Annotated in this window: 43 protein-coding genes, 1 tRNA gene and 1 pseudogene (1 of these 45 running past the window's edge); 6 read left to right on the plus strand and 39 right to left on the minus strand. The window is 60.8% G+C overall.

What is annotated here, in order from left to right; translation table 11 throughout:
* Positions 1–511: 511 nt before the first annotated feature.
* The 8 genes and pseudogenes from SOP97_RS20445 to peaA all read right to left on the minus strand — a co-directional run bounded on the left by SOP97_RS20445 (position 512) and on the right by peaA (position 11087).
* On the minus strand, positions 512–1267 hold the full coding sequence (locus SOP97_RS20445; protein ID WP_411912073.1) for a methyl-accepting chemotaxis protein: 756 nt from the start codon (positions 1265–1267) through the stop codon (positions 512–514).
* A gap of 102 nt (positions 1268–1369) precedes the next feature.
* A pseudogene (locus SOP97_RS20450) lies at positions 1370–2656 on the minus strand (methyl-accepting chemotaxis protein); the annotation flags it as partial.
* Positions 2657–2827: 171 nt separating this feature from the next.
* A complete protein-coding gene (locus SOP97_RS14525) occupies positions 2828–4465 on the minus strand; it encodes a 3-(methylthio)propionyl-CoA ligase (RefSeq protein ID WP_237263142.1) in 1638 nt (545 codons plus the stop codon).
* Between the two features lie 168 nt (positions 4466–4633).
* Positions 4634–6331, minus strand: a complete 1698-nt coding sequence (locus SOP97_RS14530; RefSeq protein ID WP_021205677.1) for an AMP-binding protein — start codon at positions 6329–6331, stop codon at positions 4634–4636.
* A 195-nt stretch (positions 6332–6526) separates the two neighbouring features.
* The gene (gene peaD / locus SOP97_RS14535) at positions 6527–7651 is read right to left on the minus strand and encodes a quinohemoprotein amine dehydrogenase subunit beta (RefSeq protein ID WP_021205676.1); all 1125 of its coding nucleotides are present in this window, start codon (positions 7649–7651) and stop codon (positions 6527–6529) included.
* 30 nt (positions 7652–7681) lie between these two features.
* The gene (qhpC, locus tag SOP97_RS14540) at positions 7682–8005 is read right to left on the minus strand and encodes a quinohemoprotein amine dehydrogenase subunit gamma (protein WP_021205675.1); all 324 of its coding nucleotides are present in this window, start codon (positions 8003–8005) and stop codon (positions 7682–7684) included.
* A gap of 1 nt (position 8006) precedes the next feature.
* Positions 8007–9437, minus strand: a complete 1431-nt coding sequence (peaB, locus tag SOP97_RS14545) for a quinohemoprotein amine dehydrogenase maturation protein (protein ID WP_237263141.1) — start codon at positions 9435–9437, stop codon at positions 8007–8009.
* A gap of 72 nt (positions 9438–9509) precedes the next feature.
* The gene (gene peaA / locus SOP97_RS14550) at positions 9510–11087 is read right to left on the minus strand and encodes a quinohemoprotein amine dehydrogenase subunit alpha (protein ID WP_237263615.1); all 1578 of its coding nucleotides are present in this window, start codon (positions 11085–11087) and stop codon (positions 9510–9512) included.
* A gap of 434 nt (positions 11088–11521) precedes the next feature.
* Between peaA and SOP97_RS14555 the strand changes: the two genes are divergently transcribed.
* On the plus strand, positions 11522–13015 hold the full coding sequence (locus SOP97_RS14555) for an aldehyde dehydrogenase family protein (RefSeq protein ID WP_237263139.1): 1494 nt from the start codon (positions 11522–11524) through the stop codon (positions 13013–13015).
* A gap of 74 nt (positions 13016–13089) precedes the next feature.
* Here the strand turns inward: SOP97_RS14555 and qhpG are convergent, their stop codons facing one another.
* From qhpG to SOP97_RS14630, 15 genes are all read right to left on the minus strand, one after another.
* A complete protein-coding gene (gene qhpG, locus SOP97_RS14560) occupies positions 13090–14415 on the minus strand; it encodes a flavin-dependent monooxygenase QhpG (RefSeq protein WP_237263138.1) in 1326 nt (441 codons plus the stop codon).
* Complete coding sequence (gene qhpE / locus SOP97_RS14565; protein WP_237263131.1) at positions 14408–15094, minus strand: subtilisin-like serine protease QhpE; 687 nt, start codon at positions 15092–15094, stop codon at positions 14408–14410. The genes qhpG and qhpE overlap by 8 nt, the downstream gene beginning before the upstream one ends.
* Positions 15084–16820: an ABC transporter ATP-binding protein gene (locus SOP97_RS14570; protein ID WP_237263128.1), complete on the minus strand. Its 1737-nt coding sequence runs from the start codon at positions 16818–16820 to the stop codon at positions 15084–15086. The genes qhpE and SOP97_RS14570 overlap by 11 nt, the downstream gene beginning before the upstream one ends.
* 58 nt (positions 16821–16878) lie before the next feature.
* Positions 16879–18819 carry a sigma-54-dependent Fis family transcriptional regulator gene (locus tag SOP97_RS14575; RefSeq protein ID WP_322949796.1) on the minus strand — a complete coding sequence of 647 codons (1941 nt, stop codon included), beginning with the start codon at positions 18817–18819 and terminating at the stop codon, positions 16879–16881.
* A gap of 242 nt (positions 18820–19061) precedes the next feature.
* Positions 19062–20021 carry a WD40/YVTN/BNR-like repeat-containing protein gene (locus SOP97_RS14580; RefSeq protein WP_031760887.1) on the minus strand — a complete coding sequence of 320 codons (960 nt, stop codon included), beginning with the start codon at positions 20019–20021 and terminating at the stop codon, positions 19062–19064.
* A gap of 15 nt (positions 20022–20036) precedes the next feature.
* Positions 20037–22397 (minus strand): efflux RND transporter permease subunit, encoded by a 2361-nt coding sequence (locus SOP97_RS14585; RefSeq protein WP_031760885.1) that lies wholly within the window; start codon positions 22395–22397, stop codon positions 20037–20039.
* 64 nt (positions 22398–22461) lie between these two features.
* Entirely contained in the window at positions 22462–24315 is a 1854-nt protein-coding gene (locus SOP97_RS14590; protein ID WP_322949800.1) for a DUF1302 domain-containing protein, read from the minus strand.
* Between the two features lie 219 nt (positions 24316–24534).
* Positions 24535–25899 (minus strand): DUF1329 domain-containing protein, encoded by a 1365-nt coding sequence (locus tag SOP97_RS14595; protein WP_322949801.1) that lies wholly within the window; start codon positions 25897–25899, stop codon positions 24535–24537.
* Positions 25900–25967: 68 nt separating this feature from the next.
* On the minus strand, positions 25968–26351 hold the full coding sequence (locus tag SOP97_RS14600; RefSeq protein WP_041110800.1) for a hypothetical protein: 384 nt from the start codon (positions 26349–26351) through the stop codon (positions 25968–25970).
* Complete coding sequence (locus SOP97_RS14605; protein WP_052813583.1) at positions 26348–26740, minus strand: c-type cytochrome; 393 nt, start codon at positions 26738–26740, stop codon at positions 26348–26350. Before SOP97_RS14605 ends, SOP97_RS14600 begins: the two co-directional genes overlap by 4 nt.
* Complete coding sequence (locus SOP97_RS14610; RefSeq protein ID WP_042926393.1) at positions 26737–28194, minus strand: flavin monoamine oxidase family protein; 1458 nt, start codon at positions 28192–28194, stop codon at positions 26737–26739. The genes SOP97_RS14605 and SOP97_RS14610 overlap by 4 nt, the downstream gene beginning before the upstream one ends.
* 194 nt (positions 28195–28388) lie before the next feature.
* Positions 28389–29399: an AraC-like transcriptional regulator QhpR gene (gene qhpR, locus SOP97_RS14615; protein ID WP_042926392.1), complete on the minus strand. Its 1011-nt coding sequence runs from the start codon at positions 29397–29399 to the stop codon at positions 28389–28391.
* Between the two features lie 371 nt (positions 29400–29770).
* A complete protein-coding gene (locus tag SOP97_RS14620) occupies positions 29771–31549 on the minus strand; it encodes an acyl-CoA dehydrogenase C-terminal domain-containing protein (protein WP_021205664.1) in 1779 nt (592 codons plus the stop codon).
* A 46-nt stretch (positions 31550–31595) separates the two neighbouring features.
* Positions 31596–32273, minus strand: coding sequence for a TetR/AcrR family transcriptional regulator (locus SOP97_RS14625; RefSeq protein WP_048512671.1), 678 nt, complete (start codon positions 32271–32273; stop codon positions 31596–31598).
* A gap of 313 nt (positions 32274–32586) precedes the next feature.
* Positions 32587–33771, minus strand: coding sequence for an acetyl-CoA C-acyltransferase family protein (locus SOP97_RS14630; RefSeq protein WP_042926387.1), 1185 nt, complete (start codon positions 33769–33771; stop codon positions 32587–32589).
* Between the two features lie 187 nt (positions 33772–33958).
* On the opposite strand from SOP97_RS14630, the gene SOP97_RS14635 reads away from it, so the two are divergent.
* Entirely contained in the window at positions 33959–34966 is a 1008-nt protein-coding gene (locus tag SOP97_RS14635) for an AraC family transcriptional regulator (RefSeq protein ID WP_042926386.1), read from the plus strand.
* Positions 34967–35843: 877 nt separating this feature from the next.
* Here SOP97_RS14635 and SOP97_RS14645 read toward each other — a convergent pair.
* The 5 genes from SOP97_RS14645 to SOP97_RS14665 all read right to left on the minus strand — a co-directional run bounded on the left by SOP97_RS14645 (position 35844) and on the right by SOP97_RS14665 (position 41683).
* Positions 35844–35920: transfer RNA gene (locus SOP97_RS14645), tRNA-Ile, on the minus strand.
* A gap of 386 nt (positions 35921–36306) precedes the next feature.
* On the minus strand, positions 36307–37668 hold the full coding sequence (locus tag SOP97_RS14650; protein WP_322949811.1) for a putative bifunctional diguanylate cyclase/phosphodiesterase: 1362 nt from the start codon (positions 37666–37668) through the stop codon (positions 36307–36309).
* 129 nt (positions 37669–37797) lie between these two features.
* Positions 37798–38898, minus strand: a complete 1101-nt coding sequence (locus tag SOP97_RS14655; protein ID WP_322949813.1) for a GGDEF domain-containing protein — start codon at positions 38896–38898, stop codon at positions 37798–37800.
* A 248-nt stretch (positions 38899–39146) separates the two neighbouring features.
* Positions 39147–41069 (minus strand): M48 family metallopeptidase, encoded by a 1923-nt coding sequence (locus tag SOP97_RS14660; RefSeq protein WP_322949815.1) that lies wholly within the window; start codon positions 41067–41069, stop codon positions 39147–39149.
* Between the two features lie 17 nt (positions 41070–41086).
* Positions 41087–41683: a LemA family protein gene (locus SOP97_RS14665; RefSeq protein WP_274089135.1), complete on the minus strand. Its 597-nt coding sequence runs from the start codon at positions 41681–41683 to the stop codon at positions 41087–41089.
* 207 nt (positions 41684–41890) lie between these two features.
* Between SOP97_RS14665 and SOP97_RS14670 the strand changes: the two genes are divergently transcribed.
* From SOP97_RS14670 to SOP97_RS14685, 4 genes are all read left to right on the plus strand, one after another.
* Entirely contained in the window at positions 41891–42481 is a 591-nt protein-coding gene (locus SOP97_RS14670; protein WP_322949817.1) for a TetR/AcrR family transcriptional regulator, read from the plus strand.
* Complete coding sequence (locus SOP97_RS14675) at positions 42478–43356, plus strand: alpha/beta hydrolase family protein (protein ID WP_322949819.1); 879 nt, start codon at positions 42478–42480, stop codon at positions 43354–43356. The genes SOP97_RS14670 and SOP97_RS14675 overlap by 4 nt, the downstream gene beginning before the upstream one ends.
* A gap of 28 nt (positions 43357–43384) precedes the next feature.
* Complete coding sequence (locus SOP97_RS14680; RefSeq protein WP_322949821.1) at positions 43385–43792, plus strand: PaaI family thioesterase; 408 nt, start codon at positions 43385–43387, stop codon at positions 43790–43792.
* A 499-nt stretch (positions 43793–44291) separates the two neighbouring features.
* Positions 44292–44948, plus strand: a complete 657-nt coding sequence (locus SOP97_RS14685) for an endonuclease I family protein (protein ID WP_322949823.1) — start codon at positions 44292–44294, stop codon at positions 44946–44948.
* A gap of 84 nt (positions 44949–45032) precedes the next feature.
* Here SOP97_RS14685 and SOP97_RS14690 read toward each other — a convergent pair whose 3' ends face one another.
* The 11 genes from SOP97_RS14690 to bioB all read right to left on the minus strand — a co-directional run.
* Positions 45033–46811, minus strand: a complete 1779-nt coding sequence (locus SOP97_RS14690; protein WP_322949826.1) for an acyl-CoA dehydrogenase C-terminal domain-containing protein — start codon at positions 46809–46811, stop codon at positions 45033–45035.
* Positions 46812–46982: 171 nt separating this feature from the next.
* Positions 46983–48779 (minus strand): acyl-CoA dehydrogenase C-terminal domain-containing protein, encoded by a 1797-nt coding sequence (locus SOP97_RS14695; protein WP_274089141.1) that lies wholly within the window; start codon positions 48777–48779, stop codon positions 46983–46985.
* 110 nt (positions 48780–48889) lie between these two features.
* Positions 48890–50179, minus strand: a complete 1290-nt coding sequence (locus SOP97_RS14700; RefSeq protein WP_322949828.1) for a GGDEF domain-containing protein — start codon at positions 50177–50179, stop codon at positions 48890–48892.
* A gap of 214 nt (positions 50180–50393) precedes the next feature.
* Positions 50394–52199, minus strand: a complete 1806-nt coding sequence (locus SOP97_RS14705; RefSeq protein WP_322949830.1) for a phenylacyl-CoA dehydrogenase — start codon at positions 52197–52199, stop codon at positions 50394–50396.
* A 165-nt stretch (positions 52200–52364) separates the two neighbouring features.
* The gene (locus tag SOP97_RS14710) at positions 52365–53141 is read right to left on the minus strand and encodes a putative metalloprotease CJM1_0395 family protein (protein ID WP_322949831.1); all 777 of its coding nucleotides are present in this window, start codon (positions 53139–53141) and stop codon (positions 52365–52367) included.
* Between the two features lie 65 nt (positions 53142–53206).
* The gene (locus SOP97_RS14715) at positions 53207–53506 is read right to left on the minus strand and encodes a hypothetical protein (RefSeq protein ID WP_322949834.1); all 300 of its coding nucleotides are present in this window, start codon (positions 53504–53506) and stop codon (positions 53207–53209) included.
* A 96-nt stretch (positions 53507–53602) separates the two neighbouring features.
* Positions 53603–54292, minus strand: coding sequence for a dethiobiotin synthase (gene bioD / locus SOP97_RS14720; RefSeq protein WP_322949836.1), 690 nt, complete (start codon positions 54290–54292; stop codon positions 53603–53605).
* Complete coding sequence (bioC, locus tag SOP97_RS14725) at positions 54293–55105, minus strand: malonyl-ACP O-methyltransferase BioC (RefSeq protein ID WP_322949837.1); 813 nt, start codon at positions 55103–55105, stop codon at positions 54293–54295.
* The gene (locus SOP97_RS14730) at positions 55098–55829 is read right to left on the minus strand and encodes an alpha/beta fold hydrolase (protein ID WP_322949839.1); all 732 of its coding nucleotides are present in this window, start codon (positions 55827–55829) and stop codon (positions 55098–55100) included. Before SOP97_RS14730 ends, bioC begins: the two co-directional genes overlap by 8 nt.
* Positions 55822–57003: an 8-amino-7-oxononanoate synthase gene (gene bioF, locus SOP97_RS14735; protein ID WP_322949841.1), complete on the minus strand. Its 1182-nt coding sequence runs from the start codon at positions 57001–57003 to the stop codon at positions 55822–55824. The genes SOP97_RS14730 and bioF overlap by 8 nt, the downstream gene beginning before the upstream one ends.
* Positions 57004–57095: 92 nt before the next feature.
* A protein-coding gene (bioB, locus tag SOP97_RS14740) for a biotin synthase BioB (RefSeq protein WP_322949843.1) crosses the window boundary here: on the minus strand, positions 57096–57671 show its 3' portion. Its footprint extends 480 nt past the window's final position; only the last 576 of its 1056 coding nucleotides appear in the window; its start codon lies beyond the right edge, outside the window; its stop codon occupies positions 57096–57098.

Here is a 57671-nt window from a genome sequence, read left to right on the forward strand (position 1 = left end):
AAGATCAAATCACGGGAGCGAAAGCGTAAGGGCGGCCAAGAACCGGAGGACGATGAGCCGTTCTGATTTCATGGCGACGACGGCCTGCTACATGGCTGCGTGTGGCAGGTCTTAAACAACTGAACTGGGCTAGCGAAGGAGTGGGGGCAACAGCAGCTGCGCTGGTAGACTTATCCACAGTTGCTGGTAACAAAATCAGCAATCCGCCCTGGGTCAAATTTCAATCGGCAGGGTGGGTCAATTTTCCATCAGCGCCAACAGGGCGACTTCAAATCGGTCCCGCTGAGAGCGCAGAGCAAATCCAGCACTGCGTTCTGGCGGAGTGTGCGAAATTGCAGTGATTTGACCAGTGCGCGCCGTAGTGACGACCGGCAGAAACCGGCCAAAAGCAGCCCATCAAAAGTGTCTACAAAACTAGGGGCTATTCACCTCAATCGGTGAGCGATTTGGACATCCTGGAATAAAAAGCTGCGTGATCCATAGAAAGCCACGCAGCCTGCTGGAGCGCCGATTACACGCGGAACTGACTCATCAAGCCCTGCTGCTGATTAGCCAGGCTGTTCAGCGACTGGCTGACCAGTGCGGACTCCTCGGCCTGAACGGAAAGCGACTCGGTCACGTCGCGAATGGCTGATACGTTGCGATTGAGCTCTTCGGCCACGGCGCTTTGCTGTTCCGCTGCGCTGGCGATTTGCAGGTTCATGTCGGTGATCACCGACACGGCCTGACCAATGCGCTGCAGCGCGACTACCGCCAGCTCAACCTGATCGACACTGCCCTGGGCCTGGCGATGGTTGTTGTGCATTGTGTCGACCACTTCACGGGTGCCGCTTTGCAAGCGCTCGATCACCCCTTGGATTTCTCCGACCGAGTCCTGCGTGCGCTTGGCCAGGTTGCGCACTTCATCGGCGACCACTGCAAAACCCCGTCCGGCCTCACCGGCTCGCGCGGCCTCGATAGCGGCATTGAGAGCCAGCAGATTCGTCTGCTCGGCGATACTGCGAATCACCTCGAGTACCGAGCCAATCTGCTCGCTATTGGCGGCCAACCCTTCGACCTGAGCCATGGCGTGGCTCAGGTCGCGGGCTAATAGGTCGATGGCCGAGGTAGTCTTGTCGATCACGCCCAACCCCTCACGGCTGGCGTGATCGGCACCATTTGCCGCTTCTGCCGCCTGGGCCGCGTTACGTGCAACATCCTGCGCCGTCGCACTCATTTCCTGCGAAGCGGTGGCGACCTGATCGATTTCGCGGCACTGCTGCTGCATGCCGGCGCTGGTCTGAGCGGCAATCGCCGAGGACTGGTCAGCCGTGCCGCGGGCATCGAGCACCGAACGTTTAACATCGGCGATGATCGGCTGCAGTTTGTCGAGGAAACGGTTGAACCAGCCGGCCAACTCGCCCAGTTCATCCTGCTTGCTGTACGCCAATCGCTGGGTCAGATCGCCCTCACCGCTGGCGATGTTCTTCAGCATAAGCGCCACACCCAGGATTGGCCTAGTAACCCCACGGGCCGTCAACCAAATCAGTAGCAAGCCGACAATCGCCGCCAGACCGCCGAGAAAGGATTCGAGCAGAGCACCACTGGCATTGCGCTGGTCGAGATCAGCTTGCAGTTCCAACGCCGGCGCCAATAGGATTTTTTTCGGGACTTCCAGCAACACGCCCCACGGTGCGGCTTCTGGGATTGGCTTGAAGGTATTGAATATGCGCAGCTGTCCATCATGTTCAACCGTCTGCGACTTACCCTCAGCCTGCAAACGTACCAGCGCGGCACCCTGATCGGAGTAAACCTTGTCCAGACGCTCCCCCAAACGTGTGGCATCACGGCTATAGCCAGCAAGCAAGCCGGCTGGACTGATAATGCTGATATCGCCCTGGCCCCCATACAGGTTCTGGTCGGCGCTCAGACTCAGCTGTTGCAAGTTGGCCAGACTGATGTCCATCCCCAATACCGCGAGCAGCTTGCCGTTCTCTACCAACGGGAAGGTCAACGTAGTGATCAGCAGTTTCTGTCCGGTGGTCTCATCGAATGTCGGATTGAACGCACAGGGTTTCAGGTTCTGTCGCGGACAGTTGTACCAGTTGTTGTAGGGCGAGCCGTCGAGCATCGGTGTGGTATCGCTGATCAAAGCCTCGGTCACAGCGAAAGAACTGACATCACCTGAGTCGGTTTGCGCCCAGTAGGATGAAAAACGGCCTTTTTCATTACTGCCCAGTTCGCTCTTATCTACGAATGCATTGTCCTGACCGTCTAGCGCATCAGGCTCGAACACCAGATAAAGGCTCAGCAGCTCAGGGTTATTTTGCAGAGTGGCGCGCACCTGAGTGGTGAGTTCCGCACGCAGATCCAGGCCGTTGCTCGCATGCTTTTGCGCTTGCTCGCGCTCACGCAGTACTTGCCGGGAAAAGTTCAGGCCCGTGCTGTAGGCATCCATGAAATAACGCTGCACAGCCAACGCCTGAATTTCCCCTTGGCCCTGCATGCGCTGCGCTGCGGAGTCCTTGAGCATCTCGGTGTTGGCGCTTTTGATCAGTGCAGTATTGTGCTCCATGCGATACAGGGAAATTCCCACCAGCATTACGACGATGCCAAGCAAGCACAGCCCGGCAAGCAAAGTGATTTTCCATTGTATGGAGAGACGACTGAACAGCATGCAATAGGTCCTTGTACGAGGAAACGTACGTCACGCAAAACAGGGGTCGTTGGGTGCGCGTGCAAGCCACCTCGATGTGGTCGAGCACAGCGCTGCTGGCCAGGTCGCAGGCCCTGTAGATGGGCCTGCGACCCTCTTCTCAAGCGACAGAAGAAGGCCCGCACTCAGGTATTAGCCCTCGGCTAATCGATAGTCACGAAACTGCTCGCGCAACTTCATTTTTTGCAGTTTGCCCGTAGCCGTATGCGGTAGTTCGTCGACATAAGCCACATCGTCCGGCAACCACCACTTCGCCACACGTGTTTCAAGGAAGCCCAGCAGCTCTTCCTTGCTGGCTGCCTTACCGGATTTCAGTACCACGACCAGTAGCGGCCGCTCCTGCCACTTGGCGTGGGGTATACCGATAACGGCTGCCTCCGCAACCGCTGGATGACCGATTGCAGCGTTCTCCAAGTCGATCGAGGAAATCCACTCACCACCGGACTTGATGACATCCTTGGCGCGATCGGTGATCTGCATGTAGCCATCAGGGTCGATGGTGGCGATATCACCGGTATCGAACCAACCGGCGTCATCGAGGATGCGCCCCCCTTCTCCCCGGAAGTACTGACTAACGATCCACGGCCCCTTAACCAGCAGATGGCCGGAGGCCTTGCCGTCATGGGGTAACTCAGAGCCATCTGCATCGATGACTTTCATGGACACACCGAATAACGCCCGCCCTTGCTTGGCCTGCAGGTCAAGCAGCTCATCCAGCCTGGCAGTGCGGTGCTTGGGCAAGCGGGTACAGACGGTGCCCAGCGGTGACATTTCGGTCATGCCCCAGACGTGCAGCACCCGCGTATCAAAACGGGTTTCAAAAGTCTCGACCAAGGCCCTCGGCGCCGCAGCCCCGCCAATCACCACCCGATTCAGACGCAACTCTTTGGCTGGATCCAGGCCCCGGGCTTCGACATGTTGCTGCAGCATCATCCACACCGTTGGCACACCCAGGGCCAGGGTCACCTCTTCAGTGCGCATCAGCTCGTAGATACTCTCGCCATCCAGGGCTGGGCCAGGCAAGACCAGCTTGGCGCCGCACATGGCCCCGGCATAAGGCATGCCCCAGGCATTGACATGGAACATCGGCACGACGAGCAACGCCGAGTCCGCCGACGACAGGCCGAAGCCATCCGATGTGCACAGCGCCAGCGAATGCAGGATCGTGGAACGGTGCGAAAACAGCACACCCTTAGGGTTGCCTGTGGTGCCCGAGGTGTAGCACATCGAAGAAGCTGCCCTTTCATCGAGGACCGGCCAGGCGTACTCACTACTCTGGCCGTCGATCAGGTCCTCGTAGCACAACAGGTTAGGCACCTCGATGGCCGGCATCCGGCTACGATCCGTCAGCGCGATGAAGGCTTTGACGCTCTTCATCCGCGGGGCCAGCTGCTCCACCAGCGCGGCGAACGAGAGGTCGAAGAACAGGTATTGGTCCTCGGCATGATTGGCAATGAATTCGATCTGCTCAGGGAACAGCCGCGGGTTGATCGTGTGCAGGATCGCACCCATGCCCGACACACCGAAATACAGCTCCATATGCCGGTAGCCATTCCAGGCCAAGGTCCCGATCCTGTCACCCGGCTGCACATCTAGCGAGGTCATGGCATTGGCCAGTTGTTTGGCACGCCGCCCTATGTCGGCATAGGTGCAGTGGTGCATTGGCCCTTCGACTGTGCGCGAGGAAATTTCGCTCCACGGATGCGCCGACAGCGCATGCTCGAGGACCGACGAAATCAGCAGCGGTTGATCTTGCATCAAGCCCAACATGGCTTAGTACTCCATTTATTTATTGTGTAAGTGAGCTGGTCTGGCGCCTTTCACAGGACAGGCAGACCGATGTGGAAGGAACCCGCCTGTTCGGCGGCTGGATGCCCCTCTCTAAATCCACCAGCAATCGCAGGTTGCCAGCCGTGGATCGATGGAGCGTGATTTCCTCTACCGAGTTACGCTGCCATCGACTGGCGCTGGCAGCAGTTCCTCGATGCTGATTTCGCGCATACGGAATTTCTGGATCTTGCCGGTCACGGTCATCGGAAAGCTGTCGACAAACCTGAAGTGGCGCGGCGTTTTAAAGTGCGCAATGCGCTCCTTGCACCAGCTGCGCAGCTCATCGGCAGTAGCACTGTGGGCGGGGTGAAACTTGATCCAGGCGACGACCTCCTCGCCATACTTCTGGTCGGGAATGCCGATCACCTGCACGTCGGCGACCGCCGGGGGGGAGAAGAAGAACTCTTCCAACTCGCGCGGATAGATGTTCTCACCGCCGCGGATAATCATGTCCTTGCTGCGCCCGACGATGCTCACGTAGCCCTGCTCATCCATTATCGCGAGGTCGCCGGTGCGCATCCAACCGTCCTGGTCGATCGCTTCGGCGGTGGCCTTGGGGTTGCCCCAGTAGCCGATCATCACGCTGTAGCCGCGGGTGCAGAGTTCACCGATCTGGCCATGGACCACCAAGTTACCGGCCTCGTCGACTATCTTGCTTTCCAGCTGCGGCTGGGTGCGGCCGACCGTGGCCACCCGTATTTCCAGCTCGTCATCGGCGCTGGTTTGCAGAGACACAGGGCTGGTTTCGGTCATGCCATAGGCGATCTGCACTTCCTTCATGTGCATGTCGCTGATCACCCGCCGCATCACCTCGACCGGACAGGTAGCGCCGGCCATGATCCCGGTGCGCAAACTGGACAGGTCGAACGAGCTGCGTTGTGGGTGGTCCAGTTCGGCAATAAACATGGTTGGCACGCCATACAGTGCGGTGGCCTTTTCTTCCGCGACAGTCGCCAGGGTGACCAATGGGTCAAAGGCATCGCCGGGGTAGATCATGGTGGAGCCGTGCGTCAGGCAGCAGAGGTTGCCCAGCACCATGCCGAAACAATGATAAAGCGGCACGGGAATAACCAGACGGTCATGCTCGGTCAGCTTCAAGCTCACGCCAGCCATGTAGCCGTTATTGAGGATGTTGTAGTGACTGAGCGTGGCGCCCTTGGGAAAACCGGTGGTGCCGGAGGTGTACTGGATGTTGATCGGTTGATCAAAGTGCAGCTCGCTCTGGCACGTTAGTAACTGCTCAGGCGCTACTGCTGTGCCAAGCGCACCCAGCTCGTACCAGGACAAAAAATCTGAGGGTGGCTCGGCCGCCAGGCTCACCACACCGCGCAACTCCGGTAGCCGGCTACTGGTCAACTCTCCGGGCAGGTACTGCGCCAGTTCGGGCAATAGCCCGCTGAGCATGGCGTGGTAATCCGAGGTCTTGAAGGCCCTGGCACAAATCAACCACTTGCAACCGGACTGTTTGAGTGCGTATTCCAGCTCGCTGGTACGGTAAGCCGGATTGATATTGACCAATACCACCCCGACCTTGGCGCTGGCGAACTGCACGATGCACCACTCTGCGCAATTGGGTGCCCATATACCCAGGCGGTCGCCGGGCTTAAGCCTGAGCGCCAGCAGGCCGCGCGCATAGCGATCGACCGCGTCGGCCAGTTGCGCCCAGGTGTAACGCAGTTGCTGATGGCGAACCACCAGTGCCTCGCGCTCTGGAAAGCGCGCAACAGTGTTGTCAAAAGCCTCGCCAATGGTCATGGCGAGCAGGTTCTTGTCCTTGGGTCCGCAGGTGTAGCTGAAGTGACTCATCAAACTGCCCTTCTTGTATTTGTAATGGGATCGGCTCTAAGCCGTTACCTTCGGCACGGCTGTAACGATGAGTAAACCCACGCCCTGTCGATCAAGCCATTGGGCTTGGCGAACTGCCGCGCTGCGCTTTCAGCGGGCTATTCACCCCCTAACGCTCACGAACCCACCTAGCAAGGGTGAGCTCGCGGCTAGCCATCAACGGGTGAAGATTTGCGAAGTGGCGAGCGCCATATCGCCGCCAGGCAGCTTGATACTGGAGAGCTTCTTCAAGGAATCGGCGTCATATACCGCCACATCGTTAAAGGTACCGCTCAGGTACACCTTGCTCCCCGCCTTGTTCAGCGCGACGCAGTAGTAGGAGTGATCCAACTCACCCACTTCCAGCAGCTTTTGCTGCTTGATGTCGTACTTGGTCAGGCGGTTGAGCACCCCGTAAATCAGGTTCGGATCCTTCGGCGAGCGCATGGCGGAGAAGTAGATTTCCGTCAGCGGGGCAAAATCCACCGCCTCTCCCTTGCCGGTGGCCAGGTCGATGTTCATGAAGCCGTAAACGAACTCGGCAGTCGCCATGTCCTGCTTCTCGTCCTTGAACTTAACCGCCGTGTAGAGCGTGGTGAAATCACCCGTAGGGGTCTGCTGCGGCCAGGCGTAAAGCACATCCGGCGGGCTGTAGAGCGGGCGTTTCCAGTTGCGCGCGGGTATCGCCACGGTGAATTTGCCGGTATTCACATCGACCTTGTAAATATCTGCGCCGGCCATATACAGCGCGCCGTCAGCACCGGTTTGCATCACCATCACCTGGCGCGGTGCCGGGAAGCTGCGCAGCGGTTTGGCCGCCAGCCCGCCATCGGCGGCATACACCTGCAGCTGCGGTGTTTGCACTTCATAGTGATCGGACGCCAGCTTGGTCGGATTGACGACGCTGTAGATTTCCTTGCCATCGGGACTGATGGCAATCGAGAACAGCGCGCGCGTGCGCTCGTCAGGCTTCTGCGCCAGCGCGGCATGGAACACCAACTTGCAGCTGTCCAGGTCGACACCGTAGATATCCCCATAGTGGTTATTGAGGATGTACGCGGTCTTATGGTCTGGTGCGACCAGTGCGGTGCCGGGACCGAAGGCATCCGGCAGTGGACAGGTTTTGTACAATTTGTCGGTCTGGACATCGACCAGGTGCAGGTTGTTCGGGTAGTTGACCGCGACCATGTATTCGTGGCCGGACTGCAAGGCCGGGCCAGTTTCAGCCAACGCCGCCACGGACCAGGATGTGGCCAGCATGGCGAATGCGGCAGCCAGGCTGCCGGAGTGCTTGAACGACATAGTGGAATTCCTCTTTTTGTTCTTGGCCGACTACTTGTCTTTCGGGAATACGGTGTCGAGGTTGCGCCAGCTGTCATTCGAGCTGACAGCATCCTTGTTCCAGTCCGGGTAGGTGTTCATCATGTCGGGCACCTGGGCTGGCCACCAGCACGGGTCGGAGCAGCCATACAGGTCAGCTTCCATCGGCTGACAGAGCGAGCTGACGCCACCGAAGGCGTCGATTTCCCAGCCCGGATCGGTGGTCGATGCGCAGCCGACCACCGTGCTCATCGCCAGTACCTCTTCGATACGATCTTCCTGGGCGGCCTGTTCGAGTATTTGTGCTTTGTTGTTGATCGGCTTCAGGTGCTTCATCTCATTTCGCCTTCCGCGGAGTGATATAGCTGCTGATGAAGGCCGGGTTGCCAGCCATGATGCGGCTGTAGACTTCGATGCCGAAGTCCACCCAGTCGCGCATCAGATCGCAGTAGTGATAGGTCGGGTGGGTCGGGTCGCCGTAACGCGCGTAGCTTTCGTGGTAGCAACCGCCGGAACACAGATTGCGGATGCGGCAACTTTCGCAACCGGTGTTAGTACGGTCCAGCCGCTGGGAGAGGAAGTCGCCCAGTTCCACCTGTTTCACCCCTTCATGGACGTTGCCGAAAGTCGGAAGGTCCGAGCCGGTAAAGCGGTGACAGAGGTTCAGCTCGCCCTTGTGGTCGACCGCTAGCATCTTCAGCCCTGCGCCGCACGGCAGCGCCTTCTTGTGGCCCTCGTGGATGTCGGTAATCAGCTGATGCAGGTTGGAGAAACCGATGTTGCGGTGCTCCAGGGCGGCGTCCAGGTAACGGCGGCCGAGCGCCTTCATATTGGCGAAGACCTCTACCAGTTCTTCCGACGTCAGGTTGAAGTCACTCAGATCGCCCGAGGTCACCGGGGCAAAGCCGACTTCGGCAAAACCCAACTCGTTGAACAGGTGATCCCAGATGTGCTCGACGTCGGTGATGCCCCGTGTCAGCGTCACCCGCGCCCCCACCGGACGGCTGTTGTAGCGCGCCAGCAGCATCTCGGCTTTCTTGCGCACCACGTCATAGGTGCCCTGGCCGCCCACGGTGATGCGGTTGCGGTCATGCACGGTCTTCGGCCCATCGATGCTGATGGACAGGCCAAAGCGGTGGCGATTCAGGTAGTCGGCCACCTCTTCGGTCAGCAAGGTGGCGTTGGTGGTCATGACGAACTCGACAAACTTGCCAAGCTCGGCAAAACGCTGCTCGCAGTAATCCACCACCTGCTCAATCAGCTTGCGGTTGCTCAGCGGCTCGCCGCCGAAGAACACCACGGTGTAACGCTGCTCGTCCGGAGACTCCTTGATCAGCATCTCCACCGAGGCGATGGCGGTGTCCAGCTGCATCTTCTTGCCCTCGGAAGGCTTGTCCAGGTCTTCCTTGTAGCAGTAGGTGCAGCTCAGGTTGCAGCCGGTGTTGACGTTCAGCACCACGGTATTCAAGGCAATCCGCTCGACCCGCTTGGCGCTGATGTCCGGGGTCAGCGGTGAACCGTCGCTGACCACTTCCAGCGCCAGCAGATCGCGCAGGGTGTCATTCACCTCGGCCCGGGCAAAACGCCCGGCCAGCCGCAGCACCAAATCATCCGCCGAACTGCCGGCCTCGCGCAGCGCATCGATAATGCCGGCGGTGAGTTCATCGGTTTGAAACAGCGAACTGCTGGGGATGTGAAACAACATGCGCTCAGCATCGACGTGCACTTCGTGCAGATTGCGTTCGACCAAATTCAAAATAGCGCCCATATAACCTCCAAAAAACGTCGCAAACCAAGGGTTCAACCCTGGGAGAGCGGCGCTCGCCCAGGTGCTGCGCCATCAAGGGATGGGCGGGTTATTCCAGCGTTGCACGGTCACTATCAGCTGGCCTTCGCCCTTGATGAGCTGCCCGCCCTGCTCGACGGTGGCTATGACCTTGAGATTGCCGGCGTTGTTGGTCGACATCTTGCGCGCCGGATTCGGTCCGGCGGCGCCTGGGGTGAAGATGCCATCCGCAGCGCTCATGACCCCGGCAAACTTGACGTCCTGATCTTCGGCGGCGCGCTCATCAAAGGGCGCCACCGACCAGGTTGCCGGCACGAAACCAATGCGGTAAGCCTGGTCAGCGGCGTCTTTGCCCCAGGCCTCGGCCTCGAAGCGGCCTTGCACCTTGGGCGTCGAACCGCCGTTATCACCGATCCGCGCGACCGAGAACGCCGGCACCACCTTGACCTCGTTGATCTGCTTATACAGCGCCAGATCCACGCCTTTAAGCGCGCCCAGGCTGACGCTGCGCACACCAACGGCTGCATCGATGGCCGCCTTGACCTTGACCCGAATGCGCTCCGGGCTCTGCTCCAGTATTGCGAGCACCTCGACGCCCTCACCGAACTCCGGAGTACCGCTCAGGCCACTACCAACCAGGGTCAGCTCGGTTTCGCTGCCGGCCTTGAGAAAGTCCGGCTGCACAGCCAACAGTTGCGCTGTGCCTTGCTTGGCGGCGACGAAGTCCAGGCCGCGCTCATCGTGCTCGGTCTCGAACATCCGCCCACGGATTTCTCCGCCATTGGCGGCCAGCACCTGGCGCATGGCAACGCCATCGACCTTGAGATTGGCACGCCACTCATGGCCGTTGAACAGCACCGCCGAGCCGCCACCCGCGAAGGCTTTACCGTCGGCGTACTGGCCCTTGAGCTCGACCTTGAACTCATCCTTGCCGCTGACGGTGACGCTCATCAGACCACGGACATCGCCCTTGCTCGGCAGGTGGCCGCTGAAGCTCCACTCCCCGGCCAGGGTCGCAGCGTCCGGACGCTGTTGCTGCCAGTCGGTCCAGGCCTGGCTGTCCAGCGGGTAGTTTTTGGCCAGCTCGGGCACCATCTCTTTCAGTGCAACTTCCAGCCAGTCGCGGTCACGGCCCATCATTTGCACTTCCAGCGTCGGCCATTGCCCCAGGTGAAAGTTGACTAGGTGCTCCCATTCTTTCGCCGGCCGGCGCTGCAGGGCCACCCGCGCGCCGGAGTGACAACGGCCACACATCTGGGCGAGCTTGGGCTCAAATTGCTCAACATGATTCTGCCGGCGCTCCAGGGCGTAGCGCATGCCCGCGGTTTCACTCGGTGCCAGGCCTTGCTGATCGGCGAGATATTTCACCAGGGTGCGGCGATCCTCGTCGTTAATCTGCAGGCCATGCATGGTCTGCATCCGCGCGATGCTCATCAGCCAGCCTTCGGGGGTTTTACGCTGCTGACTGATGCGGCTCAGGTCTTTGTCGCCGACCGGGGTATGGCAGCCCTGGCACGTCTCTTTGAGGATGCTTGCGCCATCCCTTGCAGCCATGGCCTGGGGCGCTTGCAACGTGGCGGCAACTGCCAGTGCCAGGGTGCCAGCGCTCAAGTAATGCCGGAGTAGTGTCATCTTCAAAATCAGACCTCCACGGTTTGTTCTTATTGATTGGCGTCACTGCCCAGTTACATGGTCGTGGGCCATAGGTGTGCGACTTCAACGGAAATTACACATTGCGTGCCAACCATATACAAACCGTTAAAAATCAAATAGATAAGTAAATTTCACGACAACTTTACGGCCTAAAATTCGAGTGTCTTACGTTTAATTTCGCGACAGCTGTATAACTCTGCGACAGCGCCACAGCCGGTACCCGGTAAGCGCCACTCCAAGCTGTTCCAGGGCCGTCTCATGCCGTCTCAAACTGTTACAGTGCAGAATGCCTGCCAGCCTCTGACGCATAAATTAAAGTCTTTGTTTTTCAGTTACTTAAGAACAAATCACCGGATTGGCATGACGGTTGCGAAAGGACTCCCACCCCAAGAGCACTAACCGAGGCTGATTCCATGAGTTCTTCCCTGCCCCTCAACCCGAAAACACTTGAGTTCATTCAGCGCAAGCAAAAAATGCTGATCGGCGAGCAATGGCTCGATGCCGCCCAGGGCGCGACCATGAGCGTGCGCAACCCGGCCACCGCTGAAGTCTTGAGCGAGGTGCCTTCGGCCTCCAAGATTGACGTCGACAACGCCGTGCGGGCCGCCCGCCAAGCCTTTGATGACTCGCCCTGGAGCCGTATGCGTCCCCGCGAACGGCAGAACCTGCTGTGGCGCCTGGCCGACCTGATGGAGCGCGACGCCGAGGTACTGGCCGAGATTGAATGCCTGAACAACGGCAAAAGCGCACAAGTGGCGCGGCTGATGGACGTACAGCTGTCTATCGACTTTTTGCGCTATATGGCTGGCTGGGCCACCAAGATCGAAGGCTCTTGCGTCGATGTGTCGATGCCGCTGATGCCCAATGATCAGTTCCATGGCTTTATCCGCCGCGAAGCCATAGGCGTGGTTGGCGCCATCGTCGCCTGGAACTTCCCGTTGCTGCTGGCTTGCTGGAAGCTCGGCCCGGCGCTGGCGACCGGTTGCACCGTGGTACTCAAACCGGCGGACGAAACCCCGCTGTCGGCCCTGAAGCTCGCCGAACTGGTACTCGAAGCCGGCTACCCGGCAGGAGTGTTCAACGTGGTCACCGGCACCGGCATCGAAGCGGGTGCGGCGCTGACCCACAACCCGGACGTCGACAAACTGACCTTTACCGGCTCAACCGAAGTCGGCCAGCAGATCGGCAAGGCGGCCATGGACAACATGACCCGCGTCACCCTGGAACTGGGCGGCAAATCGCCGACCATCGTGCTGGAGGATGCCGACCTGCAACAGGCTGCCGCCGGCGCCGCCAGTGCCATATTCTTCAACCAGGGCCAGGTTTGCTGCGCCGGCTCGCGCCTGTATGTGCAACGCAAGCACTTCGACAATGTGATCGCCGACATCGCCGGCATCGCCAATGGCATGAAGCTCGGCAACGGCCTGGACCCAAGCGTGGCCATGGGTCCGCTGATTTCCGCCCGCCAGCAACAGCGCGTGTATGGCTATATAGAACGCGGCCGTGAACTGGGCGCCACCGTCGCCTGCGGTGGCGAACAATTCGGCCCTGGCTATTTCGTCAAACCGACGGTGCTGGTCGATGTCGATCAACGTGGCCCGTTGGTGCAGGAGGAGATCTTTGGCCCAGTGCTGGTGGCGATGCCCTTCGACGATATCGAAGACGCGATGCGCATGGCCAACGACAACCGCTATGGTCTGGGCGCCAGCATCTGGTCGAACAACCTGGGGGCAGTGCACCGGATGATCCCACGGATTAAATCCGGCTCGGTCTGGGTCAACTGCCATAGCGCGCTCGACCCGGCCTTGCCCTTCGGTGGTTACAAGATGTCCGGCGTCGGCCGCGAGATGGGGGCTGCCGCCATCGAGCATTACACCGAACTGAAGTCGGTATTGATCAAGCTGTAAACGCGGAAAAGGGGGAACGGCTGAGTGCCTCTCCCCCTTTCACCTTGCACCCGAGGCAGAACGCCAATCAGCCGCTACCCCTGGCGATACCCCTGATTGCGCAGCCAACCGTAGACCATCCGCTGTTGCCCTTCAGCCAGCGGCGCCAGCACCTCGCTGAGCGGCGCGGATTGCAGCGCCAGCACTATCGGTGCCAGCGCTATGCCTTGCAGGTGCCAGATTCCCAGCGGCTGATCCGCCGTGATCACCACCTCCACCTCATCGATCAGATCGCCATTGATTACCGGTGCCCGCGCGACCCGCAGGCTGGCGTAATCCGCTGTTTGATGCATCGGCAGGTCATCCGGCCAGCTACGCCGACCCTGCCAGAACGGCCGCGTGGCCCATTGCTGCTCCATGGCGTAAAAATCCCGGCCGATCCGGGCAAAGCGTAAAAACAGCTGTTCCACCCGCTGCTGATGGAACTGCCGCGCCAAGGCGGCCCGTTCAGGTTTTTGCAACAGGGTGTTGATCACCGCTGGCGCCTGCAAAGACGACGACAATGACTGGAAGATGCCATTGCCCGACAACGGATCGACCGCCATCGCCGCATCGCCGACGCGCAACCAGTTATCACCGCAGGTTTGCTGGCACAGGGTGGCCGTGCTGCTGCGCGCGCGCAGTGCTGTCGGTTGCAACGCCAGCGCGCCGAACAGCTCACGCACCAGACTCGATTGCGCCCGCTGAACGGCGCAGAACTCTGCCAGTCGGGACTTTTCCGGTAAGTCGGCGCTGGCCACATCCAGGGTCAGCTGCCAAAAACAGCGGCCATCGCTCAGCCGCGCCATCCAGGCCCAACCATCGGCAAGGCTTTCCACCGCCGAGCGGGCCGGGCCAGGCTGTTCTTGCCAGTGATTGAGCAGGCTTAAGGTTTCCTGGCCGCGCAGGCCTTTGCCGGAGAACGGTGCCTGCCGGCCACGGGCCTCGACCAGGAAATCGGCGTGACAGCTCTGGGGGCCATTTGCGCCGTCCAGTTGCAGGCGATGGCCGGCGGCCGTCGAACTCAGCTCGCGCACGCGCGCTTCAAGCAGTTCAACGCCGGCCGCCAACAGGTCCTGACGCAACGCCGCATCGAACGCCGGGCGATCCAGCAGATGCTCGATATTCGGCGCGAGGGTTTCGCCATTCCAGCGCACCTGCCGCAGCGATGCGGCGCACGCACTGGCCAGCGCTTGCTGCAACCCAGCCTGACGCAAGCCTTCCAGCACCCGCTGGGATACCCCTTCCAGCGCGCTAAAACGGCGCCACTCACTGATCACGCACACTGCATAGCCCAGACGTTTGAGCCCCAGCGCCACTGCTGCACCAGCCGGGCCGGCGCCAAGCACAACGATCTGCTTATTTAGCGAGCGGCTAGCCATCAGGCATTACCTCGCGCCGCTCTGGGCCAACAAAGGCGGCCTGACTACGCAGATGTTCGAGCAACATCTGCGCACTGGCGGCTGGCTGCTCCAATAGGTACTCCGCTGCATGCCCGCTGAGCACCGCGCTGGCGATGCTGGCACCGGCCAGGCCGCCGTTTAGCGCGGCCACCGGCGCACCAAAATCCGCCTGCGGGCTGTGCAGCCAGGACCATTGCGCACCCGCGCAGCGCGCGTCACCAGTGACCCGCAACACACCAGGATAACTGGCCGGAAACACCGGCTCACCGCGCGCCGGGCTGGCCGCGCAGAGCAGGATACCGGCCGCCTGCGCCGCTGCGCAGGCCTCACGCAACAAGGGCCGATCCTGACGTACGCCCAGGCTGAGGTTGATCAGGGCCACGTCCTCCTCCATCAACCAATAAATCGCGGCGGCGATTTGCAGCGGGCTGGTCAACCAGCGCTCACTGAACACTTGAGCTACGCAAAATTGCGCGGCAGGCGCCCGCTCGGCGATGGCGGCCAGTACCGCCGTGCCATGGCCGAGGCTATCAAGCTGGGTCGCGCCCTCCTGCAAGCGCTCATCCGCCAGCCAGAAGCGCCGCGCGGCCAGCACTTGACTGGCCTGGGCGGCGCCATGGCCGCTGTCGACGATGCCGATGCGCAATTCAGTGGCCATGCAACACCGGCTGCGCAAGCGTGCAGGCCCGCAATTGGCCATCGTGCAGCTCGAAGCGCAGTTCGGCTTGCGCCAGGGTCGAAGGCCGGTGGCTGATCAGAATCCGCGTACGACCCATAAACAGCTGGTCGATGGCGGCGATCACTTCCCGCTCCGTGGCCTCATCGACCGCCGAAGTGGCCTCGTCCAGCACCAGAATCAGCGGGTCCTGCAACAGGGCGCGAGCGATGGCGATGCGTTGTTTCTGCCCACCGGAGAGTTGCTGGCCACGCTCGCCCAGTTGGCTGTCCAGCCCAAGGGGCATGGACTCGATCAGGCTGTCGAGCTGCGCCAACTTGGCCACCTTCTCGATTTCCCCGCGGCTGACCTGGGGGGCACTGTAGCGGAGGTTGTCGGCCAGACTGCCGCGAAACAGCACGATGTCCTGACTGACCACGGCGATGCGCCGGCGCAGGGCCAACAGGTCCAGCTCGCGTAGGTCGATGCCGTGCAGGCGGATGCAACCCTGATCCGGGTCGTAGAAGCGCTGCAACAGATCGAGCAGCGTCGATTTGCCGACCCCCGATACCCCACTGATGGCCACTTTCAGCCCGCCGGGGATCTGCGCATTGATCCCGCGCAACACCGGCTGGGCACGTTCGTCATGGCCGAACCAGAGGTTCTCGAAGCACAAGTCGCCCGCGCCAGCCGGCAGAGCGCGGGGCTGCGCCGGCTGGCTGACCTGCGCCGGCTCACGCTTGAGCTCCATTACCCGGCCCAGGCTGACGGTCATCCGTTGCAAGGCCACATACAGCCCCAGCAAGCTCTGCACCGGCCCTACCGCCATCCCCAGATAGGTGGAAAAAGCGATCAGCGCGCCCAGTTGCCAGGTGCCCTGCACCACCCAATAGCCGCCAAGCAGAAAGGCCCCGGCACGGCACAGCGAAGTCAGGGTACCCGGTACCGCATTGGTGAAAAACTCGGTGACCTGCAACCTCAGCAGCTGGCTCATATAGCGCTCGCCCAGTTGCTGCAGGCGAGTGGATTCGCGCTGCTGCTGGCCGGCGGCCTGGATAAACTTCATTGCCGGCAGGGTTTCCACCAGAAACGAGGAAACATCCGCCGAGCGTTCGCGCAGCTGGCGCACATGGCGTTCAACCTTGCGCCGCATCCAGCGCAACCAGAGCACTTCCAGCGGAATCAACAGGGCGACGATCAGCGACAGCTTCCAGTTCAGGGTCAGCAACAAGGCAATCGCGCCAATCAAACCGATCACGCTGGAGGCCGCCGAGAACAGCGAGTCGACGGCAAAGCGCTGGATTTCCGCGACATCGCCATCCAGCCGCGAGAGCAGGTCGCCAATCCTGCGGCGCCCGTAAAACGCAGGGGAAAGCTGCTGCAAGTGTTGGTACAGCGCATCACGCAGGGCAAACAGGATTCGCCCGGACAAGCGCGTGTGCAGGTAGCGGTTCACCCCAGCCAACACGGTGCTGAAAATACCCACTGCAACCATCGCCAGCGCCACCTTCAGCAACACACTGAAGTCCTTGGCCAACAGGCCATCGTCGATCAGCAGCTTGGTCAACCAGGGCTGCGCCAACACCAGCAACGATGCGCTTAGCGATAGGGCCAGCAAGCCGAGGATGGCGCACAGGTGCGGACGTACGAAACTGAACAGCCAGGCAAGCGCCTGCTGAAAAGCGGCGGGGTCGTCTGTTTCAATAAGCCGGAGCAAAAACCTGGACATCGGTGGTTAACGCCATTCAATCAGGCGAAGCATGGGCAACGGAATGGCTGCCCAACTGCTAAGCGCGTAATTGCTTCAGCTTGCGATACAGCGTCGCGCGGCTGATGCCCAGGGAGTCCGCCGCAGCGGACACATTGCCATGGTGCCGTTCGAGCGAGTTGCGGATCAGCTCCAGTTCATTCTCCCGGATACGACCGCAAGGCTGTCGGCAACTGGAGGTCAGATCGTCCAGCAGACTGTCGGTCAGGTGCTCCAAGCCCAGTTCGCTTTCCGCTCCTTCGCGCATCGCCAGCGCAGCGCGCAGGACCATTTCCAGTTGGCGGATATTGCCCGGCCAATCGTAATTGCCGAGCAGCTCGCCAAGCTCCTGGTCGAGGCGCACTTGGCTAGCACCGAGCTTGCTCAACAGCGTGCCAATCAAGTCATCGATGTCATCGCGTTCACGCAGCGCGGGTAGGCGCAAGCTGACGCCGTTGATCCGGTAATAAAGGTCTTCGCGAAAGCTTTTTGTCTGCACAAGCTGCTTGAGGTCGCGGTGGGTGGCGCAAATCACGGCCACGTCGATGTCCAACTCCTCGCTGGCGCCCAAGGGTGCCACCTTGCGCTCTTGCAGCACGCGCAACAGACGGGCTTGCAGGCTCAACGGCATGTCGCCGATTTCATCGAGGAACAGCGTGCCACCATTGGCCTGCATCAGCCGGCCGAGCATGCCGCCACGGCGTGAGCCGGTGAAGGCGCCCTCGCGGTAACCGAAGAGCTCCGACTCGATCAGGCCTTCGGGGATGGCCGCGCAGTTGACTGCGACGAACGGCCGGTTGGCACGCGGACCAGCCTGGTGCAGAGCACGAGCCACCACTTCTTTGCCGGTACCGGTTTCGCCCAGCAGCAGCACCGGCAGGTCGTTGGCCAAACATTGCTGGGCCATGCGCAGGGAACGGGCGAGACGGCTGTCGCGCCCGGCCAGACTTTGCAGCACGTTCGACTTGGCAACAGGTGCCTTGGGGGCCTGCACCGCACCGCCCAGGCCGGTGTGACGCGGCACTTGTACCAGGCGCAGGAAAAACTCGCCCTTGGCGGTCTGCACACTGCTGATCCCACCCTGCAGCAGACGGGCGATAAACTGCGGCGAGCGCTCGCCGAGCAAGTCGCGCCCAGACTGGCCCACCAGGGTTCCCCGGTCGCGCTGCAGCAGGTCGCAGGCCCTATCGTTGACGGCTACGACCTCTCCATCCAGGTTTAGCACCAGTAATCCGTGCCAGGCGGAACCGAGGTATTGCAGCCGACTGTGGAAGGCCAACAGCAGATGCTCGGGGTAACACTGGCCGAATAATCGGTTTTCGATAGCGCTCGCCACCAGCAGCATGGTCGCCAGATTGTCTTGGGGCTGGGCCATGGCACCGTCGCGGGTCAGGTCAAGCACCCCAATCACCTGCCCTTGCGGGTCGCGCAGCGGTACCGAAGTACAGGAGAAGGGGCTGAGCCGGTCCAAGTAGTGCTCGCCGCAGTTGATCTGGATCGGCCGTCCTTCCACCAGTGCAGTGCCAACCGCATTGGTGCCACGCAGCGTTTCGCTCCAGCAACTGCCGGGTCTGATGTCGCGCAAGCCGGCTATGTTGAGGAGCTCGGTCTGGCCTTCAACCACCAGTACATTGGCCTGAGCATCACCCAGGATTACTAATCCGTTTTTGCCGTGCTGGCTCACCAGGTATTCCATCTCCGGCGCCGCGGCGTTGATCAGCAGGCGGTTATTCGCGAGCAGCTGTTGCAGGTCATGATCCTGCTGCGAGTCCAGCATCTCGCCTTCCAGGCAGTTCAGCCCATGCCCGAGACTGCGCCGCCAGGAGGTATAGATTTCCTCGCGCAGCACACCGCTGGGCAGTTCGCCTTCCTTGAGGAACTTCAAGCGGGCCTGACGTGCCTGGTGAACCTGATCGGCCTCTGCAAGTCTGGCGTGGACAGTCCAGCCTGCCAGCGAAGCGATACTGTTGCGGGCATCCATCAGGCCACCAGGTGGTAGGTCCTTTCTCGCGATCGGCACGCTATCAGCCATAGTCCTGCTCCTCGGTGGTCGACACCACCGGAAAATCGTTGGTCGAATAATTGAATCAAGCACCGCCACTACACGCCCGCGGCTGCGGGCCGATGTGGCGCTGCAGATCGAGACCCTAGCACTGGCTCGCCTAGCTCCAGCCCCATCGCATGGAGGTAGGAATTCGGCGAGATCGTTACGCGTTGCCGCTCTTACAAGTCCTGTTTCAGCACGCCTTGCGTGCTGAATAGCGCTAATTGACCAGCGCCCAGCGTAGCCAGCGCGGCGACGTTCAAGCGGTCGGCACGCACCTGGGCGCGAAAGCGCTGCAACTCGGGATCAGCGACGCTCACCAGACCACCATTACCGACCAGCACCACGCGGTCATCGACCAGTTGGGTCACGGCGGTGATCGCCTCCTGGCTCCCGCTGTCCAGTTCACGCCAGGAATCGCCAGCATCTTCGCTGAGCAGCACCCGCCCGCTCATGCCCACCAGAAGCACGCGACCGTCGCGCAATGTGGTGCCGCTCCACAGCGAGCCACTGGCACCGGTATCCAGCGCTTGCCAGGTCGCGCCGTTATCCCGCGAGCGATAAGCGTTGCCACCCTCGGCGGCGATAAACAAGCTGCCCTGCGGGCCGGCGAAAATATGATTGAGGTGGAAGTCGTCGCCCTCCTCGCTCACTGTCAGGCGCTGCCAGCTCTGGCCGCCGTCGTGGGTCTCACTGATATAGCCGTAAGCACCAGTGACGATGCCATGACGGGAATTCTCGAACCACACCGAGAGCAGCACCGGCTGGTCTTCCAGAGGCGGCTGCAAGATCCAGTTTTCGCCGCCATCCTCGGTACGCAAGAGCATGCCACTATGACCGACGAGCCAGCCGTTGCGGGCATTGGCAAAGCTCAGTGCGGTGAACAGGCCGTCCACCGGCACCGACTGGGCCTGCCGCCAGTGCTGACCATCTTCGGAAAGCGCGACCACGCCATGGTCGCCGACAGCAACCAGGCGCGAACCGCTTTTGCCTACGGCCACCAGCGGTGCGTGCTGCACCTGTTCCAGGCGCATGCTCGGGGTCGCCTCGGCCGCGTGGCCATGCAGGGTCACGCTGGCGCACGCCAGCAAGGCGCACGCCAGCAGCAAACGCAGGGGGGTGAAGTCTTTCTGGGTCATTTTGCGTCCCTCCACTCAGTGCGCGATAAGGGGCGCACGGACTGGCCCCCGGCGCGGAATCAGCACATCCAGCATCACCGCGATGGCTGGCAGCAGGGTAATGGCCATCAGCATGTTGACCATAAACATAAAGGTCAGCAGCAAGCCCATGTCGGCCTGGAACTTCAGCGCCGAGAACGACCAGGTGGCCACGCCGATGGACAGGGTGATGGCCGTGAAAATGGTCGCCACCCCGACTTCACGCAATGCCAGCTTGAAGGCGTTGACGATGTCCTGGCCTTCGGCCAGATGCAGTTGCAGGCGGTTATAGATGTAGAAGGCATAATCCACACCGATGCCGACGGCCAGCACCATCACCGGCAAGGTGGCAACGGTCAAACCGATGTCCAGCTCCTTCATGAACCAGTAGCCGAGGAAGGTGGCCAGGGTCAGTGGCACACAGCAGGCGACCATCGCGCGCCAATCGCGGTAGACCAGAAGAACCAGTAACACGATGGTCAGGTAGACGTAGAGCATCATTGGCAGCTCGGACGTCTCGACGATCTCGTTGGTGGCGGCCTGCACGCCGGCGTTACCGCTGGCCAGGCGCACGGTGACGCCATCCATGGGGTGTTCGGTACGGTATTGCTGCACCGCGTTGACCACGGTTTTCAAGGTACTGGCCTTGTGGTCGGCCAGGTACAGGTTGATCGGCAGTAGCGTGCAGTCGGCGTTGTACAAGCGCAGCCCTTCTGGCACTTGGCGCACGGCCTCGCCGAGGCTCAGTTCATCGACCGGCAGCGCCGCCCACTTCGGATTGCCCTCGTTGACGCCCGAAGCCGAAAACTTGGTCAGCGCCGGCAGCGATTGCGCCGAGAGTACGCCAGGCACGTTGGCCAGGTACCAGGTCAGGCGGTCGGTGTAGGCCATCACTTCGTGTTGGTAGCAGCCGTTCTGCGGCGTCTCCACCACCACGGTGAACAGGTCCAGGCCGAGACCGAAGTGCCCGACCACGCTTTGCACATCCTGGTTGTAGCGTGAATCGCTGTGCAGCTCCGGCGCCCCCGGTAACACATGGCCTACATGCCGACCCTGGCTCTGCCAGACAGCGACCCCGAGCAGCAGCAGGCACAGCAATGTGCCGACCGCTGCGTTGCGGGTCTCGGCCAAACGCCCCAGCTTGCTCATCACGCCGTCGCGCCATGCTTGCAGGCGCCCGACGCGGGTGACGTAGGCCTGGTCGAAGCTGAAGTAGCTGGCCAGCACCGGCAGCATGATCAGGTTGGTGACGATCTTGTAAGCCACGCCGACCGAAGCGGTAATCGCCAGCTCGCGAATCATCGGAATCGGCACCAGCACCAAGGTGGCAAAGCCGACGAAGGCGGTGATCAGTGCGAGCGTGCCGGGAATCAACAGGCCGCCGAAGCTGCGGCGCGCGGCGGTCATCGCATCGGCGCCGTTGCAGACTTCCTTGGAGATATAGTTGACCTGCTGCACGCCATGCGACACGCCGATGGCGAACACCAGGAAGGGCACCAGAATGGCCAACGGATCGAGGCCGAAACCGAGCAAGGTGATGGTGCCGAACTGCCAGACCACCGACACCAGCGAGCAGCACAGCGGCAGGAATGTCAGTACCCACGAGCGCGTGTACCAATACACCGCGGCCAAGGTCAGCAGGAAGGCCAAGGCGAAAAAGCCCATCACGCTGGTTGCGCCGGCACCGATATCGCCCATCTGCTTGGCGAAACCGATGATCTGCACCTCGTAATGACTGTCGGCGTACTTGGCGCGGATGTCGTCTTCCAGGCGCTGACTGAACTCCAGATAATCCAGGCGCTTGCCTGTCTGCGGGTCAGGGTCGGAGAGCTCCGCCACCACCATGGCGCCGGAATAATCGTTGGCCACCAGGCTGCCGACAAAACCGCCGACTATGGTGCGGTCGCGAATGCCAACAATCGCCTGATCATTGAGGGTGCCAACCGTGACGTCACCGCCGATCACATCCTCAGCCTTCATACCCTCTTCGGTGATCTGCACCGCGCGGGTATTGGGGGTCCACAGCGAGGTCACAGTACGGCGATCGACGCCGGGCATGAAGAACAGGGTCTGGGTCAGGTCGTAGAGTTTGGTCAGCGCTTCCTTGTTCCAGATATCGCCGTCCTTGGCATGCAGCACCACGATGACGCGGTTGGCACCAAACAGCACGTCGCGGTACTGGTTGAAGGTCTTGATGAATTCGTGCTGCTGCGGCAGCTGCTTGTCGAAACCGGCAGACATGCGCAACTGCGAGGCAAAGCCGGCCATCACCAGCGTCACCAGGGCCAGTACCGCCAAGGTCGACAGCCGATAACGGAAAAAGAAGCGCTCGAGACCGAGCACCAGAGAAGCGAGCATGGTTATGCCTTCCTGAATAATGAAGCGAAGGGTTGAGGGCGGGATTGGCCCGCCCTACCCCCGATCAGAACGAGTAAGAAATGTTGCCACTCAAGAAATCGCGGTCAGCCATCAGGTTGTTATCCCCGCCACCCCAGTACTGCACCCACTGCAAACCACCCTTCCAGCGATCGCGGTAGTTGAATAGCAGCGAACTGGTCAGTGATTTGCGCCCTTCGACGAAAGGCAAGGCGTTCGGCGTAGTGCCGTTGACGTCGTGGTAGAAGTCCAGTTGCGGGGTCACAGTGATGCCACTGCCGAACACGTTCGGGTAGTTGATGCCAAGTTCGGCCACATAACCCCAGGAGGTTTTATCCGGCAGCGAGAAATCCGGCAGGAAGTACGGCGTTTGCCCCGTGGTATCCAGGTCCTGGTAGTGGGTGACCACCGCCTCGGCCAGCAGGTAGCCATCGGAGGCGCCCAGGCTGCTCGGAATGAAGCCCAGGGTATCGTTGGCCGAGAAGGTGTAGATGGCATTCACATGGGCCTGCCATTTCTTCTCTTCGACGAAGCCATTGTGGACTCCGGTGTCGAACACACTGAACTCGTTGAACTGGCCGCTGAACGCCGCACCGAAAGGCACCGTCGGATCAATGGCAACGCTGTCGTTCGGGCGGTAAGACAACTCCGCACCTACGGCCACCGGGCCAACCATGGTGTTCATGGACAGGCCAAACAGATCCTTGTCCTCGCCATAGTTGATGAAGTAATTGTCGACCAGCAGCAGGTCCGGGTTGGACGTGGCGGTGTAGCCGACAAAGGGCAGCTTGTCGTGATAACGCTGATAGAAGAAGCCGAACTCGGTCTCGATCTCCTCCACATTCCAGCGCAGGGCGACTCCATACTGGCCGTCATCCTTGGCATCGCGTTCGCCGGCGAAAGGAATCGCCAGACCGTTGGCCACCAGGGTAGCGTCGTCAAGGCCGCTGATCAGCGGCTCGCCACAACGTCCGTTAGGCATGTTTGCAGCACAGAAGCCGGCACCGTAAAAGCCGTCGACATAATTGGTGGGGTAGTAGATCGGTCGATTACCCTCGCCCACCACATCGGAGCCGGAATAATAGGTACCCGCCGGGTCGATGCCATAGGCATTCCACTTGAACTGGTAATACGCCTCCAGGCTTAGCGTGTCGCTCAGGCCGATATTGAACGAAGCCATCGGCGCCGGGATAAACACCTCTTTCAGCTGGGTGCCAGGGGTATGGTACTTCGGCAGGCTGAGGGCGTTGATCTGGTTGATGCCACCGGGCATGAAGATCTCTTCACCCCAGCTGATCACCTGGTTGCCAACCTTGGCCTTGGCCGGCATCTCGCCAAGGTCGAAGCTCTTGGCCACCCACATGTCGAGCAGATCGAGGCGTTCGGTGGCTTCGCGATCGCCCGGGCCATCCAGCTCGGTGCGCCGGGTGTTGTCCATCTTGAAGTCCTTGGCCCAACTGACCCGACCGAGGGCGCTCCAGCCGTCGCCGAACGCCAAGCTCAGCTCGTGGGTACCCTTAACTACGTGGGAGAACACATCGTGTTTGTTGTAGTTGAGGTTGCCATCGTCGGAGTTGCTGTAGTTGATGTCGGAGTTGGCGTAACCATTGCCCTTGGTCAGGTTGTAATAGTTGCTCAGCTCAGTGTCAGCGCCATCGTTACAGCCACCGCTATCGCCACCGATGATATGGCAGTCGGGCGACTGCAGACGGGTGGACATGCCATAGGTCAGGGTGGAGTCGAAACTGCCGGAGATACCGTCCTCAGAGCCAAAGCGCATGGCGTGGCTAGGCTCCATCCAGATCAGGCTGGAGGCGGCCATCACCGCCAGGGCCAGACGATTATTCACACGAACGAATCCCGACGCGGCTTGGGCCGCGGCTTTATTGTTGTTATGCATGAGTGTTCCTCTAAACAGTCGTAGAGCCTGTTCAGGATCCGCTAGCTAGAGCCAGACAAGTCGCAACAACCATCGGGAGTAACAGCCGGAGGCTGGCCCGAAGGGTGAACGTCTGCGTATCAATCGGGCGAGGTCGCCGAATTTACGAACTGTAAATGATCAGTCCGAGCCCGATTGATACGTGGTATGGCCGACGCGCAGCAGATCCTGGGTGGGTTCTTAGCGTTCGCCGCGGCGGCGCAGTTCATTGGCGTTGAACATCTTGTCGCTGACCCGGCCTTCGATGCCGGCGGTTATGTCGAGCACCTCACCTTCCTGGGTGAAGCCGTCGACTAGGTAACGACGTGCGACCAGGTCGTACATCGAGTACTCGAAGCCTGTGCAGGACTGGGTCTGCGGGTTGGCCCAGATGCTGCCTTCCTGCGCGCGCCAGAGGTTGCCCTTGGCGTCGTACATGTCGACGTGCAACAGCGCCCAGCTGTCCTCGTCGATGTAGAACACACGCTTGGCAAAGGAGTGGCGCTTGTCGGCTTTCACCGTGGCCTCAACCACCCACACGCGGTGCTGCTCATAGCGCTGAACGTCGCGGTTGAGGTAGTCCTGGCCGATCAGGTCCTCGAACTTGTTACTCTTGTCGATCAACTTGTAGGAGTTGTACGGCATCACCATTTCTTTTTTGCCGACCAGCTTGAAGTCGTAGCGGTCCAGCGCCCCGGTGAACATGTTCATCTGGTCGACGAAGTACAGGCTATCGGTGCCGGCGATCGGATTGTCATAGGCAAATGACGGCGCACGGCGCACGCGGCGCTGGCCTGGGAAGTAGATCCAGGAGTCCTGTGGTTTATCCAGGTAACCGTGCACCAGGTACATCTCGCCCGCGCGCGATGCTGGGGACAACACGTCGTAGAGCATCTTGGCTTCAAAGTCGCCGGTATCGGCCGGGCTCTTCACCGCCGGGTCGTTGTAGGGGTAATACTCGTGGGCCCACTGCTTAAGCTCGGTCAGCGCCCCACCCTTCTCGCGCATCAGCATCGATACCTGGGCGCGACGGCCCATGCCCATGTAGCGCAGCTTGTAGTTCCACATCACTTCGATGCCGTTCTGCGGCACTGGGAATGGAATCGAGGCGCCGGCAGCCTGCTCCAAACTCCAGCCATCACTGCCGATCTTGCTCTGGGCGGCGAACTCTTTGGTGCGCTGGGCGACTTCGGTCGGGAAGGTACAGCTACGGTGCGTCGGGTAGACGTCCAGGCGGTAGCCCGGGTAAGTCTTGATCAGCGCCACCTGGCCAGCCGGCAGCTGCGCCTGGTATTGCGCGAGATTTTTCGCATCGATGGAATACAGCGGCTTGTCGGCGCCGTAGGGGTCGCCGTGGCCCGGCTGCCAGCCGCTCGGAGCCTGGGTCAAACCGCCGTCCCAAGCCGGGATGCTGCCGTTGGCATTGGCAGCTTTCTCTGCGCCGAACGGGGTCAGCTCGTTACCGAGCTTGGCCAGGTCGGCCGAGGTCGCCGCCTGGGCGCTGGAAACACTAAACAACGCCACCAGGGCGCTGCACAGCAGGGTCTTGTTGAAATCAATACTCATGTATTGCTCTCCCATTGGAATTATTGTGCAGGAGCGCTGCGCCGCTGTGCGGCGCAGCGGTATAGGGATCAGGCGTAGGCCGGCTTTCCGGCAGCCTGGCTGGCGCACCAGCCGAAACCCAGCGCAGAGCCCAGGTAGACCGCCGCCAGGCCCCAGCCAAGCGGGTTCATCGCCCCGGCCAGCAGCGCCTGAACGACGAGACCGGTGCACACCAAGTCGCAGCCGACCATCAACAGCGAGTCGCGCCGGGGCAGGTCTTCGAGACTGTGGATAAACCAGAAGCCCAAGCCAACCGCCAAATAGGTAGCGCCAAGCAGGCGGCCAAGCAGCATGCCGTCAACCCCCAGCGGCAGACCCAGCCAACGGAAGATCAGACTCGGATCAACCAGCAGTAGCAACGCGACAGCTACGGTCAGCAGGCACTTGGGTTTGATGAAGATGGTGATGTTCATGACTTGGCTCCTTGTTGACGCAGGTAACAGGTAAGGGACTGGCGCTCTTCAGCCTTGCGCAAGCCACCGAAGGCCATAGCAGTGCCGGGAAGGAACGTCATGGGGCCCGCGAGGAAGGCATCGAGCTTTTCCGCATCCCAGGTAAAGCCGGCCTGCTGCAGGGTGGGCGTGTAGCCGAAGCCCGCAGCGGAACCGACCTTACGGCCGAACACACCACCGAGCTGTGGCCCGACCTTGTGCTCACTGAGCGAATGGCAGGCGCTGCAGCGGGTTTCGAAAATCTTCTGGCCAGCCACCGGGTCGCAGCTCTCAGCGGCCTGTGCGGACAGATTGATCACGCCCAGCAAGCCGAGAGCGGTCAGCAAATGAGTGAAGTTGTGCAGCTTCATCCGAGCAGCTCCTTGGCGCGCAGGGCCGCCCTAGTGCCGGCTCCGATGGCGCCGTCAATGCTCCCGCGCCAGCCCTCGCCATGGTCGCCCTGGCCAAAGAGAATGCGGCCACGATCCTTCTGGAAGTGCGCGTAGTACTTCTCGAACCACTCAGGTTTGTAGGTGGCGTAAGTACCCAGGCTGTAAGGATCCAGGGTCCACTCGTAGCCATAGGTGCCCTCGACCTGGATGCCCGGGAAGAGCGGTTCCAGAATCGCTTGAACAGCCTGGGTGTCGTAGATATCGATCTTGCTCGGGTCGTTGCCGAAGGCGACGAAAAGGGTGTGGTCGTCGCTTACGTAGTGCGCCATCACCAGGCTCACCGGGTAGCTGGACTCGGCCATGGCGTTGATCTTCGCCATCTTGGTAAAGCCGCCCTTGGCCTTGATATAGAACTTGATCCCAGCACCGCTGTGCTTCTGCTTGCCGGCTTCGATCAGGGCAGGATCCAGCGCCGGGGAAAACTCGACGTTGGGCAGCACGTTCATCGGCAACGCGATGATCACGCTAGCGGCCACTATCTTCTCGCCACTCTGGGTGGTGATCACCGTGTGATCGCCCTTGTCCTCGATCTTCTTCACTGGGGTCGACAGGCGCACTTGCGGCTTGCCGTCCTCAATCATCTTATTGATCAGGCCGATGGTGCCGTCCTTGAGCTTGTAACGTACAACAGCATCGTTGAAACCCTGCAGGTTCCAGCCTGCCAGCGCCCACCAACGCAGCATATCGACGTAGGAGGTCTGGTCCAGCGGGGCATGCGACGTCGCGCTGACAAAGCTGTCGACCGCCACCCGCTGAACCGGATCGAGCTTAAGCTCATCCAGGCGTTGCTTGGCAGTGCGCTTGTCACGCTGGATGATTTCTTTCCAGGTGTGCTGCGCGTCATAGGGGCGGTCCCAGACCTGGCGCGCTTCGCTATAGAAGGCATCGAAGGCTGCCAGCAGCGGCAGCAACTGCTCGCCGGCCAGCTTGTGGGTCGTGTTACCGACCTTGACCACATACTCTTCGTTGGTCAGCGCCGCGCTGCTGACTGGAGTTTCTTGCAGCTCCAGACCGTAGCGTTCTTTCTCGGCCCAGACGAAGGGCTGCGCTTGGTGAATCCAAGTGCCGCCCATTTCGACCTTGTGGCCGTCAAACTCGGAGGTGAAGGTACGCCCGCCCAGGCGATTACGGGCTTCCAACAACAGGGTCTTGTAGCCATTCTTGCGGCTGTCGCGCGCAGCCGTGACACCGGCGAAGCCACCGCCGATCACCACTACGTCATAGTCGCAACCCGCCGTCTTGCAGCTATCGCCCGTCGCAGCCGTGGCATGGGTCATAACCCCTACCCCAGCGACGGCAACCGCACCCACTCCGGCGCCACGCAAAAAATTGCGGCGGCTGACGCCCTTGGCGCCGTCCTCATGCTCGGCCATTAGCCCACACCTCATCTTTTTGTCGTTATCGATGGCGGGCATACAGCACAGCTAAAAAAATCCCGACCGCGCCAGACGATGCCGGCCGGGAAAGGTCATGCCCACCTTGGGGACAGAAACTAACAGTGGCGGTACGGGAGGGCTTGCCAGCGCACGTCAATGTCGTTGACATCTGACGTCAGCCAGGCAAAAAACTAGGTGTGATTAGCCTTGGCTTGCAGGCGGTATTGCTGCGGGGAGACGTGGGTCCAGCGGCGGAAGGCGCGGCTGAATGAACTGCATTCGGCATAGCCAAGCAACAAGGCAATGTCGGTGAGACTGTATTCGTCCTGCGCCACATAGGCCTCGGCCAGTGAACGACGCACCTCCTCGACCAGCAGGCGGAACTCCACCTGGTACTCGGCCAAGCGTCGCTGCAGAGTGCGCGGCCCCATGCCCATGCTCTGCGCCACCATTTCCAGGCTGGCCCCGCCACTGCTCAGGCTGCTGGCAATATGCCGGGTCAGCTGGGTGAGCAGATCATTGGCCGACGCCCTGACCTGCCGCTGCTGTTCGAGAAAGGGTTCCAGGGCCTGGAACAGACGCGGGTCGGCGGTGCGTACCGGCATGTCCAACAGGGCCCGCGGAAAATACAGACGATTATCTGGCTGTTTGAAGTGCAGCGGGCACGCCAGCACCTCACGGTGCAGCGACAGATCAGCCGGCGTCTCATGCTCAAAGTCGAGCCGTTCCGGGGTCAATTGCGGGTTCTGGCTGATCTCCCGCAACAGGCTGAGGAAAAAGCCAATGGTGAACTCGGAGTCCTGGCGTCGCCGCACTATGGTCGGATCGGTAACCTGATACGACAAAACCACCTGCCGCTCGCCGATCTCTACATCCACCCGGATAGCCTGGGAAAACACCACGACGAAATGGCTCAAGCAGCGCAGTGCCAAGAGCATGGTTGGCGCACTGCGTACTGCTTGACCATATGTGCCAAGGGTGGTGCTAACGGTCTGTATACCGATGCGCAGACCGATCGACGCATCCACCCGACGCCCGAGAATCTCCCAGAACTCGGCATACTTCGCCGCGGGAATCTCCACATCGGGGGCATGTAGAATCCGCTCGTCCAGGCCGGCCTCGGCCAAGAACGGGGCGAACAGCTCTGCATTCAAGCGGAAGAAGCTTTCGGCAAAGATGGTATGGGTAGCGGATGTGGGCATGCTGGGCAACGCCGAACGGCGCCCCTTTCAGGGCAGGTGGTTCTTACGTGACTCACGGGCCCTATCCCTATGACATGGCCGAACCAGAAGTCATCCTAAATGCCAGGATACATTTTGCAAAGGTTTTACGAACAGCAATCCACCCGCTTCTGTCCGGTTCTGAAAAAGATGGATTTTGCATAGACGACGGCACCGCTCAATGGCTTATTTCGGCTGTATCCAGCGGCCTAGAAGCAGAAAACCATCGGAGCAATTATCTGCCGAGGGTTTTCTCTCCTTAGTAAGACAAGCCTCTCAGTTCAATCCATCAACACTTTTTCTAGACGGCATCAGACCCAAGGGCGAGCCGGAGCCTTTTATTTGCACAACGGCTAGAACTGCGCAGCGTCCAGCAGGTACAGGCTTTCGCTACCGGCTTTAACCGAAGCAGTCAGCGAGTGGATACGGGGCAGCAGGCGAGCGAAGAAGAAGCGCGCGGTGCCCAGTTTGCTCACGTAGAACTCGTCCTGATCCTGCTTGGCCAGGGCGGTGCGCGCCATCAGTGCCCACATATAGGCGTAGGCGGTGTAGCCGAATACCTGCAGGTACTCGACCGAGGCGGCGCCAACTTCGTTGGGGTTGGCCTTGGCCCGCTCCAGCAGATCGGCAGTCATCAGCTCCAGGTTGGCGATGGCGCCTTTTAGCGGCTCGATAAACTCGGCCAGGCTGCTGTCGGCGGAATCGGTAAAGGCTTTGATCTCTTCGGCGAAGTGCTTGTAGAACGCACCGCCGCTGCCGACCACTTTACGGCCGACCAGATCGAGGGCCTGGATACCGTTGGTACCCTCATAGATCTGGGTGATACGGCAGTCGCGGATCAGCTGCTCCTGGCCCCACTCGCGGATATAGCCGTGGCCGCCGAAGATCTGCTGGCCATGGGTGGTGGTTTCCAGCGCCATATCGGTGAGGAAGGCCTTGGCCACCGGCGTCAGCAAAGCAACCAGCTCTTCCGCGCGCTTGCGGGTGGCGGCGTCTTCGCTGAACTTGGCGGTGTCGAGCTGCATGGCCACGTAGCTGGAGAAGGCACGGCCGCCTTCGTTCAGCGCTTTCATGGTCAGCAGCATGCGACGCACGTCCGGGTGCACGATGATCGGGTCAGCAGCTTTGTCTTTAGCCACCGGGCCGGTCGGCGCGCGGCTCTGGATACGGTCGCGGGCGTATTCCACGGCGTTCTGGTAGCTGCGTTCGCCCAGGGACAAGCCCTGAATGCCAACGCCCAGACGCTCGTAGTTCATCATGGTGAACATCGCGGCGAGGCCCTTGTTCGGCGCATCGACGATCCAGCCAGTGGCGCCGTCGAAGTTCATTACGCAGGTGGCCGAAGCCTTGATGCCCATCTTGTGCTCGATCGAGCCGCAGGACAGGCTGTTCTGCTCGCCCAGGGAACCGTCGGCGTTGACCATAAACTTCGGCACTAGGAACAGCGAGATGCCTTTCGGGCCCGCTGGGGCGTCCGGCAGCTTGGCCAGTACCAGATGGATGATGTTCTCGGTCAGGTCGTGCTCACCGCCGGTGATAAAGATCTTGGTGCCGGAAATCTTGAAGCTGCCATCAGCCTGCGGCTCGGCCTTGGTGCGGATAATGCCCAGGTCGGTGCCGGCATGCGGTTCGGTCAGGCACATGGAGCCCGCCCAGACGCCGGAATACATGTTCGGCAGGTATTTTTCTTTCAGCTCTTCGCTGGCGTGGGCATTGATCGACAGGCAGGCACCAGCGGTCAGCATCGGGTACAGGCCGAACGACAGGTTGGCCGAGTTGACCATTTCCTCGACCTGGGCCGAGATCGCCTTGGGCATGCCCATGCCGCCGAATACCGGATCACCACCAACACCAACCCAGCCGCCTTCGGCGTAGGTTTTGTAGGCATCCGGGAAGCCCGCTGGGGTTTTCACCGAGCCATTGGCCCAGGAGCAACCTTCTTCGTCGCCGCTGCGGTTCAGCGGGGCGATCACGCCGCCGGTGACCTTGCCGGCTTCTTCGAGAATGGCCGCTGCAGTGTCTTCATCAACCACTTCAGCCAGGGCCGGCAACTGGGCCCACAGCTTGGAAACTTCAAACACTTCATTGAGCACGAAGCGCATATCGCGCAGGGGAGCTTTGTAGTCAGCCATTTGGGGTCTCTCGAATAGTGTCAGGGCATGCCCGGATGGTAAAAATTCAGTGTTGCCGGGCGGCCGCAGCGGGCCACAGCGGCACGCCACAAGCATCATCGCCTGGCTGTTTGAGTACAGCGGCCAAGGCGCCCAGGGCCATGGCATTGACCAACGCCTGTTTCTGCCCGGCGGGCAAGCCACAGTCCGCGCTCCAGTTCGGCACGCAATTCAACCAGGCCAGCAGCCCTTGCACGCAGGCTCGCAGCAAAGTCGTGGGCGCGCGAACGCCGAGCGCCTGCACGTGCAACAGCAACTTGTCTTCATAGCTGCTGCGCAGTTGCCGAATCTGCTGCTGGTGCGCCGGCGACAGACAGCGCAACTCCTGTTCGGCCATCCGCGCATGCAGCCGGCAGCGCTCATGTAGGGCGATATGGCTCTGCAGCAGGGCCTGCAAGCGCTGCATGGGCGTACCCGTCTCACTCAGTTCGACCAGCTCGTGAAGGTCCTCATAGAACTCCTCAAGCAACTCGAACAGCAGCTGCTCCTTGCTAACGAAGTGGTGGTACAGCGAGCCCGCTGTGATCCCTACATGCAGGGCCAACTCGCGCATACCGACCTGGGCAAAACCGCGCTCGGCGAACAGCTCCAGCGCCTTGCCGCGGATCTGCTCAATACGCGAGGGCGCCGCCGCAATGGGTTCTACGCCCAGCGCAGCGGCCGGCTGCGGCAGGTTGCTAGCCATACTGATAGCCCTGCGCAACCCGGCCATCAGTCATAGCGATAAAAGCCATGGCTGCTCTTGCGTCCCAGGCGCCCCGCCGCCACCTGTGCGTTGAACTCCCCAGGACAGCGCAGCGCTGCTGCCGAGCCTTATTCAGTTGACGGACGAGGCTGCTGCCGATGCCGACTACGGCCTTGAGCAACACGGCCGCGAAAATATCCACCAGCAGCACCTACAGCCCGGCCACGGCGTACACCTGAGCGATGCCACTGCCCATAATTCCGCCGCCGATCACGTCGGCGCGCTGAATGCTCATTGTCATCAGGCTGGCCTCTCAGACACGCTCGAAAACGACGGCGATACCCTGGCCGCCGCCGATGCACATGGTCGCCAGGGCATAGCGGCCCTGAATGCGGTGCAACTCGTGGATGGCCTTGGTGGCGATGATCGCGCCGCTGGCACCCACCGGGTGGCCGAGGGAAATGCCCGAGCCATTGGGGTTGACCTTGGCCGGGTCGAAGTCCAGCTCGCTCGCTACGGCACAAGCCTGGGCGGCGAAGGCTTCGTTGGACTCGATAACATCCAGGTCGGCCACGCTCAGGCCGGCACGTTGCAGGGCCAGGCGGGTAGCTGGAATCGGCCCCAGGCCCATCAGTTCAGGGTCGACCCCGGCATGCGCATAACTCACCAGACGGGCCAGCGGGCGAAGGTTGTCGCTTTTGACCGCCGCTCCGCTGGCCATCAGCAGCGCGGCAGCGCCGTCATTAAGCCCCGAAGCATTGCCGGCGGTGACAGTGCCACCCGCCTTGAACGCAGTCTTCATCGCCGCCAGTTGTTCCAGCGAAGTCTCGCCGCGCACATGCTCGTCCACCTCAAACAACTGCACACCTTTGCGGGTTTTCACCTCTACCGGCACGATCTGCCCGGCGAAGCGCCCCTCGGCAATGGCGCGGGCGGCGCGCTGCTGGCTTTGCAGGGCAAGGGCGTCCTGAGCTTCGCGGCTGATACCGAGGCGCTCGGCAATGTTCTCCGCAGTGATGCCCATATGAATGCGATGGAAGGGGTCATGCAGGATGCCGAGCATGTAGTCGACGGCCTGCATATCACCCATCCGCCCGCCCCAGCGCGCCCCGGGCAACAGGTAGGCACCACGACTCATAGACTCGGCGCCGGCACCAATGGCGATATCGCAATCGCCCAACAGCAGGCTCTGCGCCGCCGAAACAATAGCCTGCAGGCCAGAGCCACACAGGCGATTGACGTTGAAGGCCGGGGTTTCCTTGGGAATCCCGGCCTGCATGGCCGCCACCCGGCCGAGATAGGCATCGCGCGCCTCGGTGGGTATCACATTGCCCATCACCACATGACCAACTCGCTCGGCGGCGCAACCACTGCGCTGTAAAGCTGCGCTGACCGCTGTGGTGGCCAGCTGCGACAGCGGCACTTCCTTGAGCGCGCCACCAAAGGAGCCGATTGCAGTTCGGACAGCGCTGACGATATAGACTTCAGGGGTAGACATAGATATCTCCGCGGGCATGAACCGGCAACTAACAGGGATTTAGCTCACTGCGATGCCAGTAAAGCGCGCAGCGATTACACTGCGGCGCAGTCTAGAGATGGCCAACGCCACTACCTATGCCGAAAATGACCGGCTTGCCTGATGTTTTTTGCCACTTCAGGCGGCCAATTAGCCATGAGCGAGGGCCATGCAAGAGAAAGACTCGGTAGCCGTTTATTTTGTCCAGACGGCACTGCATGGCCTGCACCCGCAACGGGTGGCCGCTGTGCTGGCCGAAGCCGGCATTGATCCGCAGCTGCTCGGCGATAGCAAGGTCCGGGTAGCGGCCAGCGCCTTCGCCAAGCTCTGGCTGGCCGTGGCCCACGAGCTGGATGACGAGTTTCTCGGTCTCGATTCCCACGGCATGCCTAAGGGCAGCTTTGCGCTGATCTGCCGGGGGGTGATCCAGTGCTCCAGCATCGGTCAGGCACTCAAGCAGTGCCTGAGCAGCCTCGGCCTGTTCCTGCGCGACATACGTGGCAACCTGAGCGTACGCGGCAAGCAGGCGATCATCCGCCTGGACAATCGCCAGCCAGACGGGCTCACCAGCAGCGCCGCCGAGGAAACCTACCTGACCATAGTGCTCGGCCTGCTGTGCTGGCTGGCCGGGCGGCGCATCCCCGTCGACCGTTCGCAATTCGCCCACCCGCGCCCGCCCCACGGCGACGACCACCTGTTCTGGGGTCCGAACCTGACCTTCGAAGCCAACTATAGCGAGATAGCGTTCGACGCCAGCTACCTGAACCTGCCTCTGGTGCAGGACCAGATCACACTCAAGCAGTTTCTGCGCACCTCACCGCAATGGCTGATCGTGCGCTTTATCAATCGCCAGGGCCTGAGCAGCCAGGTTTTCAAGCAATTGCGCGATTGCCGTTACGAATACTGGCCGACACTCGCCGACATGGCCGCAGCGCGCAGCCTAAGCGTCGCCAGCTTACGTCGCCAGTTGCAGCGTGAAGGCTTCTCCTTCCAGGAACTAAAGGATGAGGTGCGCCGCAGCATCGCCTTCGAGCGCCTGCGTAATACGGACCTGAGCATCGGGGAGATTGCCGAACAGGCTGGGTTTCAGGAGGCCAGCGCCTTTCACCGAGCGTTCAAGCAGTGGACCGGGGAAAGCCCTGGTCACTACAGGACCAAGTGGCAAGACAAGGGATAACAGACTGTTCCAACCCATCAAGCTTCGCACAGACGGTGTTTGAATAGTCCTGGGTTCTCTAACGACTTCCAAGCCTCAAACCGGGGTCCGCCAGGAGGTGCCGTCGCGCGTCATTGCGGGCATGCCTGGGGTGTCAGATTCCATGCTGGAGGCATTGCGGGGCGACTTCGTGCGCAGTCTGGTGAGCGTCGATTCTGAGCAAGCGGGAGACCGGCTCCCTGATCCGCTATCGGTTCAGCTCGTAGGCGCACATCTTGACTGTCGTGGCCAGGTCAGCGACTCGATGGCGCCGCAGCCAGCAATCGTGAGCAGCTGGGCGCCGAGGGCGATCAGCTGTTCGCTCGACACGCCGCGTGCCTCGTTGCCGCACGAGTAATAGGGCCAGATTTATTTTCCGTACTCGAAACGTCCGCTTTTGGCCGGTTGTTGCCTGTCGCGACCGGCAGCAATGGCTGTTCTCTGCCAGCATGCCGATCAAATCCAATGCAAATGACTGGTCAGGTCGAATGCAAGTGGGTGGGCAAGTCTGTGCAATTACCCAGAGTGTGGCTGCGTCGTAGAGCTCGATGGCTTTGGTGTCACCGCGAAAGCCAAGCAAACAGTTGGGCTCATTGCAGTTTGTCGTGGGGTAAAGCTAGGTTTGGATTGTTTGATCAGCCGATCCTTCATGCTGCGTTGATCGGCGTTACCTGGCTTGGATAGCGGGCTCTTTCGGTAGGTAGGCCCTTCAGTTGCGCAGACCCAGCGCTATAGGTGGTTGGGAGCGACCTATACTTAGGTTGAGTGAAACGGTACCCAAAACGGTACTCAAATTTATTTTTTTATGGCTAGTAAAGAAAAGGCCAGCTCGAAGGCTGGCCTAACTCTTTGTTTTTTATGGTGGGCCCACACGGACTCGAACCGTGGACCAAAGGATTATGAGTCCTCTGCTCTAACCAACTGAGCTATGGGCCCTCAGAGGCGGGCGGATTATACCGGTGCCTTCGCGGTAGCGCCAACCGAATGGCCTGGAGTGAGGCAGTTTTGTACGAAGGCGTCAGCTTGGATGGGCAGCTAATAGCAAAAATAGAGATATCTGCCGGCAACGGCAAGCCTGAGGACACAAGCAGTCAGATGAACGCAATTAAGCAGTGAGCCGAACAGGTTCGCTAATCGGCTCACCGGTTAGCAAATTCATGAATGCCCCAGGCTCTGGCTGCAGCGCAGCTAGTCGCACTTCAGCCGGCAAGCTGAACCGAGTGCTTAACCGCCACCTATATCCGTACGTACCCCGCAAACAAAAAGCTGCGCACTGCGCGGCTTTTACCTTTCCGCCTATAAACGCTGAGCCGAGTTCCCGCTCAGCTGTTCTGCTGCGCCACATAGTCCCGGAACGCCTGCAGCGGCAGCGGTTTACTGAACAGGTAACCTTGGAACTGCGTGCAGCCGTTGCTGAGCAAAAATTGCTGCTGCGCTTCGCTCTCTACGCCTTCGGCGATCACAGTCATGCCCAGGCTTTGCCCCAAGCCGATAACCGTACGCACGATGGTTTCGCTGCTGCTGTCGGTGAGTACGTCGCAGATAAACGAGCGGTCTATTTTCAGGGTATCGAGGGGCAGGCGTTTGAGGTGGCTGAGGGAGGAAAATCCGGTGCCGAAGTCGTCCAGCGAGAAGCGCACGCCACGTTCGGCCAGGGCGCTCATTTTGTGTTGCAGGTCTTCAAGGTCTTGCACGATCAGGGTTTCGGTTATTTCCAGATCGAGCCGCCGCGCATCAATGCCATGCTCGGCGAGCAGCGCGAGGGTGTCCGCGACAAAGCTGGCCTGACGAAACTGCTTTTGGCTGATATTGACCGCGAGGCCGATGCCTGCGAATAGCGGCTCGTCGTTCCAGCAGCGCAGTTGCCTAACGGCTTGCTCAAGCACCCACTGACCAATCGGGATAATCATCCCGGTTTGCTCGGCATGACCAATAAACTCGGCCGGGGCTACGAGCCCACGCTGCGGGTGCTGCCAGCGGATCAACACTTCGGCACCGATGACCTGGCCCGTACGGTTGAGCTGAGGCTGGTAATGCAGCACGAATTGCTGCTCACGCAGCGCCACGTGCAAATCGCGGTCAAGTATTGAGCGCTCGACGGCATCGCTCTGCAGAATATGTAGCAGCACAAACAACATCAGCATGGCCACGATGCTCTGCACCCAAGAGCCAGTCACGCGCACCTCATCCGGCAGGTTGTAAGCGCTTGATGGGGCCCAGGATGATGAGGCCAGCGCGGTGAACAGCCCGAGACACAGCAACGCAACGCCGTAGCGTAACCAGATCGGCTCATCCCGGAACGCCATCAGCGCGGCCACCGCAATGGGCAGCAGGTACAGATGCGTGGCCCGTGGCGCCGCTGTGGTGTTGGGGTCCAGCAGCAGGGTCATGCCGACAATCACCAAGATAATCACGCCAAACAGCAGCAGGTTGGCCAGGCGCACTTGATTGCGCAGGGTCAGGATAAATACACCCAGCCCACAGAGGATCAGCAGCAGGTCCATCAAGACGATGCCCCAGCCCCCCTGCAGGGTGAAAAAGACGCCCCATAAACTGCCTACAAGCACCAGCACCAGACTGGCGAGCATGCGCATACGCCGCTCACGGCGCTGACCGATCAAGAGCAGATCAGGCGAATACCAGAGTTTGGCGACCTGTTTGGCAAAGGACGAAAGAATGGTCATGAAGAATCCCTGATTGACCTATTGATTCGTGAACCGCGCCTTGGCGCACTGAGTTTTCAGCGCGGCGCTGGGGGTTACCGAGTGAGTGTAGTCGCCGCTGTGGGCGCCCTGCACGGCTGCAGGCCCAGCTCAGAACTCGCTGAGGCGAACACTAGGCATTGCGCGGCCGACCAACTGGTTTCGGCCCTGTGCCTTACCGCGATACAGGCGCTGGTCGGCACAATGGTAAAGCTGCTCGGCGGTTTGGCCGTCGCTGGGCCATTCGGCCATGCCAAAGGTCACCGTCAGCACGATCTGCTTGTCGCCGTAAGTCAGCGGCTTACTGGCGATTTGTTCGCGCAGCATTTCCACCAAGGGCTCGGCCGCACTGTGCCCGGTATTGCGCAGCAATAGGCCAAACTCCTCACCACCCAGGCGGCCTAGGGTGTCGGTGTTGCGTAGGCGCTGGCTGAGGCTGTTGCAGATATGCTGCAGGGCCTGGTCGCCGGCAGCGTGACCGTATTGATCGTTGACCCGCTTGAAGTGGTCAACATCCAGGATCACCAGCACTAACTTGGCCTGGCTGCGCTGGGCCTCTCGTACGCTCTGCTCCAGGCTCTGCTGAAAACTGCCCCGATTAGCCACGCCCGTCAGGGCGTCAGTACGCGCCATGAGCTGCAACTGCTTATAAGCAAAGGCACGGCGGGCTTCGTAGAGGTGCACAAAGACCATAAGCAACACACCACACAACAGCGCATTACCCAGGTCGATCAACCCCTCGGCATCTAGACGCACGGGATAGGTGTTGAGGTAGAGCAGGCAGGCGGCGAGCACAAAGGGCAGCGCCAGCATGCTGCCGCGCTTACGCCCGAGCAGCAGGTAGGACATGACGGGGATGATGTAGACCCAGACAAATGCGGTCTTGGAGGCATTGGGGATAACGATGATGTACAGCATAAAACTGAAGGTCGGCAGCAGGTAAAGGTAGATCCAAGGCAACAGGTTGCGTGCCCTGACAATGCCCCATACACCCCACAACAGCGCCACGCAGAAGATCAGCTCAATGCTCGCGAACAGGTAATTGCCGGCCATAAACTGCAACGCGCAGAACACCCCGAGGGTCAGCCCGGTGCAGGCATAGATCATCCGAATTAACGAACGACGGCCGAGATACTGCAGGTCGTCGACTGCAACGTTGTTATCACCGTCCATGTTGGCGCTCGACTTAAAGGGCATAACTTGCCACTTCATAGATGCTTGGTAACCTGCACTTTGCCTGAAAACCTAACCGATTAGCCAGGCTAGCAACAGCGCTCGCTCGCCGGGGCACAACAATCAGCGTGCTCACGCCCTACACCAGGCACTGATGCGTCAGGTATGCAGCGCGGCATCAGCCCTGCCCCACACATTCGGCGTCCACCTGCACAGCCAGCGCAGGGCTTACCCTCGCGTTAAACCGGCTCCAGCAGGCGCTTTAATGAAGTATCAAGGCCAGCCGCTCAGGCACGCGCTGCGAGCAGGGGCGGCATCGGGCAATCAAGAATATCGGCCACAGCGCGCAGCAACTCGGCCTCAGCGGCATTGATCTGGCCGTCATGTTCGATGCAGCGCGCCATGGCCTTGAGCAACTGCGGCGTCTGCAACGGCCGCAGCAGGCTTAAACGCCGCAGTGCATGCTCTAGCGCCAACAAACCACTGGCATCGGCCGCTAGCAGTTGGCCAACACTGAACGGTAGTTCGCTGTCCGCCTGGTTGAAGGCGCGTTGCGCGGCCGCCTCATCCACGCCACCCGCACGGGCCAGCAGTGACAACACCACGCGCACTTCAGTGGCCAACTCCGGCAGCGCGTAGCGGCTGGCTTGTGCGCGAACGCCTTCGACATTGCGCTCGACAATGCGCAGCAAGGTCCATTCCAGTAGAGCAACCCGGCCATCGGCGCGAATCAGCAGCGCCAGGTTGGCCTTAAGTGCGGCGAACTGATCGACAGCCAATTGCTTGAGCGCCGGCATGGCCAAGTCCAACAGGGGCAAGCGCATGCCCGCGGGCAACTGACGTAGCGGCGAGCGCACGCATTCAAGCTGCGTCGCCACTTCGGCGCTGATACGCGGCTGCAGCAGGGCCAACTGCTGCGCCGATTGCGCCTCAGCCGGGTCGAGCAATAGACCGTAGAGCAACGCCTCGGCGCCATTGCAGCTGTGCGCCGCCGCACTCAAGACCTCATCCAGCTGCGCCAGTGAGCGACGCGCAACGACAAGGTGCAGCGCCTGCGGATCACCAATGGCGCCAATTGCCTCACTCGCCGAGGCTGAGCTTAAACCCGGCACAAAGGCACTCGCACCAGACACGCGGGCGGGTGAATCACTGCCCGCTGCGGCCGGAGCTGCAGCGCTGAGCGCCGGCAGCTGCGGGTAACGGCCATCCCAGCCGGGAGTAATCCGGCGAATGCGCTGATCGAGCGGTGGATGGGTGGCCAGCATGCCTTCCAATGCCTGACTGATGCCGGCGGCAAAGTACATATGGCTGAACTCGGCAGCATGCCCGGCCTGCAGTTGTGAGCCGTAGAGGTTGCCGCCGATTTTCTTCAAAGCCCCGGCGATGCTCTCCGGATTGCGGGTATATTGCACCGCCGAAGCATCGGCAAGAAATTCGCGCTGGCGGCTCACCGCCGCTTTGATCAGGTTGCCGAAAAAGGTCCCGGCATAGCCCAACACCCACAGCGTGACACCGATGGCGAGCACCACCGCCACCGAATTATCGCGACTGGAGCGACGACCGCGACCGCTGCTGCGCAGTAGAAACCCACCGATCAGCCCCAGCAGCAGAATGCCATGCAGCACTGACACCAGGCGGGTATTGAGGCGCATATCGCCGTGGAAGATATGACTGAATTCATGGGCAATCACGCCCTGCAATTCATCGCGGCTGAGCTGGCAGATCGCCCCTCGGGTTATCCCAATCACCGCATCCTGCGGCGTCAGGCCGGCGGCAAACGCGTTGATCCCGACATCATCGAGCACATACACCGGCGGCACCGAGGTGCCCGAGGCCAGAGCCATTTCCTCGACCACATTGAGTAGCCGGCGCTCTTCGAGGCTCTGTGGCGACAGGTTGATCAAGCGCCCACCCAGACGCTCGGCAATCGCCTGCCCGCCTCGGCTCAGTTGCAGCTGCTTGTACAGGCTGCCCAGCAACACCACACCGACAACCGCCAGCGCCACGCCGCCTACCAATGGCCAACTGGGCAGTAGGCTGCCCGGGCCATCAAGCAGACCCAGGGAATTCTGGTCGTTGCCGAATAACTGCCAGATTGCCCCTAACGCCAGGCTGGTCAGGGTGATTAAACTCAGAACCGCCAGCACCATCAGCATCAATAAACGCCCGCTGTGACGCCGGGCGCGATCCTGCTGCTCGAAGAAATTCATCCCAGTGCGCCCTTAGTTCAGAACGACACCTTCGGCGCGTCTTGAATCGCGGCGCTGTCGGCGAATTCCAGCAGGCTGGCGTCTTGCGCGTGACCGAAACTGGCAGCCAGTAACACCGGCGGGAAAGACTGTTTGTAGCTGTTGTAGGCCATCACCGCGTCGTTAAAGGCCTGGCGAGCGAAGGCCACCTTGTTCTCGGTGCTGCTCAACTCTTCACTGAGCTGCTGCATATTCGCCGAGGCCTTGAGGTCCGGGTAGGCCTCAAGCGTGACATTCAAACGGCCAAGAGCACTGTTCAACAGCCCTTCTGCGCCGCTCAGTTGTGCCATGCCCTGAGCATTGCCGGGTTGCGCCGCGGCGGCCTTAAGCCCGGTTACCGCGTTGTTACGCGCAGCAATCACCGCCTCCAGGGTTTCCCGCTCATGGGCCATATAGCCCTTGGCGGTTTCCACCAGGTTAGGGATCAGGTCATAGCGGCGCTTGAGCTGCACCTCGATCTGCGCAAAGGCATTCTGAAAGCGGTTACGCAGCTTCACTAATTGGTTGTAGATACCAATCACGAAAAAAATCAGCGCGGCGGCAACCGTCAGGAAAATCAGCGTGGCAGTGGACATGGGGCAATCCTTATCGCATGCGAGGGAGCTGCCGATGGTAGCGGAAAAGCGCTGCAGCGAATGCTCGCCGGCGCAAAACTGCAGGCCCTAAAGCGCCTGCGGGCAACTCCACGCGTCCTGACGCTTGGCTTATGCGGTGTCATCCAGATACCGCATGGTGGAAAAAACTCTTGGAAAAATAGACCGACCGGTCTATATATTTAACCTATGAAAAAGACCTCGACCCGCGACAAGCTGATTCACGCCATGGCCGACGCCCTGCAACGCAAGGGGCTGCATGGTGTGGGCCTGAGCGAGCTACTGGAAATTGCCGGCGCGCCCAAGGGCAGCCTTTATCACCATTTCCCTGGCGGTAAAAGCGAGCTCGCGGTGGCGGCTATCGACCATATCAGCCGGCATATCGACAGCCTCTTCAGCCAGCTTTTTACCCAGCAGCCGGACCCGCTCAAGGCGCTGCACAACTGGTTGCAAGGCGCACTGCAGCAGCTGGAGAACAGCCAGTTCGAACGCGGTTGCCCGCTGGCCACCATAGCCCTGGAAAGCGGCCCGGAAGATCTGGAGATTCGCGCCGCCCTGCAGCGCAGTTTTAGCGCCGTGCGCCAAACGTTGAGTGCGCAACTGCATGCCTACGGCTACCCCAGCGAACAGGCGGATAACCTCGCCGCTCTGTTTGTCGCGCTGTATGAAGGCGGGCTGCTGCAAGCCCGCGTGGCCGGTAGTAGCGAGCCGCTCAAGCGCGCTGCCACTGCCCTGTTCAACCTGACCCGCGAACAGTTTCCGGGAGGAGTCCGCCCATGAACACCCCAGCCATTCTTAGCGAAAGCGTGCAGCTGCCGGCACTCGACGGTTATCCGCTCACCGCCACGCTGTATCACGCCCCGGAGCCAGTGGCGCAACTTGTAATTGCCGGCGCCACCGGCGTACCTCAGGGTTTCTACCGGCGCTTTGCCGAATATGCCGCGCAGCGCGGCTACAGCACCTTGACCCTGGATTATCGCGGTATCGGTCAATCGAAACCGGACAGCCTGCGCGGCTTTGCCATGGATTATCTGGACTGGGCGCACCTCGACCTGGCAGCGGCTGTCGATCAGCATCGTCATCCACAGCGGCCGCTGTATATGGTCGGCCACTCCTTTGGCGGGCATGCCTTCGGCCTGCTGCCCAACCATGACCAAGTCCAAGGCTTCTACACCTTCGGCACCGGAGCCGGTTGGCACGGCTGGATGCCCAAAGCCGAGCAGCTACGCGTGCTGACCATGTGGCGGCTGATCGGCCCACTACTGACCCGCTACAAGGGCTACCTGGCCTGGAGCAAGCTGGGCATGGGCGAGGATTTGCCGCTGGGCGTATACAAACAGTGGAAGCGCTGGTGCAGCTTCCCACGCTATTTCTTCGAAGACCCGCAGATGCCGGATCTCGCCGAGCGCTTCGCCCAGGTCAGCACGCCGATCATTGCCGCCAACGCCCTGGACGACCTGTGGGCACCGCCTGCCTCGCGCGATGCCTTTATGGCCGCTTACAGCGCCGCGCCCTACCAAGCGCGCACCATCGATTCCGTAGCCAGCATCGGTCCTCTCGGCCATATGGGCTACTTCCGCCCGGCGGCGCAGTCGCTGTGGGATGAAACGCTGAACTGGTTTGCCGAATTACAGGCGCAGCGCCAGGTGGCCTGAACAACCCAGAGCAAAGGAGGTTTCGCTGATGAGCATGATCCCAGCAGGCTTTACCCCACTGTTTCGCAGCAGCCCCTTTCTTGATTTGCTCGGGCCGATCTACAACCAGCGTATGGACACAGGCCTGGTGATCGGCCTGCGCGCCGAGGAGAAACACTGCAATGCCCGAGGCCTGGTGCATGGTGGCGTACTCAGCAGCCTGGCCGATGTGGCCCTGGGCTATAACAGCGCCTTCGCCCAGGAGCCGCCCACGCCAATAGTCACCAGCAGCCTGAGCATCGACTACGCCGGTACCGCCAAGCTCGGCGACTGGATAAGCATCGAAACCGATGTACAAAAGGTCGGCAAAAGCCTGGCGTTTGCCAATTGCTACTTTGTGGTCGAATCAGCGCGCATCGCCCGCGCCAGCGCGGTATTTAGCGTGATCACACGCTAGCGTGCGGCAGTTCAAGAAGGGTTATACGGCTTAGCGAACGCCATAAAAATTGCCTGGAGCAGTTTTTAACATCGCGCAGTAATGCGCCCGAAGGGTGGCTGCCTTGGATGGCAGTCCACAAAAACGTCGGGAGCGTTTTTGCGCGCCAGCCCCGGAGGGGTGAAGCGCATGGATGCGCTGAGCACAAAAAAGAAAACCCCGCGATTGCGGGGCTTTTGCAGACTGTTTGCTGTCATCCTTGATCTGCTTGCCGTCCTGGCAGCTATCCCACGTATCCCTTTTTTTCAATGCGCTTCCTGCGCGACGTCCATGGGCACAGATTAGCCATCGGCCGATGCCAGGCATAGTGGCGATCCGCAGCACAGGATGTAAGCAATGGCTTACATCGCCACAACCAAGCACCTGCTCGGCTTTATTTTGTGACGCAGGTCTTGTTAGACTCGAGGCGTCTTACCAAAACAACAACAGACCCCGTCAACGGCGGTCATTGGGGCCACTTATGCGCTCACTGCTTCTTGTCATCGGCTGCCTGGCAGCCAGCATCAGCCCGCTTGCATTCGCCAATGGGCAAAACCAACTTTCCGATCCCAAAGCCGCCGTACAACTGTTCTGGAACCCGCTTTATGCCCAGGGCGGCACCTCGTTGTATTGCGGCAAAGCCTTTAGCGGGGAAAGCGGCCAGTTCAAAGCCAGCCCGGTTTACAGCAGCAAGCAGCTGAAAAGTGCCCTGCGCTGTGTCACCAACCGCCAGTGCGCGATCATGAATCCGCGCTACGTCTATATGGCGTCTGACCTACACAACCTCTACCCGGCCCTGACCCGCGTCGAGCTGGTGCGGCGTAACGCGCAGTTCGGCGACCTGGACGACAGCGTGCCAAGCAAATTCGATGACATCGGCTGCGACATGAAAACCAGCTTCCAACTGGTAGAACCACGTGACGAAGCCAAGGGCAACGTCGCACGGGCGATCTTCTATATGCACGTCGAGTACGGCCTGCCCATCGTCGGCCAAGTGCAGGTGTACAAGCAGTGGCACCAGATGGACCCACCGGACGCCGACGAAATAGCGCGCAACGACAAGATTGCCGACCTGCAGGGCACACGCAATCGCTTTATCGATAACCCCGAACTGGTCGAGCAGCAGATCAATAACTGATCCGTAGGCGCTCAGCGATTAAGCGCTATACCCAGGCACAAAAAAACCGGCGAACTGGCCGGTTTTTTTGTTATGCCGAAACGCTTAGAACTGCGCAGCATCCAGTAGATACAACGACTCGCTACCGGCTTTAACCGACGCCGTCAGCGAATGAATACGCGGCAGCAGGCGAGCGAAGTAGAAACGCGCGGTGCCCAGCTTGCTGACGTAGAACTCGTCCTGATCCTGCTTGGCCAGCGCGGTGCGTGCCATCAGTGCCCACATGTAGGCATAGGCGGTGTAACCGAACACCTGCAGGTACTCCACCGACGCAGCGCCGACTTCATTCGGGTTGGCCTTGGCGCGTTCCAGCAGGTCAGCGGTCATCAGCTCAAGATTGGCGATGGCCTCTTTCAGCGGGTTAACGAACTCGGCCAGGTTGCTGTCAGCCGAGTCGGTGAAGGCTTTGATCTCTTCGGCGAAGTGCTTGTAGAACGCACCGCCGCTGCCGACCACTTTACGGCCGACCAAGTCGAGCGCCTGAATGCCGTTGGTGCCTTCATAGATTTGGGTGATGCGGCAGTCACGAATCAGCTGCTCCTGGCCCCACTCACGGATAAAGCCGTGGCCGCCGAAGATCTGCTGGCCATGTACGGTGGTTTCCAGCGCCATGTCGGTGAGGAAGGCCTTGGCGACCGGCGTCAGCAAAGCAACCAGCTCTTCGGCACGTTTGCGGGTGGCGGCGTCTTCGCTGAACTTGGCGGTGTCGAGCTGCATGGCCACGTAGCTGGAGAAGGCACGACCGCCTTCGTTCAGCGCTTTCATGGTCAGCAGCATGCGGCGCACGTCTGGGTGCACGATGATCGGGTCGGCAGCTTTGTCTTTCGCCACTGGGCCAGTCGGCGCGCGGCTCTGGATACGGTCGCGGGCATACTCGACGGCGTTCTGGTAGCTGCGCTCACCTAGGGACAGACCCTGAATGCCAACGCCCAGGCGCTCGTAGTTCATCATGGTGAACATGGCCGCAAGGCCCTTGTTCGGCGCATCGACGATCCAGCCAGTGGCGCCGTCGAAGTTCATCACGCAGGTGGCGGACGCCTTGATGCCCATCTTGTGCTCGATCGAACCGCAGGACAGCGCGTTGTGCTCGCCCAGCGAACCGTCGTCATTGACCATCACCTTCGGCACGAGGAACAGCGAGATGCCTTTCGGCCCAGCCGGGGCGTCGGGCAGTTTGGCCAACACCAGGTGAATGATGTTCTCGGTCAGGTCGTGCTCGCCGCCGGTGATAAAGATCTTGGTGCCGGAAATCTTGAAGCTGCCGTCAGCCTGAGGCTCAGCCTTGGTGCGGATGATGCCCAGGTCGGTGCCGGCATGCGGCTCGGTCAGGCACATGGAGCCTGCCCACTGGCCGGAATACATGTTTGGCAGGTACTTTTCTTTCAGCTCTTCGCTGGCGTGAGCGTTGATCGACAGGCAGGCACCGGCCGTCAGCATTGGGTACAGGCCGAAAGAGAGGTTGGCCGAGTTGACCATTTCCTCGACCTGGGCCGAGATCGCCTTGGGCATGCCCATGCCGCCAAAGAGCGGATCGCCACCCACACCCACCCAGCCGCCATCGGCGTAGGTCTGGTAGGCCTCGGGGAAGCCAGCTGGGGTTTTCACCGCGCCGTCTGCCCAGGAGCAACCTTCTTCGTCGCCACTGCGATTGAGCGGGGCGATAGTACCGGCCGTGACCTTGCCGGCCTCTTCGAGAATGGCTGCGGCGGTGTCTTCATCCACCACTTCCGCCAGGGCCGGCAACTGGGCCCACAGCTTGGAAACTTCAAACACTTCATTAAGTACGAAGCGCATATCACGCAGGGGGGCTTTGTAGTGAGCCATGGGGCAAATCCTCGGACGAACCAGCAGGTATAAAGATGTGCTGGGAGTCTAACCGAACAACTTTTTAGACACATAGCGTCGCGTAATGACCAATAAGTCAACCCGTATTTAACCCGCCCCACACAGCAAAAACCCGCCAAATGGCGGGCTTTTACCAGTACGTACCGTCTGTCAGAGCGCGAAGTGCTCAGCCGGCAAGCGCATCAGGCATTCACTGCCCGCCTCGGCACCGGCCAGGTGCATGGCCGTACGCGGCAACAGGCGCTTGAAGTAGAACTCGCACGTGGCCAGCTTGGCTTGGTAGAACGCCGCATCGCTCGCGCCTGCCGCCAACTGCTGCTCGGCCACCTCAGCCATGCGCAGCCAGAAGTACCCTAGGATGACGTAGCCGGAGTACATCAAGTAATCCATCGACGCCGCACCGACCTCGTCCGGGTTCTTCATCGCAGCCATACCGATCTTCTGGGTCAGCGCGCCCCACTGCTGGTTGAGTGTCGCCAGTTGCGCGACATAGCCCTTGAGCTGTGGATGCTCGGCTTGGGCCTCGCAGAATTTATGCACGACCTTGGTAAACCCGCGCAGCAACTTGCCCTGGCTGCCGAGCACCTTGCGCCCGAGTAGGTCGAGAGCCTGAATACCGTTAGTGCCTTCGTAGATCAGGGCAATGCGGCAGTCGCGTACCAACTGCTCCATGCCCCATTCGCGGATAAAACCATGGCCGCCGAATACCTGCATACCATGGTTGGTCACCTCCAGACCCGTCTCGGTCATAAAGGCTTTGCAGATCGGAGTGAGGAACGCCAAGAGGTTTTCCGCCTCTTCACGTTGCTCGGCACTGGCGCCGCTGTGCGCTTGGTCGATCAACTGCGCGGTGAAATAGGCCAGCGCACGATTGCCTTCGTTCAGCGCCTTCATGGTCAACAACATACGCCGCACATCAGGGTGCACGATGATCGGGTCGGCGGCTTTATCCGGGGCTTTCGGCCCGGTCAGCGCACGCATCTGCAGGCGCTCCGTGGCGTACTTGATCGCGCCCTGGAAGCTGGTCTCACCGAGACACAGACCCTGCATGCCGGTGCCCAGGCGCGCGTGGTTCATCATGGTGAACATGCAGTTAAGACCCTTGTTGGCCTCGCCGATCAGGTAACCGGTGGCGCCATCGAAGTTCATCACGCAGGTGGCCGAGGCCTTGATGCCCATCTTGTGCTCGATCGAGCCGCAACTAACGCCATTGCGCGCGCCCGCCTCGCCCTGCGCATCCGGTAGAAATTTGGGCACGATAAACAGCGAAATACCACGCGTGCCAGCCGGCGCATCGGGCAGCTTGGCCAGCACCAGGTGCACGATGTTCTCGCTCATGTCGTGCTCGCCAGCGGAGATAAAGATCTTGCTGCCGCTGACCGCATAGCTGCCATCGGCCTGGGGCAAGGCACGGGTTTTGATCAGGCCCAGGTCGGTACCGCAATGGGCTTCAGTCAGGCACATGGTGCCGGTCCAGCGACCTTCGGTGAGTTTGCTCAGGTAGGTCTGTTTCTGTGCTTCGCTGCCGTGGGCATGAATCGCCGACATCGCACCGTGGGTCAGCCCAGGATACATACCCCAGGACAAATTACTGGAGCCGACCATCTCGCTGATGATTAACCCCAGTGAGGACGGCAAGCCTTGGCCACCGTAAACCGGATCAGCGGAAAGACCGTTCCAGCCGCCCTCAACGTACTGGGCGAAGGCTTCCTTGAAGCCCTTGGGCGTGGTCACCACACCCTCGTTGATCTGGCATTCCTCTTCATCGCCCGAGCGATTCAATGGGGCCAGCACCTGCTCACAGAACTTCGCGCCCTCGGAAAGGATCGCACTGACCATGTCCGGGGTGGCATCGCTGGCACCCATCGCGGCATAGCTCGCGTGAAAATCGAAAACTTCGTCGATCAAAAACTGCATATCGCGCTGGGGGGCTTTGTACTCGGGCATGCTGGCTTCTCCGTCAGCTAGAGCGTTGATTTAGCACCTACGCTACGGCCCCCGCCGGACAGCAACAATCACCGTGCGAATGCTGAATACACTGTCATTAGCTGAAGGCCTTAGGCGCGTGCACTGTCGTTTTTGAGCGCGCCGCGGCGCAGGTCAAAACTGCGGACGCAATTACGCCCGGCGCTCTTGGCGCTGTACAACGCCTGGTCGGCGGCCTTTAACACCTCTTCAGGGTTGCGCCGCTCCAGGCCTCGCTCAGCCACACCCATGCTGACAGTTACCGACACATGACTCGCCGCACTGCCGGCGCGACGTGCCCGCCCCTGCTTGTCGTCTTGCGGGCGCGTGTGTGGGTCGCGCAGCTGGATGCGATAGGCTGCGATGGCCTGACGTACCACCTCAAGATGAGGCAGGCACTCCTCAAGCGTCTTGCCAGGGATAACCAGGGTGAACTCCTCGCCGCCGTAGCGATAAGCCTTACCACCACCGCCGATCTTGCTCAGCTGGCGGGCGACCAAGCGTAGCACCTGATCGCCGACATCGTGGCCGTGGGTGTCGTTGAACTTCTTGAAGTGGTCAACATCAGCCATCGCGATCACATAACTGCGACCCAGTCGCTGCAAACGCTCATTCAGGGCGCGGCGGCCCGGCAGACCCGTGAGTTCATCGCGGAAAGCCATCTGATAGGCCTCATGCGCGACAGCTGCTATAAGCATCAGCATGATCAGGCTGCTCATCACATTCAGCGCATTAGGCAATATGAAGATATTCGGCAGCATCCACAGCACGCCGCACAGCCCTAGCAACTGCGCCGCATGCAATGGCCGTGGCGCCCGCAGGTACTGCACCAGCAGCGCAATCAGCCCTAACAAAAATGCCGGATAGGCCAACTGCACCAGCGCCAACCACTCCACCTGCAACGCCGGCCAACGCACCCGCGACAACCAATGCAGCAATGCCTCAGGAAAACGCTGCGCCATGCCCACCGCCACCGCACCTACGGCGAACAGGACCGCAGCCCGGGCGATCAGGTCTTGCAGCAGATGAGTACGCTCTTGCCAGGCGGCATAGAGCCCGTAGAGCAGTGGCAACAACAGGCTACAGAGGTGGAAGATCAGCGCCGCGTCGCTGCGCACCTGCCCCACTTCACGGAAGTGATCGACCTGGGTATCGAGCAGGAAGTAACCCAGATAAAGCGTTAACAGCAGGAACACTTCGCGCTGGCGACCGTACGCTAAGCAGAACGCGCCACCGAGCAACAGCAGCAAGGTCGGCAGCACATTGAACAGTGATGTGAGGAACTCATTCAGGCCGGCCAATCGCGCTAACAGAAAACCACCGAGCAGAAGCAGCAACGAAGGCAGAAAATGGCCGAAACGCACAGCAGAAAAACGCGACAAAACGGGCACCATGTAGCGGCGAAAAGTAGTTAACGCCGCGTATTTTGCCTGTAGCACGCACATTGCGCATCCAGAACCGCTGTTAAACCCACAGACTTGTGTGTGTGCGTTCTTAACCGGCCAACGGTTCACGGTGAGCGGTCGCGAATGAGCGGCCATAAAAAAACCGCCACCCAAAGGGCAGCGGTTTTCTTGACCAGATACGGACTGAGGCTTAGTAGCCCAGCGCGAAGTCTTCTTCGGCCATGTCCATCAGGTTGTTGGCGCCAGACAGCATCGCTTCTACGTGCGTACGGGTACGCGGCAGAATACGCGCGAAGTAGAAGTTGGCGGTCTGCAGCTTGGCTTTGTAGAACGCCTCGTCTTCAGCACCGGCAGCAATCTTCTCGGCAGCCAGACGCGCCATGTCAGCCCAGAAGTAAGCAAGGCAGGCATAACCGGAGTACATCAGGTAGTCCACCGAAGCGGCACCGACTTCTTCACGGTCTTTCATGGCGGCCATGCCCACTTTCATGGTGATGTCGCCCCACTCTTTGTTCAGCTTGGCCAGCGGCTCAACGAGGCCTTTAATGGCTTCGTTGGCTTCGTTGGTCTGGCAGAACTTGTGCACGATCTTGGTGAAGTTCTTCAGCGCGCCGCCTTGGGTCATCAGAATCTTACGACCCAGCAGGTCGAGGGCCTGAATACCGGTGGTGCCTTCGTACATCATGGAGATACGGCAGTCGCGAACGTTCTGTTCCATGCCCCACTCGGCGATAAAGCCGTGGCCACCGTAGATCTGCATGCCATGGTTAGCGGCTTCGAAGCCGACTTCAGTCATGAAGGCTTTGGCGATTGGCGTTAGGAAGGCCAGCAGTTCGTCTGCGGCTTTCTTCTCGGCTTCGTCTTTGCTGTATTTGACGATATCAACCTGCTTGGCGGTGAAGTACACCATCGCGCGATTGCCTTCGGCAAAGGCCTTCATGGTCAGCAGCATGCGACGCACGTCCGGGTGGACGATGATCGGGTCAGCAGCCTTGTCCGGCGCTTTCGGGCCAGTCAACGAACGCATCTGCAGACGCTCACGAGCGTACTTAAGGCCGCCCTGGAAACCCAACTCAGCATGGGCCAGGCCCTGCAAAGCGGTACCCAGACGTGCAGTGTTCATAAAGGTGAACATGCAGTTCAGGCCTTTGTTGGCTGGACCGATCAGGTAACCGGTGGCGCCATCAAAGTTCATTACGCAGGTGGCGTTACCGTGGATGCCCATCTTGTGCTCGATCGAACCGCAAGTGACGGTGTTGCGCTCACCGACATTGCCTTCAGTACTGACCGTGAACTTCGGCACGATAAACAGGGAAATGCCTTTGGTGCCCTGTGGTGCGTCGGGCAGACGCGCCAGTACGATGTGGACGATGTTATCAGCCATGTCGTGTTCACCAGCGGAGATGAAGATCTTGGTGCCGGAGATCTTGTAGGTGCCGTCAGCTTGAGGCTCGGCCTTGGTGCGCAGCATGCCCAGGTCAGTACCGCAATGTGGCTCGGTCAGGCACATTGTGCCAGTCCACTCGCCGGACACCAGCTTGGTCAGGTAAGTGTGCTTCTGATCATCGGTGCCGTGCTCGGCGATAGTGTTCATCGCACCGTGCGACAGGCCTGGGTACATGCCCCACGACCAGTTGGACGAACCGACCATTTCGCTCAGCACCAGACCCAGCGACTCAGGCAGGCCTTGGCCGCCATGGTCAGCGTCGTGCGCCAGGCTCGGCCAGCCGCCTTCAACATACTGCTGGTAGGCTTCTTTAAAGCCGGTAGGGGTTTTCACGCCTTCCGGGGACCAGGTGCAACCTTCGGTGTCACCTACACGGTTCAGCGGAGACAGTACTTGCTCACAGAACTTGGCGCCTTCCTCAAGGATGGCGTCGACCATGTCTGGAGTAGCGTCCTGGCAGCCAGGCAGGCTCTGATAATGCGCTTCGTAGCCGAGCAGTTCGTCGCGTACGAAACGGATATCACGCAAGGGGGCCTTGTAATCAGGCATAGCGGTTGACCTCTGCGGTGGATTCTTAATGTGTAGGTGACCGGATATTCGGTCGTTTTCGGGAGCAATCCGGTGCCCGACTGCCGCATTGGCAAACAGGCTAATCAAACAAGCGTTTGAAACATACGTTTATGCCTATTTAATGTCAAGCACCCCAAGCGCCGCTTAAGTCATCAGGTCGACAAGTGGAGTTGGCTCCTGCAAACCACTCAGCTGCGCGTACAGACCAAGATTAGGTGGCGGCGACCGGTTCTGCTGGGTAGGCGCAACAGACGGGTCATCGCCGGCGGATTCTTCTTCATCCTCTCGCCGCCGCTCGGCACGCGCCTCCGTGTCGGCCTGCGCTTCACTGCGCTGCAGTTGCGCCAGCTGAACCCGCGCCTCGGCCATCTGCCCCAAGGCTTGCGCCGCCACCTGGCGGTCTTGCGCCGAGGGTTCGGCGGGCGCCAACGCGGCGCGGATCACCACATCCATTTTGCTGAGTGTGGCTTCAGGGTCATTCGCCACGGGGCTGGTATCGATACCCACTTCGCCGCCCACGGCATAGCGTTTGCCATCCGGGCCACGCGTGTAGGTATAGGTTGGCGCCCCCGCATATTGTCCGCCGACTGCCGCATGGGCTTGCTCATGGCTGCGCACCTCCTGATCACGGCTGACCAGCTCAGCAATTTCGAGCTGCTGACGTTGCTGCTGCTCGGGACTTGGCTCGCCTTGAGTGCGCGCGGAGGTATTGGCGTTGGTAGAGGTGTCTGCGGGGTTGTCGGTTTCTTCACGCGCAGAGGCCGATTGCTCATCGGCTAACGCCTGAGGAGCAGTGACGGGGGCTTGAGCGGCGCGAGTAATGTCAGGGGATACATCGGGGGAAACGCTCGCCACAAGGAGACGCGCCGGCAGAGGATTGGCTACAGCCGCAGGATAGGACGATGCGCCGCCAATCTGCATGCAATGATTCCTCGCCCGGAGTTGCCTACCCCTTTAACCGCCTTGAGTGCGTCCGGGGCGGCGACTCAGGCCGTGGTATCAATCAGGGTACCGAGCACCTCATCAGCAGTTTTCACTACCTTGGCACCCGCTTGCGCCTCATTCTGGCCTTGGCGCAAGGCGACCAGACTTTCCACTAAATCGGGACGAGTCTGCTCGGCCGAGCTGGGCGCAGGATTGACCTGATTGGCTGGCGGCGTGGAATTCGGCTGCTGCGGCTGGGTGAGCGCGTTGCTGGCGATGTCCGCCGCGGCCTGATCAACCCGGCGCTGGCCAGATTGAATGGTGCTGATACCCGAGTTGAAGGCGCTGCCTGAGATTTCCATGCTTAAGCTCCCGCTTTAACCAACCACTAATGAAATAGATTTAAGCAGAAGCTGCTCGAAATACGTACAGGCAAAAGGCTATGGCAATTTGTCTGCTTATAGCGGGTTGCGCAGAAGATCGAGGTTGAGATAACTGGAAACCGCAGCCGGCGTAGCCTCCGCCAGGCGCGGTACATAACCCAAACAAGGCGCGGGCAACCACTCTGCCAATGTTGCTAAATTGTCTTCAAGGCGCGAGGTCAGTGGGTCAACAATATTTGCCACCCAGCCTGCCAATGGCAAACCGTCACGCAAAATCGCCTCGGCCGTCAGCCGCGCGTGATTGATGCAGCCCAGCCGCACACCGACCACCAGAATTACCGGCAGCTGCAAGGCAATGGCCACATCCGACAACGTCGCCTGCCCGGCCAGCGGCACACGCCAACCGCCCGCGCCTTCGACCACGGTGAAGTCTGCACGCTTATCCAGAATGGCTTGCACCGGCCCTTGTAGCGCCGCCACATCCAGCAATACACCGGCCTCGCGTGCAGCCAGGTGAGGGGCAATGGCGGGTGCAAATGCCAGCGGGTTGACCTCCTCGTAGCGCAGCTTGAGGGTGCATTCGCCCAGTAACGCCAGGGCGTCGTCATTGCGCAATCCATCGACGGTCAACATACAGCCCGAAGCGACCGGTTTGGCCGCGGCCGTGGACAAACCAGCCAGTCGCGCCGCATGTAACAGGCCGGCAGCGACAGTGGTTTTACCGATCTCGGTATCGGTACCGGCGACGAAAAATGCCTGACTCATCTAGTTAACCTCCTTACGCAACACGCCGTAGAGCACCTGATAGGTCGCCGGCAGCCCTTGCGGCTGGCGAAACTGCTCATAGGCCTTAAGCAACGCCAACATCCGCGCCCGCCCCGTCAAACCATCCGGCCGACCGGGGTTAAGGTTATGCGCGCCAAGGGCTTTCAGCTCATGGGTCAGGCTGCGCACATCGGGGTAATACAGCGTTTCAGGCGTGGTTTGCAGGCTTAATAGCGTCAGCTCGCTGTCGCCACATAGGCGCTGATAATCCTCAAACTGGCGGAAGCGATTGACGTGGACAAAACCGTCCACCGCCTGCCAGCTGTCACGTAACTCCTGCAGAGTGCCGATGCACAGGCTGCTAAACGCCAGCACGCCGCCAGGCCTGAGCACGCGCGCTGCTTCGCTAAGCACGGCGGCAAAGTCCGCACACCACTGCAGCGCCAGACTAGAGAAGAGCAGGTCGCAGGATTCGTTACGCAGCGGCAGACGCTCAGCATCGCCGGCAACAAACTGCTGCGCGCCGCCCAGCGGCCGGGCGTGCCTCAGCATGCCTTCAGCGATATCCAACGCCACACCCTGACTGGCCGGGAAACGCTCGCCCAGGGCGCGACTGAAATAGCCGGTGCCGCAGCCCAGATCAAGCCAACGTGCGGGGCTGATCGAGCCGGGCAACTGCGCCAGAAGCTGCTGGCCGACCTTGCGCTGCAAAGCCGCCACACTGTCGTAGCTCTGCGCCGCCCGGGAAAAAGAGGCCGCTACCTGACGCTTATCAGGCAGGCCGCCGCGTGCATGTTCAGCTAGATCAGTCATGACCGGCCCCACGCAGAAAACGCTGAATAGCTGCGGCGATTGCAGCGGGACGCTCAAGGACGAAGGCGTGGCTGGCGTGCTCAATCAAACCAACCTCAACATTCTTCAGCTCCGCCAATAAAGCCTGAACCACGGCAGCCGGCACCAGCGCATCAGCGTCGCCGAACAGGTGCAGTTGCGGGCCGACAACCGCCTGCAGCGCAACGCGCGTGTCCAAGGCAGCCAGCACATCCAATCCAGCCAGCAGCGTGGCCGGCTGAGACGGCGGCGCAGCCGCGAGCAACTGCCGCGAAAGACCACGAGCATCCGCAGCCCCTTGGGCGCAAAGCAAGGCAAAGCGCTTCACCGTAGCCGCCGTATTGGCAGCACAACCCTGACGGAACCCAGCAAAGGTTTCGTCGGGCATGGCGCTTGGCCAACTCGGATCGGCAACAAAACGCAGGTTACTGGCCAACGTCAGCAAGCCGCGACAACGCTCGCCACGGCGCGCCGCCAGCTCAGCCGCAAGCATGCCGCCAAGGGACCAGCCGCCTAGCCAGGCGTCCTGTGGCAGCCTGGCATCCAACTCATCCAGCCAGTCAGCCGGGGCACTGGAATCCAATTGCGGCAGCGGCTCAATCGCCACATGCAGATGCGGATCAAGCCCGCGCAAGGCCTCGGCCAGGGGCTGCAACGGCACAGTTCCCAGGCCCCAGCCCGGCAACAAAATTAGCTGATCACGCATGCACGGCGCCCTCGCCCGCCAACATCGGCCAGCACTCGGCCAGGGCTTCCAGCAATAATTCCAGCTGCTCCAGGCTGTGCGCCGCGGACAGGGTCACGCGCAGGCGCGCACTGCCGGCCGGCACGGTGGGCGGGCGAATCGCAGTGACAAGCAGGCCACGCTCACGCAGCATCTGCGACAGATGCATGGCACGACCACTGTCGCCAATCAGGATCGGCTGGATAGGTGTGGCGCTGTCCATCAGCTCAAGGCCGATGGCCTGCGCACCTTCACGGAAGCGCTTGATCAGCGCATGCAAATGCTCGCGCCGCCAATCCTCGCTGCGCAGCAGCTCCAGGCTTTTCAGCGTGGCGCAGGCCAGCGCCGGTGGCTGACTGGTGGTGTAGATATAGGGCCGTGCGAACTGCACCAGGGTTTCGATCAGCTCCTCGCTGCCGGCGACAAAGGCTCCGGCGGTGCCGAACGCCTTGCCGAGCGTGCCGACCAGCACCTGCACATCCTCAACACCCAGACCAAAGTGCTCAACGATGCCGCCACCGGTGACACCCAGCGGGCCGAAACCATGGGCATCGTCGACCATAACCCAGGCATTGGCGCGACGCGCTTCGGCGCACAGCGCCGGCAGGTCGGCCAGGTCGCCATCCATGCTGAATACGCCATCGGTGACCACCAGGGTATTGCCCGTGGCTTTGCGCAGGCGATTGGCCAGGCTCACTGCATCGTTGTGCAAATAACGGGAAAACCGCGCGTTGCTGAGCAGCCCGGCATCCAGTAGCGAGGCGTGATTAAGGCGATCTTCCAGCACGCTGTCGCCCTGCCCGACCAGCGCCGTAACAGCGCCCAGGTTAGCCATATAGCCGGTTGAGAACAGCAACGCACGCGGCCGCCCGGTGAATTCGGCAAGCGCCTCTTCCAGCTCGTGGTGCGGGGTGCTGTGGCCGATCACCAGATGCGACGCGCCACCCCCGACACCCCAGCGCGCCGCGCCAGCACGCCAGGCTTCAATCACTTGCGGGTGATTGGCCAGGCCGAGGTAATCGTTGGAACAGAAGGCCAGCAACTGGCGGCCATCAACGGTGACCAACGGCCCCTGCGGCGATTCAAGCAGAGGGCGCTGGCGATAGAGGTTGGCGCTGCGGCGCTCGGCGAGGCGAGAGGCAAGATCGAAAGACATAGGCAGGACCCGGTGGATAACCGCAAACGGGTTAGCCACCCTACAAAGGACTAGGCAGGGCGGGTGAAACGACGCTCACCCGCCCTCCGACTTCAGACGGCAGCGTTATAAAACAGCTTGGAGTCGCGCTGCTCGACCAGGGCCTGCTCGATAGCGGCCTGATGCACTTCGTCGGCATGCTCTTCGCGCTCTTCTGGCTTGATGCCGAGGCGGGCGAACAGCTGCATATCTTTGTTGGCCTGCGGGTTGGCGGTGGTCAGCAGCTTATCGCCGTAGAAAATCGAGTTGGCGCCGGCGAAGAAAGCCAGGGCCTGCATCTGCTCGTTCATTGCCTCGCGACCGGCGGACAGGCGCACGTGCGACTGCGGCATCATGATCCGCGCCACGGCGAGCATGCGGATAAAGTCGAACGGGTCAACGTCCTGCTCATCGGCCAGTGGCGTACCTTTAACCTTCACCAACATGTTGATTGGCACCGACTCCGGATGCTCCGGCAGGTTGGCCAGCTGAATCAGCAGCCCAGCGCGGTCGTCCAGCGACTCGCCCATGCCGAGGATTCCGCCGGAGCAGATCTTCATCCCCGAGTCACGCACGTAGGCCAGGGTTTCCAGGCGATCGGCGTAAGTACGGGTGGTGATGATATTGCCGTAGAACTCCGGCGAGGTGTC

Origin of the sequence: Pseudomonas spirodelae (genome assembly GCF_034653255.1) — a bacterium.
Classification (GTDB): Bacteria; Pseudomonadota; Gammaproteobacteria; order Pseudomonadales; family Pseudomonadaceae; genus Aquipseudomonas; species Aquipseudomonas spirodelae.

What these genes read in the sequence shown, in the direction of transcription:
- SOP97_RS14525 (WP_237263142.1), bottom strand. Translation starts at nt 4,465, where the DNA reads ATGTTGGGCTTGATGCAAGATCAACCGCTGCTGATTTCGTCGGTCCTC.
- SOP97_RS14635 (WP_042926386.1), top strand. Translation starts at nt 33,959, where the DNA reads ATGCAAGAGAAAGACTCGGTAGCCGTTTATTTTGTCCAGACGGCACTG.
- SOP97_RS14710 (WP_322949831.1), bottom strand. Translation starts at nt 53,141, where the DNA reads ATGCAGATTGGCGGCGCATCGTCCTATCCTGCGGCTGTAGCCAATCCT.
- qhpG (WP_237263138.1), bottom strand. Translation starts at nt 14,415, where the DNA reads ATGGCTAGCCGCTCGCTAAATAAGCAGATCGTTGTGCTTGGCGCCGGC.
- SOP97_RS14715 (WP_322949834.1), bottom strand. Translation starts at nt 53,506, where the DNA reads ATGGAAATCTCAGGCAGCGCCTTCAACTCGGGTATCAGCACCATTCAA.
- SOP97_RS14655 (WP_322949813.1), bottom strand. Translation starts at nt 38,898, where the DNA reads ATGAAGTGGCAAGTTATGCCCTTTAAGTCGAGCGCCAACATGGACGGT.
- SOP97_RS14730 (WP_322949839.1), bottom strand. Translation starts at nt 55,829, where the DNA reads ATGCGTGATCAGCTAATTTTGTTGCCGGGCTGGGGCCTGGGAACTGTG.
- SOP97_RS14580 (WP_031760887.1), bottom strand. Translation starts at nt 20,021, where the DNA reads ATGACCCAGAAAGACTTCACCCCCCTGCGTTTGCTGCTGGCGTGCGCC.
- SOP97_RS14595 (WP_322949801.1), bottom strand. Translation starts at nt 25,899, where the DNA reads ATGAGTATTGATTTCAACAAGACCCTGCTGTGCAGCGCCCTGGTGGCG.
- SOP97_RS14695 (WP_274089141.1), bottom strand. Translation starts at nt 48,779, where the DNA reads ATGCCCGAGTACAAAGCCCCCCAGCGCGATATGCAGTTTTTGATCGAC.
- SOP97_RS14575 (WP_322949796.1), bottom strand. Translation starts at nt 18,819, where the DNA reads ATGGATGCCCGCAACAGTATCGCTTCGCTGGCAGGCTGGACTGTCCAC.
- peaD (WP_021205676.1), bottom strand. Translation starts at nt 7,651, where the DNA reads ATGTCGTTCAAGCACTCCGGCAGCCTGGCTGCCGCATTCGCCATGCTG.
- SOP97_RS14660 (WP_322949815.1), bottom strand. Translation starts at nt 41,069, where the DNA reads ATGAATTTCTTCGAGCAGCAGGATCGCGCCCGGCGTCACAGCGGGCGT.
- SOP97_RS14705 (WP_322949830.1), bottom strand. Translation starts at nt 52,199, where the DNA reads ATGCCTGATTACAAGGCCCCCTTGCGTGATATCCGTTTCGTACGCGAC.
- SOP97_RS14585 (WP_031760885.1), bottom strand. Translation starts at nt 22,397, where the DNA reads ATGCTCGCTTCTCTGGTGCTCGGTCTCGAGCGCTTCTTTTTCCGTTAT.
- peaA (WP_237263615.1), bottom strand. Translation starts at nt 11,087, where the DNA reads ATGACACTACTCCGGCATTACTTGAGCGCTGGCACCCTGGCACTGGCA.
- SOP97_RS14665 (WP_274089135.1), bottom strand. Translation starts at nt 41,683, where the DNA reads ATGTCCACTGCCACGCTGATTTTCCTGACGGTTGCCGCCGCGCTGATT.
- bioF (WP_322949841.1), bottom strand. Translation starts at nt 57,003, where the DNA reads ATGTCTTTCGATCTTGCCTCTCGCCTCGCCGAGCGCCGCAGCGCCAAC.
- qhpE (WP_237263131.1), bottom strand. Translation starts at nt 15,094, where the DNA reads ATGGCCACTGAATTGCGCATCGGCATCGTCGACAGCGGCCATGGCGCC.
- SOP97_RS14690 (WP_322949826.1), bottom strand. Translation starts at nt 46,811, where the DNA reads ATGGCTCACTACAAAGCCCCCCTGCGTGATATGCGCTTCGTACTTAAT.
- SOP97_RS14625 (WP_048512671.1), bottom strand. Translation starts at nt 32,273, where the DNA reads ATGGCTAGCAACCTGCCGCAGCCGGCCGCTGCGCTGGGCGTAGAACCC.
- SOP97_RS14605 (WP_052813583.1), bottom strand. Translation starts at nt 26,740, where the DNA reads ATGAAGCTGCACAACTTCACTCATTTGCTGACCGCTCTCGGCTTGCTG.
- SOP97_RS14650 (WP_322949811.1), bottom strand. Translation starts at nt 37,668, where the DNA reads ATGACCATTCTTTCGTCCTTTGCCAAACAGGTCGCCAAACTCTGGTAT.
- qhpC (WP_021205675.1), bottom strand. Translation starts at nt 8,005, where the DNA reads ATGAAGCACCTGAAGCCGATCAACAACAAAGCACAAATACTCGAACAG.
- SOP97_RS14610 (WP_042926393.1), bottom strand. Translation starts at nt 28,194, where the DNA reads ATGGCCGAGCATGAGGACGGCGCCAAGGGCGTCAGCCGCCGCAATTTT.
- SOP97_RS14675 (WP_322949819.1), top strand. Translation starts at nt 42,478, where the DNA reads ATGAACACCCCAGCCATTCTTAGCGAAAGCGTGCAGCTGCCGGCACTC.
- SOP97_RS14680 (WP_322949821.1), top strand. Translation starts at nt 43,385, where the DNA reads ATGAGCATGATCCCAGCAGGCTTTACCCCACTGTTTCGCAGCAGCCCC.
- peaB (WP_237263141.1), bottom strand. Translation starts at nt 9,437, where the DNA reads ATGGGCGCTATTTTGAATTTGGTCGAACGCAATCTGCACGAAGTGCAC.
- SOP97_RS14600 (WP_041110800.1), bottom strand. Translation starts at nt 26,351, where the DNA reads ATGAACATCACCATCTTCATCAAACCCAAGTGCCTGCTGACCGTAGCT.
- SOP97_RS14670 (WP_322949817.1), top strand. Translation starts at nt 41,891, where the DNA reads ATGAAAAAGACCTCGACCCGCGACAAGCTGATTCACGCCATGGCCGAC.
- SOP97_RS14555 (WP_237263139.1), top strand. Translation starts at nt 11,522, where the DNA reads ATGAGTTCTTCCCTGCCCCTCAACCCGAAAACACTTGAGTTCATTCAG.
- SOP97_RS14530 (WP_021205677.1), bottom strand. Translation starts at nt 6,331, where the DNA reads ATGAGTCACTTCAGCTACACCTGCGGACCCAAGGACAAGAACCTGCTC.
- bioC (WP_322949837.1), bottom strand. Translation starts at nt 55,105, where the DNA reads ATGACTGATCTAGCTGAACATGCACGCGGCGGCCTGCCTGATAAGCGT.
- bioD (WP_322949836.1), bottom strand. Translation starts at nt 54,292, where the DNA reads ATGAGTCAGGCATTTTTCGTCGCCGGTACCGATACCGAGATCGGTAAA.
- SOP97_RS14570 (WP_237263128.1), bottom strand. Translation starts at nt 16,820, where the DNA reads ATGTCCAGGTTTTTGCTCCGGCTTATTGAAACAGACGACCCCGCCGCT.
- SOP97_RS20445 (WP_411912073.1), bottom strand. Translation starts at nt 1,267, where the DNA reads ATGCAGCAGCAGTGCCGCGAAATCGATCAGGTCGCCACCGCTTCGCAG.
- SOP97_RS14685 (WP_322949823.1), top strand. Translation starts at nt 44,292, where the DNA reads ATGCGCTCACTGCTTCTTGTCATCGGCTGCCTGGCAGCCAGCATCAGC.
- SOP97_RS14630 (WP_042926387.1), bottom strand. Translation starts at nt 33,771, where the DNA reads ATGTCTACCCCTGAAGTCTATATCGTCAGCGCTGTCCGAACTGCAATC.
- SOP97_RS14590 (WP_322949800.1), bottom strand. Translation starts at nt 24,315, where the DNA reads ATGCATAACAACAATAAAGCCGCGGCCCAAGCCGCGTCGGGATTCGTT.
- qhpR (WP_042926392.1), bottom strand. Translation starts at nt 29,399, where the DNA reads ATGCCCACATCCGCTACCCATACCATCTTTGCCGAAAGCTTCTTCCGC.
- SOP97_RS14620 (WP_021205664.1), bottom strand. Translation starts at nt 31,549, where the DNA reads ATGGCTGACTACAAAGCTCCCCTGCGCGATATGCGCTTCGTGCTCAAT.